Origin of the sequence: Kitasatospora sp. NPDC058478, from assembly GCF_042720345.1 — a bacterium.
Taxonomy (GTDB): Bacteria; Actinomycetota; Actinomycetes; order Streptomycetales; family Streptomycetaceae; genus Kitasatospora.
Map to the genome: position 1 here is coordinate 1 of NZ_JBHXML010000061.1, position 56034 is coordinate 56034.

The 56034-nt window shown below is 72.4% G+C and carries 52 protein-coding genes and 1 pseudogene (1 of these 53 only partly in view); 28 read left to right on the forward strand and 25 right to left on the reverse strand.

The window, feature by feature from the left end:
- From ACFWPT_RS29375 to ACFWPT_RS29390, 4 genes are all read right to left on the reverse strand, one after another.
- Window positions 1-476: transglycosylase family protein (locus tag ACFWPT_RS29375; RefSeq protein ID WP_380485419.1), on the reverse strand; the 476-nt coding region annotated here is incomplete at its 3' end.
- A gap of 37 nt (window positions 477-513) precedes the next feature.
- On the reverse strand, window positions 514-1764 hold the full coding sequence (locus tag ACFWPT_RS29380; RefSeq protein ID WP_380485421.1) for a VCBS repeat-containing protein: 1251 nt from the start codon (window positions 1762-1764) through the stop codon (window positions 514-516).
- Window positions 1765-1929: 165 nt separating this feature from the next.
- Window positions 1930-2271: a hypothetical protein gene (locus ACFWPT_RS29385; protein WP_380485423.1), complete on the reverse strand. Its 342-nt coding sequence runs from the start codon at window positions 2269-2271 to the stop codon at window positions 1930-1932.
- 7 nt (window positions 2272-2278) lie between these two features.
- The gene (locus ACFWPT_RS29390; protein WP_380485425.1) at window positions 2279-2413 is read right to left on the reverse strand and encodes a hypothetical protein; all 135 of its coding nucleotides are present in this window, start codon (window positions 2411-2413) and stop codon (window positions 2279-2281) included.
- Window positions 2414-2763: 350 nt separating this feature from the next.
- Between ACFWPT_RS29390 and ACFWPT_RS29395 the strand changes: the two genes are divergently transcribed.
- Both ACFWPT_RS29395 and ACFWPT_RS29400 read left to right on the forward strand, forming a co-directional pair.
- Window positions 2764-3735 (forward strand): LuxR C-terminal-related transcriptional regulator, encoded by a 972-nt coding sequence (locus ACFWPT_RS29395; RefSeq protein WP_363373810.1) that lies wholly within the window; start codon window positions 2764-2766, stop codon window positions 3733-3735.
- Between the two features lie 182 nt (window positions 3736-3917).
- On the forward strand, window positions 3918-4667 hold the full coding sequence (locus ACFWPT_RS29400) for a DUF4232 domain-containing protein (RefSeq protein ID WP_380485427.1): 750 nt from the start codon (window positions 3918-3920) through the stop codon (window positions 4665-4667).
- Window positions 4668-5008: 341 nt separating this feature from the next.
- Here ACFWPT_RS29400 and ACFWPT_RS29405 read toward each other — a convergent pair whose 3' ends face one another.
- On the reverse strand, window positions 5009-5983 hold the full coding sequence (locus ACFWPT_RS29405) for a helix-turn-helix transcriptional regulator (protein ID WP_380485429.1): 975 nt from the start codon (window positions 5981-5983) through the stop codon (window positions 5009-5011).
- Between the two features lie 55 nt (window positions 5984-6038).
- Here ACFWPT_RS29405 and ACFWPT_RS29410 point away from each other — a divergent pair, with 55 nt between their 5' ends.
- Both ACFWPT_RS29410 and ACFWPT_RS29415 read left to right on the forward strand, forming a co-directional pair.
- Window positions 6039-6212 (forward strand): hypothetical protein, encoded by a 174-nt coding sequence (locus ACFWPT_RS29410; RefSeq protein ID WP_380485431.1) that lies wholly within the window; start codon window positions 6039-6041, stop codon window positions 6210-6212.
- Window positions 6209-6814: an NIPSNAP family protein gene (locus tag ACFWPT_RS29415; protein ID WP_380485433.1), complete on the forward strand. Its 606-nt coding sequence runs from the start codon at window positions 6209-6211 to the stop codon at window positions 6812-6814. The genes ACFWPT_RS29410 and ACFWPT_RS29415 overlap by 4 nt, the downstream gene beginning before the upstream one ends.
- Before the next feature lie 218 nt (window positions 6815-7032).
- Here the strand turns inward: ACFWPT_RS29415 and ACFWPT_RS29420 are convergent, their stop codons facing one another.
- The 4 genes from ACFWPT_RS29420 to ACFWPT_RS29435 all read right to left on the reverse strand — a co-directional run bounded on the left by ACFWPT_RS29420 (window position 7033) and on the right by ACFWPT_RS29435 (window position 9910).
- Window positions 7033-8079 (reverse strand): glycosyltransferase, encoded by a 1047-nt coding sequence (locus ACFWPT_RS29420; protein ID WP_380485435.1) that lies wholly within the window; start codon window positions 8077-8079, stop codon window positions 7033-7035.
- Window positions 8080-8238: 159 nt separating this feature from the next.
- On the reverse strand, window positions 8239-8517 hold the full coding sequence (locus tag ACFWPT_RS29425) for a GNAT family N-acetyltransferase (RefSeq protein WP_380485437.1): 279 nt from the start codon (window positions 8515-8517) through the stop codon (window positions 8239-8241).
- 32 nt (window positions 8518-8549) lie between these two features.
- Window positions 8550-9008, reverse strand: coding sequence for a GNAT family N-acetyltransferase (locus ACFWPT_RS29430; RefSeq protein ID WP_380485439.1), 459 nt, complete (start codon window positions 9006-9008; stop codon window positions 8550-8552).
- A 329-nt stretch (window positions 9009-9337) separates the two neighbouring features.
- Window positions 9338-9910 (reverse strand): XRE family transcriptional regulator, encoded by a 573-nt coding sequence (locus tag ACFWPT_RS29435; protein WP_380485441.1) that lies wholly within the window; start codon window positions 9908-9910, stop codon window positions 9338-9340.
- Between the two features lie 194 nt (window positions 9911-10104).
- On the opposite strand from ACFWPT_RS29435, the gene ACFWPT_RS29440 reads away from it, so the two are divergent.
- The 3 genes from ACFWPT_RS29440 (at window position 10105) to ACFWPT_RS29450 (ending at window position 11710) form a co-directional block, all read left to right on the forward strand.
- Entirely contained in the window at window positions 10105-10479 is a 375-nt protein-coding gene (locus ACFWPT_RS29440) for a hypothetical protein (protein WP_380485443.1), read from the forward strand.
- Between the two features lie 244 nt (window positions 10480-10723).
- Window positions 10724-11209, forward strand: coding sequence for a hypothetical protein (locus ACFWPT_RS29445; RefSeq protein ID WP_380485445.1), 486 nt, complete (start codon window positions 10724-10726; stop codon window positions 11207-11209).
- A gap of 144 nt (window positions 11210-11353) precedes the next feature.
- Window positions 11354-11710 (forward strand): DUF4291 family protein, encoded by a 357-nt coding sequence (locus ACFWPT_RS29450; protein WP_380485447.1) that lies wholly within the window; start codon window positions 11354-11356, stop codon window positions 11708-11710.
- 220 nt (window positions 11711-11930) lie between these two features.
- Here the strand turns inward: ACFWPT_RS29450 and ACFWPT_RS29455 are convergent, their stop codons facing one another.
- Window positions 11931-12695, reverse strand: a complete 765-nt coding sequence (locus ACFWPT_RS29455; protein ID WP_380379507.1) for a TetR/AcrR family transcriptional regulator — start codon at window positions 12693-12695, stop codon at window positions 11931-11933.
- A gap of 98 nt (window positions 12696-12793) precedes the next feature.
- On the opposite strand from ACFWPT_RS29455, the gene ACFWPT_RS29460 reads away from it, so the two are divergent.
- The gene (locus ACFWPT_RS29460; RefSeq protein ID WP_380485449.1) at window positions 12794-13657 is read left to right on the forward strand and encodes an SDR family oxidoreductase; all 864 of its coding nucleotides are present in this window, start codon (window positions 12794-12796) and stop codon (window positions 13655-13657) included.
- A gap of 130 nt (window positions 13658-13787) precedes the next feature.
- On the opposite strand, the gene ACFWPT_RS29465 is transcribed toward ACFWPT_RS29460, so the two are convergent.
- Window positions 13788-14153: a hypothetical protein gene (locus ACFWPT_RS29465; protein ID WP_063352607.1), complete on the reverse strand. Its 366-nt coding sequence runs from the start codon at window positions 14151-14153 to the stop codon at window positions 13788-13790.
- A 392-nt stretch (window positions 14154-14545) separates the two neighbouring features.
- On the opposite strand from ACFWPT_RS29465, the gene ACFWPT_RS29470 reads away from it, so the two are divergent.
- Both ACFWPT_RS29470 and ACFWPT_RS29475 read left to right on the forward strand, forming a co-directional pair.
- Window positions 14546-17353, forward strand: coding sequence for an SdrD B-like domain-containing protein (locus tag ACFWPT_RS29470; protein ID WP_380485451.1), 2808 nt, complete (start codon window positions 14546-14548; stop codon window positions 17351-17353).
- A 136-nt stretch (window positions 17354-17489) separates the two neighbouring features.
- Window positions 17490-17966, forward strand: a complete 477-nt coding sequence (locus ACFWPT_RS29475) for a helix-turn-helix domain-containing protein (protein ID WP_380485453.1) — start codon at window positions 17490-17492, stop codon at window positions 17964-17966.
- A gap of 81 nt (window positions 17967-18047) precedes the next feature.
- Here ACFWPT_RS29475 and ACFWPT_RS29480 read toward each other — a convergent pair whose 3' ends face one another.
- From ACFWPT_RS29480 to ACFWPT_RS29490, 3 genes are all read right to left on the reverse strand, one after another.
- Entirely contained in the window at window positions 18048-18650 is a 603-nt protein-coding gene (locus tag ACFWPT_RS29480; RefSeq protein WP_063352604.1) for a ClpP family protease, read from the reverse strand.
- Between the two features lies 1 nt (window position 18651).
- On the reverse strand, window positions 18652-19290 hold the full coding sequence (locus tag ACFWPT_RS29485) for an ATP-dependent Clp protease proteolytic subunit (RefSeq protein ID WP_380381087.1): 639 nt from the start codon (window positions 19288-19290) through the stop codon (window positions 18652-18654).
- Window positions 19291-19512: 222 nt separating this feature from the next.
- Entirely contained in the window at window positions 19513-21447 is a 1935-nt protein-coding gene (locus ACFWPT_RS29490; RefSeq protein ID WP_380485455.1) for a PIG-L family deacetylase, read from the reverse strand.
- Window positions 21448-21877: 430 nt separating this feature from the next.
- On the opposite strand from ACFWPT_RS29490, the gene ACFWPT_RS29495 reads away from it, so the two are divergent.
- The 4 genes from ACFWPT_RS29495 to ACFWPT_RS29510 all read left to right on the forward strand — a co-directional run bounded on the left by ACFWPT_RS29495 (window position 21878) and on the right by ACFWPT_RS29510 (window position 26718).
- Window positions 21878-22807, forward strand: coding sequence for a phytoene/squalene synthase family protein (locus ACFWPT_RS29495; protein ID WP_380374468.1), 930 nt, complete (start codon window positions 21878-21880; stop codon window positions 22805-22807).
- A gap of 125 nt (window positions 22808-22932) precedes the next feature.
- Window positions 22933-25152, forward strand: a complete 2220-nt coding sequence (locus ACFWPT_RS29500) for an MMPL family transporter (protein WP_380485457.1) — start codon at window positions 22933-22935, stop codon at window positions 25150-25152.
- A gap of 48 nt (window positions 25153-25200) precedes the next feature.
- A complete protein-coding gene (locus ACFWPT_RS29505; protein WP_380485459.1) occupies window positions 25201-25872 on the forward strand; it encodes a hypothetical protein in 672 nt (223 codons plus the stop codon).
- A 132-nt stretch (window positions 25873-26004) separates the two neighbouring features.
- Window positions 26005-26718 carry a YncE family protein gene (locus ACFWPT_RS29510; RefSeq protein WP_380485461.1) on the forward strand — a complete coding sequence of 238 codons (714 nt, stop codon included), beginning with the start codon at window positions 26005-26007 and terminating at the stop codon, window positions 26716-26718.
- 184 nt (window positions 26719-26902) lie between these two features.
- Here ACFWPT_RS29510 and ACFWPT_RS29515 read toward each other — a convergent pair whose 3' ends face one another.
- The 4 genes from ACFWPT_RS29515 to ACFWPT_RS29530 form a co-directional block, all read right to left on the reverse strand.
- Window positions 26903-28204 carry a glycosyltransferase gene (locus ACFWPT_RS29515; RefSeq protein ID WP_380485463.1) on the reverse strand — a complete coding sequence of 434 codons (1302 nt, stop codon included), beginning with the start codon at window positions 28202-28204 and terminating at the stop codon, window positions 26903-26905.
- A gap of 202 nt (window positions 28205-28406) precedes the next feature.
- Window positions 28407-30563 (reverse strand): glycoside hydrolase, encoded by a 2157-nt coding sequence (locus ACFWPT_RS29520; protein WP_380485465.1) that lies wholly within the window; start codon window positions 30561-30563, stop codon window positions 28407-28409.
- A gap of 134 nt (window positions 30564-30697) precedes the next feature.
- Window positions 30698-31444: a tRNA-dependent cyclodipeptide synthase gene (locus ACFWPT_RS29525; protein ID WP_380374454.1), complete on the reverse strand. Its 747-nt coding sequence runs from the start codon at window positions 31442-31444 to the stop codon at window positions 30698-30700.
- Window positions 31445-31639: 195 nt separating this feature from the next.
- Window positions 31640-32380 carry a hypothetical protein gene (locus tag ACFWPT_RS29530; RefSeq protein WP_380485467.1) on the reverse strand — a complete coding sequence of 247 codons (741 nt, stop codon included), beginning with the start codon at window positions 32378-32380 and terminating at the stop codon, window positions 31640-31642.
- Between the two features lie 621 nt (window positions 32381-33001).
- Between ACFWPT_RS29530 and ACFWPT_RS29535 the strand changes: the two genes are divergently transcribed.
- The 7 genes from ACFWPT_RS29535 (at window position 33002) to ACFWPT_RS29565 (ending at window position 41465) form a co-directional block, all read left to right on the forward strand.
- Window positions 33002-33646: a sensor domain-containing protein gene (locus ACFWPT_RS29535; protein ID WP_380485469.1), complete on the forward strand. Its 645-nt coding sequence runs from the start codon at window positions 33002-33004 to the stop codon at window positions 33644-33646.
- Window positions 33643-35562 (forward strand): DNA/RNA non-specific endonuclease, encoded by a 1920-nt coding sequence (locus ACFWPT_RS29540; RefSeq protein ID WP_380485471.1) that lies wholly within the window; start codon window positions 33643-33645, stop codon window positions 35560-35562. The genes ACFWPT_RS29535 and ACFWPT_RS29540 overlap by 4 nt, the downstream gene beginning before the upstream one ends.
- A 46-nt stretch (window positions 35563-35608) precedes the next feature.
- Window positions 35609-36697: a hypothetical protein gene (locus ACFWPT_RS29545; protein ID WP_380485473.1), complete on the forward strand. Its 1089-nt coding sequence runs from the start codon at window positions 35609-35611 to the stop codon at window positions 36695-36697.
- 230 nt (window positions 36698-36927) lie between these two features.
- Window positions 36928-37191 (forward strand): hypothetical protein, encoded by a 264-nt coding sequence (locus tag ACFWPT_RS29550; protein ID WP_363373866.1) that lies wholly within the window; start codon window positions 36928-36930, stop codon window positions 37189-37191.
- 61 nt (window positions 37192-37252) lie between these two features.
- Entirely contained in the window at window positions 37253-38698 is a 1446-nt protein-coding gene (gene gndA, locus ACFWPT_RS29555; protein ID WP_380374439.1) for an NADP-dependent phosphogluconate dehydrogenase, read from the forward strand.
- Between the two features lie 134 nt (window positions 38699-38832).
- Entirely contained in the window at window positions 38833-40578 is a 1746-nt protein-coding gene (locus ACFWPT_RS29560) for an amidohydrolase (protein ID WP_380485475.1), read from the forward strand.
- A gap of 323 nt (window positions 40579-40901) precedes the next feature.
- Entirely contained in the window at window positions 40902-41465 is a 564-nt protein-coding gene (locus ACFWPT_RS29565; protein ID WP_380374434.1) for a hypothetical protein, read from the forward strand.
- A 234-nt stretch (window positions 41466-41699) separates the two neighbouring features.
- On the opposite strand, the gene ACFWPT_RS29570 is transcribed toward ACFWPT_RS29565, so the two are convergent.
- Both ACFWPT_RS29570 and ACFWPT_RS29575 read right to left on the reverse strand, forming a co-directional pair.
- Window positions 41700-43250, reverse strand: coding sequence for an alpha/beta hydrolase (locus ACFWPT_RS29570; protein WP_380485477.1), 1551 nt, complete (start codon window positions 43248-43250; stop codon window positions 41700-41702).
- Window positions 43251-43465: 215 nt separating this feature from the next.
- A pseudogene (locus ACFWPT_RS29575) lies at window positions 43466-43564 on the reverse strand (oxidoreductase); the annotation flags it as partial.
- Window positions 43565-43774: 210 nt separating this feature from the next.
- Between ACFWPT_RS29575 and ACFWPT_RS29580 the strand changes: the two are divergent.
- Together ACFWPT_RS29580 and ACFWPT_RS29585 are read left to right on the forward strand one after the other, a co-directional pair.
- Window positions 43775-44446: a hypothetical protein gene (locus ACFWPT_RS29580; RefSeq protein WP_380485479.1), complete on the forward strand. Its 672-nt coding sequence runs from the start codon at window positions 43775-43777 to the stop codon at window positions 44444-44446.
- A 34-nt stretch (window positions 44447-44480) separates the two neighbouring features.
- Window positions 44481-44891: a PPOX class F420-dependent oxidoreductase gene (locus ACFWPT_RS29585; RefSeq protein WP_363373882.1), complete on the forward strand. Its 411-nt coding sequence runs from the start codon at window positions 44481-44483 to the stop codon at window positions 44889-44891.
- Window positions 44892-45116: 225 nt separating this feature from the next.
- Here the strand turns inward: ACFWPT_RS29585 and ACFWPT_RS29590 are convergent, their stop codons facing one another.
- Window positions 45117-46517: a protoporphyrinogen/coproporphyrinogen oxidase gene (locus ACFWPT_RS29590; RefSeq protein WP_380485482.1), complete on the reverse strand. Its 1401-nt coding sequence runs from the start codon at window positions 46515-46517 to the stop codon at window positions 45117-45119.
- Window positions 46518-46984: 467 nt separating this feature from the next.
- Between ACFWPT_RS29590 and ACFWPT_RS29595 the strand changes: the two genes are divergently transcribed.
- From ACFWPT_RS29595 to ACFWPT_RS29605, 3 genes are read left to right on the forward strand one after another with little or no spacing between them, the layout of a single operon-like run.
- Window positions 46985-47773, forward strand: a complete 789-nt coding sequence (locus ACFWPT_RS29595; protein WP_380485484.1) for a class I SAM-dependent methyltransferase — start codon at window positions 46985-46987, stop codon at window positions 47771-47773.
- On the forward strand, window positions 47770-48798 hold the full coding sequence (locus ACFWPT_RS29600) for a terpene synthase family protein (protein WP_380374419.1): 1029 nt from the start codon (window positions 47770-47772) through the stop codon (window positions 48796-48798). The genes ACFWPT_RS29595 and ACFWPT_RS29600 overlap by 4 nt, the downstream gene beginning before the upstream one ends.
- Window positions 48782-50101: a cytochrome P450 gene (locus ACFWPT_RS29605; protein ID WP_380374417.1), complete on the forward strand. Its 1320-nt coding sequence runs from the start codon at window positions 48782-48784 to the stop codon at window positions 50099-50101. The genes ACFWPT_RS29600 and ACFWPT_RS29605 overlap by 17 nt, the downstream gene beginning before the upstream one ends.
- A gap of 68 nt (window positions 50102-50169) precedes the next feature.
- Here ACFWPT_RS29605 and ACFWPT_RS29610 read toward each other — a convergent pair whose 3' ends face one another.
- On the reverse strand, window positions 50170-50820 hold the full coding sequence (locus ACFWPT_RS29610; protein ID WP_380374414.1) for a dihydrofolate reductase family protein: 651 nt from the start codon (window positions 50818-50820) through the stop codon (window positions 50170-50172).
- 118 nt (window positions 50821-50938) lie between these two features.
- Window positions 50939-51751: a DMT family transporter gene (locus ACFWPT_RS29615; RefSeq protein ID WP_380485500.1), complete on the reverse strand. Its 813-nt coding sequence runs from the start codon at window positions 51749-51751 to the stop codon at window positions 50939-50941.
- A gap of 138 nt (window positions 51752-51889) precedes the next feature.
- Between ACFWPT_RS29615 and ACFWPT_RS29620 the strand changes: the two genes are divergently transcribed.
- Window positions 51890-52795 (forward strand): LysR family transcriptional regulator, encoded by a 906-nt coding sequence (locus ACFWPT_RS29620; protein WP_380374412.1) that lies wholly within the window; start codon window positions 51890-51892, stop codon window positions 52793-52795.
- 58 nt (window positions 52796-52853) lie between these two features.
- Here the strand turns inward: ACFWPT_RS29620 and ACFWPT_RS29625 are convergent, their stop codons facing one another.
- Both ACFWPT_RS29625 and ACFWPT_RS29630 read right to left on the reverse strand, forming a co-directional pair.
- Window positions 52854-54278 (reverse strand): SMI1/KNR4 family protein, encoded by a 1425-nt coding sequence (locus ACFWPT_RS29625; RefSeq protein WP_380485486.1) that lies wholly within the window; start codon window positions 54276-54278, stop codon window positions 52854-52856.
- Window positions 54279-54420: 142 nt separating this feature from the next.
- Complete coding sequence (locus ACFWPT_RS29630; protein ID WP_380485488.1) at window positions 54421-55050, reverse strand: TetR family transcriptional regulator; 630 nt, start codon at window positions 55048-55050, stop codon at window positions 54421-54423.
- A gap of 68 nt (window positions 55051-55118) precedes the next feature.
- Here ACFWPT_RS29630 and ACFWPT_RS29635 point away from each other — a divergent pair, with 68 nt between their 5' ends.
- On the forward strand, window positions 55119-56034 hold the 5' portion of the coding sequence (locus ACFWPT_RS29635) for an FAD-dependent oxidoreductase (RefSeq protein ID WP_380485490.1). It continues 566 nt past the right edge of the window; 916 of the gene's 1482 nt are visible here — the first part of the coding sequence; it begins with the start codon at window positions 55119-55121; the stop codon falls past the right edge of the window.

Here is a 56034-nt window from a genome sequence, read left to right on the forward strand (position 1 = left end):
TTGCCGAACTTCGCCGAGCCCGCAACGGTGCTGTTGTCGTTGCTCTCGTAGAAGGTGGCGGTGGCCGGGTCGTACGCGCCGATCCGGTCCGAGTACGGCTTGGCGTGGTCGGTGCTCAGGCCCGCGTTGCAGTTGGGCCAGGCGCCGGGGCCCTGGCCGGCGAGGATCTTCTCCCCTACGAGGATCTGCTGCTTCTTGGTGGCGAGATCGGGCCGGGAAGCGTAGGCCAGGCCGCCGTAGGCCTTCCAGGTGGGCAGCGCGATCTGCAGGCCGCCGTAGTTGCCGTTGTTGGTGTTGATGCTCCAGTTCCCGGTGCTCTCGCACTGGGCGACCCTGTCCCAGGTGCCCACCGAGGCGGCTTGGGCCGGTGCCTGGGAGGCGACGGACAGGACGGCCGCCCCCAGGGCGACAGCGGCGAGCGAGCGGGTGCGACGGGTGTAACCGGTGTGACAGGTGGTCGACTTGTTCTCGGGCATGCTCAGCTGACTTCCTTTCGTGTCGGTTGGGGGCGGACTACCAGCGGCCGGCGATCGGGACGTCGCCGGGGCTGCCGTAGACGAAGCTGGCGGCGGTGGTGCTGTTGTCGTTGCTGAGGTAGAAGGTCTGGGTGCTCGGGTCGTACGCGCCGATGCTGGTGACGCCGTCGTTGTTCCAGTCACCGACCAGCGGGGTCCAGCCCGCGTTGCCGAACTTCACCGAGCCCGCGACCGTGCTGTTGTCGTTGCTCTCGTAGAAGGTCTGGGTCGTCGGGTCGTACGCGCCGATGCTGTCCTTGCCGTCCTTGTTCCAGTCGCCGACCAGCGGGATCCAGCCCGGGTTGCCGAACGTCGTGGTCACGGCGGCGGTGCTGTTGTCGTTGCTGAGGTAGAACGTGGCAGTGGCGGGGTCGTACGCGCCGACGCTGGTGACACCGTCACCGTTCCAGTCACCGACCAGCGGGATCCAACCCGGGTTGCCGAACTTCGCGGTCCCGGCGGCGGTGCTGTTGTCGTTGCTGAGGTAGAACGTCGCGGTGGCCGGGTCGTACGCGCCGACGCTGGCGACGCCGTCACCGTTCCAGTCACCGACCAACGGGGTCCAGCCCGCGTTGCCGAACTTCGCCGAGCCCAGCGTGGAACCCGTGTTGTCGCCTTCGTAGAAGGTCTGGGTGGACGGGTGGTACACGCCGGCCTTCGTGGCCCGGGTCTGGACGTCATCGACGATGTTCTTGTAGCGCAGGGCCTTGTACTCGCCGTTGGGGTGCGAGTCGAGGGTGCCGTTGATGGAGGCGCCGGTGACGTGCTTCACCGGGGTGGAGCCGAAGGAGTAGTACGAGAAGGTCGTGTGGGCGGCGTCGTCCCACTTCTCGAAGAGCAGGACGTGGTTGTAGTAGCTGTTGAGGACGTCGCCGGCCTTGAGCTCGCTGCGCTGGATCCCGTAGGTGTAGGAGTCCTCGATGGCCCGGGTGTCCGGGCCGGTGCCGGCGCCCAGGTGCCAGGCCATGGAGACGTAACCCGAGCAGTCCGTACGGTAGTTGCGGCCGCTGGAGTCCGGGTACGAGCCGCCCTGGTTGTAGGGGATCGACTTGCCCAGCCAGTACTGCGCCCGCTGGATGACCTCACTGCGGGTGATCTTGCCGTCGATCGAGGACGAGGCGGCGGTGACGGCGCTGGTCGCCGCGTGGGCCGCCGTGGTGGTGACGGCGGTCGCAACTATCGCACCGGAAGCGGCGAGGGAGGCCGCGAGGGCGACGTGGGCAAGCCTGGACAGCGTGGACGAAGGCATGGCGGAGCTCCTCTTGCGGGTTACGGGCTGCGGGTTGCGAGTTCGAGACGGCATCGGATGCCGGACAGCGTCGTGCGGGTTCAGCGGCGGCGGTGCGAGTGCGGCGGTGGCGCGGGCGCAGCGGCGGCGCAGCGGCCGCGGCGCGGGTTCAGCGGCGGCGCGGGTTCAGCGGCCGGGGGGCGCCGGTGGCTGGTAGCGCCGGCGCATCAGGGGTGAGGCCTGGTGGCCTCGGGCGATCAGGACGTGGGCCCGGCTCAGGGTGTCCTCCGCGACGGCGGGGTCACGGCTGGCGAGGTAGACGAGCAGGTCGACGCGGTCGGCCTCGCTTCGGACGGTGATGTGCTGGAGGCCGTCGTCGGGGCGGGCGTGGGCCCACAGGACGGCGCGGACCTCGGCCGCCTCACCTGCCTTGTCCACCTCGGTCACCTCGGCCGCCTCAGCCGCCTCGCCGGCTGGAACCGGCCCGGCGCTCTGCCTGCGGTGCAGGGCGGCGTAGATGACGTCCATCCGCGGGTCAGCCGCCCCAGCCGAAGATGGCGTTGACGGCGGTGTCCTGGGCGCTCACCGACAGGACGGCGGGGGCGGCGAGCAGCGCGCCCAGCGAGATGGCGATGGCCGCGGCGGCCTTGGCGATACGGGTCTGGATCACGATCGGTTGTCCTCAACTGTTGCTGACACGAAGGGATTTCTCCGATCGGTGCGTCCCGCGGTCGACGCGCCGTCCGGCTGCCGTCCGGGCTGTCTTTCTGGCTGACTCCCTGGCGGCGATCACTAGCTTTGCCGGTCGGGGGGCGGCTCGGAAGGCCTTGCGGGTGTCGCCAACCGGCCTGTCCGACTCCGGACATGCCGTCACGCGCATGACAAGAGCTGGATGGCGCGGCCTGCCGTCGAGGCCGGATATCCGACCTTGAGGGCGGTGTCGCCCCATGAAAGGATCATGAAGCTTCGTGTGCTGTCACAGCCACGAGAGCTCACGGATCATCACACAAGGGGGACACCATGTTGCAGGCGCTTGGACTATCGGCCCGCGCCGAGCAGGTCTACCAAGCCCTGCTCGACCACCCCGCCGCCGACGTCGAAGCGATAGCCGGGCGCTGCGCGACCACCGCCACCCAGGTCCACGACTGCCTCGACGAACTCGGCGCCCTCATGCTCGTACGCGCCTCCGCCGACCACCCCGGCCGGATGCGCGCCGTCGACCCGGCCGTCGGCCTCGCCGAGATGCTCGCCCGCCAGGAAGCCGACCTCGCCGCCCGCCAGGCCGCCCTCGCCGCGTCCCGCGCCGCCGTCACCCGCATGGTCGCCGAACGCGCCGAACACCACGCCGCCCACGGCGAACGCCTGCTGGGCATGGACGCCGTCCACCACCGCCTGGAACAGATGAGCCGCACCACCACCACGGAAGCCCTCAGCAGCCAGCCCGGAAACCAGCGCCCCGAAGACCTCGACTCCTCCCGCCCCGGCGACGCCGGCGCCCTCGCCCGCGGCATCACCATCCGCACCCTCTACCAGGACTCCACCCGCCACCAGCCGCACGTCACCGGATACGCCCACTGGCTGCTCAGCCAGGGCGGCGAAGTCCGCACCGCCCCCACCATCCCCCAGCGCATCGTCATCGCCGACCGCCGCGAGGCCCTCGTCCCCATCGACCCCGAGGACCACCGCAAGGGCGCACTGCACGTCACCGAACCCGGCATCCTCACCGCCCTGCTCGACCTCTACGAACAGGCCTGGAACACCGCCGTCCCGCTCGGCGCCACCGCCCCCGGCGACCCCACCACCGGACTCACCGCCACCGAACGCGAACTGCTGCGCCTGCTCGGCACCGGCCTCACCGACGACACCGCCGGCCAGCGCCTGGGCATCTCCTCCCGCACCGTCGGCCGCCACATGGCCTCCATCATGGAGCGGCTCAACGCCAGCAGCCGCTTCGAGGCCGGCATCAAGGCCGCCCAGAACGGCTGGCTCTGACCGGCCGGCTCCGACCGGCCCGAAGTACGCCGTGTCAACCCGCAGCTCCCCGACGGATTGTCACAGTCCGGTCCTCGCGATGTCCTGGTGATTGTGACGCCACGCGTGCCACCGAAAGGCACTGACCAACCGTCATGGTGGGTGTCCAGCAAGCCAGCACACATCGCCATCGGGGAGCCACCATGTCCGTCCGCCGCCGTCGCCCGCTGCTCGTCACCGCCGTCCTCGCCGTCGGGGCCGGTCTCGTCCTGACCGCCTGCGGACCCGACAACGCCGACCCGGCCGCCGGCCCGAAGGCCTCCCCCACCACCGCGGCCGTCGCACCCGCCCCCACCGGCGCTGCTCCCGCAGCGGGGTCACCGACCGCACCGGCCACGGGCGCGGCGTCGCACACCCCCACGGGCGCACCGCACACCCCGTCCGGCACCAGCCCCTCCACCAGCACCCGACCCGGCGGCGGCAACGCCCCCGCCCCCACCGACGCCACCCCCTGCGACATCGGCAACCTCTCCATCCACGTCACCGCACGCCCCGGAGCACCCAGCCAGCGCGTCATCGAAGTCCACAACACCGGCACCAGCGCCTGCAGCCTGAGCTCCTCCCCCGGCGTCAACCTCGGCAACTCCACCGCCCGCGACCAGAGCAACAACATCCGGCCCGTACTCGCCAGCGGCACCCTGCGCTTCCCCGTCCCCGCAGGCCAGAACGCCTACGTCGTCATCGACCTCAACCCCGGCGGCGCCACCACCGGCACCACCCCCGACATCAACGAAATCAACGTCCTCGCCGACCAGGACGACACCAACATGCCCCTCGCCGCCACCCACAACTTCCCGCTCACCCCCGACACCCGCGTCCTCAACCCCCACATGGGCAACTACCGCGCCACCATCGCCGACGCCGTCACCTCCATGGCAGCCGCCGGCAAGTAACCCCGGCCACACCACCGGCACCCACCGACGGCCGGACCCGAGTGAGGCGACGAGGCCACGGGCCCGGTCGGCGCTCCGGCGCGACGGTGATCAGCGGATGGAAGTGGGCGAGTTCGGCGGGTTCGTCGACTATCAAATAGCCCCGCCGGAACGGTCAAGCGTCTCGATGCACCACATCGCACCGCGCGACCCAGCGGATCGACCCCAGCGAATCGGCTCAGCGGATCGGCTCAGCGGATCGGGCAGGCAGGCCGGCCCGGGCCGGCGGACAGGCAACCCGGCACACGTCCCGTCAGGGTCGGAGGGCAGGGGCGGAGGGCAGGGACGGGAATGCGCCCACGTCAGGCCCCGTATCGGTCGGCGAGTGCGCGGGCGGTCGCGGCCAGCCGGGCACGCAGCTCCGGTGGTTCGAGGACCTCCACGTCGGTGCCCAGTCTCAGGAACTCGTCGTGGGCGTGGCCGAGGGACTCGATGGGCACGGACGCCCTGGTCCAGCCGTCCGCCTCGGCCACCCCCGAATCCGCGACCGCCCGGTCGAACGCGCGGCCGAGCTGCTCGCGGCCCCGGGCGACACCGCGCGGCGACAGGCGCACCGTCGCCTCCGCGGTGTGCAGTCGGGCATGGAAGTCGGCGAGCCCGTCCCGCCAGTGTGCAGCCAGGTCGAAGCTCGCGGGTATCTCGAACTCCTCTTCCAACTCTCGTAGTTCGAGGATCTGGTCGACCCGGTAGGTACGCGGGGTGGCACCGTCCGCGGCGGCGACCAGATACCAGCGGCCGGCCTTGAGGACCAGTCCGTACGGCTCCAGTCGCCGTTCCACCTCGGTGGGCGCCTTCCACCGCCGGTAGCGGACCCACACCCTGCGCCGGTCCCAGAGCGCGGCCGCGACGGCCGCCAGGTGCGGCGTCTCGTCCACGTCCCCGTACCAGCCGGGCGCATCGAGGTGGAAGCGCTCCTGGATCAGCCCGGCCCGCTCGCGGAGCTCCGCCGGCAGGGCGGCCCGCAGCTTGAGCTGGGCGGCCGCCAGTACCTCGCCCAGGCCCAACTCGGCCGCCGGACCGGGCAGCCCGGCCAGGAACAGGGCCTGCGACTCATCGGCGGTCAGGCCCGTCAGCCGGGTGCGGTACCCGTCGAGCAGCTGGTAGCCGCCGCCGTGACCGGCCTCGCCGAACAGCGGGATCCCGGCGGCGCCGAGCGCTTCGAGGTCCCGGTAGACCGTGCGGACCGACACCTCCAGTTCGTCGGCGAGCTGCTGGGCCGTCATCCTTCCCCGGTTCTGGAGGAGCAGGAGCAGTGAGATCAGTCGGCTGGCGCGCACGGCTGTCAGTATCCACTGACAGGAGGTGTCAGTGGACCGGTTCTAGCCTGCGGCCATGATCGATTCCGACTTCCTCCACGGTTCCCGGGGCATGGCCGTCCGCAGACTCACCGGGGTTCCGGCCGACGGTGACAGCCGGGGGCAGGAGTTCTCCGTGAACGGCGGACACAACCGGGTGCTCGACCGGGTCACGGAGCTCAGCCGTGTCCAGTTGCAGGACGCCTCGTGAGCATCGTCGAACTGCGCCAGTACACCCTGCACCCAGGTGCCCGCGACACTCTGCTCGACCTCTTCGAGCGGGAGTTCGTGACCGGACAGCAGGCGGTGGGCATCACCGTCGGCGGCCGGTTCCGGGACCTGGACGACCCGGACCGCTTCGTCTGGCTGCGCAGCTTCCCTGACATGGCGTCGCGGGCACGGGCACTGCACGCCTTCTACTACGGGCCGGTCTGGCAGGAGCACCGGGACGCCGCCAACGCGACGATGGTGGACTCGGACGACGTCCTGCTGCTGCGCGGCCCGGGCTTCACCGCCCCGGCCGACGCCGGACCGGTCGTCGCGACCATCTGCCACCCCCTGGACCCCGCCGCCTTCGCCGACCACTTCGAGCGGCATCTGCGCCCCGAACTGGCCGCCCGGACCCCGCCGTTGGCGGTTCACCGCACCGAACACGCGGAGAACGACTTCCCCGCCCTGCCCGTACGGGTCGGCGAGGACGTCCTGGTGTGGTTCACCACCGGCGACACCGCCCCCCTGCCGGACCTCTCGACACACCTGCACTCCGCCCCGCAGCAACTGCACCTCTCGCCCGTGCCGCAACACTCCCGCTGAAGCCCGTCGCAGAGGACCGTGGGTGGGCAGGTCGATGGCTGGCCAGACCTGCTGCTTCACTCGCCGAGAACGGGGTTGTGCGAGGTGGCGACGGCCTGCACCGCACTGGTGCGGGCCGTCGCTCCCCGCTTTCGGGCCTTTCGGGCCTTCGGGCCTTTCAGAGCTTTCGGGCCTTTCGGTCCGGTGGCCGGCGGGAACGGAGCAGTCCGGCTGGAGCACTACGAAGCGGCCGGTGGTTCCACCCGGGCGTGTGTCTCCGGCGGCACCGGGAAGCGCCTCAACAACTCGTCCATCCAGGCGGCCGGATGGGTGGCCGTCGCCGCGCCGCCGGGGAGGGCCCGCGCTTTGCGGATGCCCTCGGTCAGTGCCTCGACGGCGGCCCGGGTGGTGTACCGGTCGGCGACCCACTGACGGCCCGCCCGCCGCACCTCGTCCTGGCCGGGCAGGTCGAGCAGCTCAAGGGCCTTGTCCGCCAGCCGATCCGTTTCGAGCTCCGGGATCCGCCACGCGGACGGCGAGTCGAACAGTTCCGCTCCGCCGCCGGCGGCGTAACCGGTCACCAGGCAGCCGCTGGCCATCGCCTCGGCCAGCGGCAATCCGAAGCCCTCGCCCTCAGGCGCTCCCAACGCGATGAACACCGACGTGTCGGACAGGACGCGAGCGACCTCCTCGTGGGGGACCGCGTGGATGTCGTACAGGTCGACGCCCTCGGACCGCGGGTCGGCGTGCAGCAGACGGCGGAGCAGCGTGGTCTCGATCGGGCGCTTGCGGGACATCCACGCGATGCGCCGAACCCGCTCGGTCGATGCCGGCCGGAACACCTCGGTGTCGATGACGTTCGGCACCAGGTGCGGTTCGAACTCGGGCAGGGCGCGGCGGAACATGTCGACGCCCGCCTTCGAGATCGTCCACAGAGCCGGCCGGTCCGACCAGCCCGGATACGGGCCGGGGTCGGGGCAGGTCAGGAAGTTGACGTAGTGCCCCTGCGAGTAGATCACCTTGTGGCCGCCGGGCGCCGGGTCGTGCCCCGGGACCACGCTGACCTCGTGCAACACGAGCACGTCCTCGGGCCCGAGGTCCAAGGTCATCCCGGACAGCGTCGGCACGTCGTCGTCGAACCACGTGTAGCGGAACCCCGGCGTGGGCGTCCAACGGAACGCCTCGACGCCGACGGCCCGCAGCAGCGCGACCTGCTGGTTCAGCACCCGAATGCCGCCCAGCGGGAACTGGAACTCGAACGACGCGTAGATGACTCGGCCGGTCACCGTACCTCCCTGAGAAACAACGATCGGTGGGACCAGAGCATGGGTGGTTGGGCCAGGGAGGCGGCATCACCCTCCCGGGGCCGTGGAGCAACGCCCGTACACAGCGGCTGGGCCTGGCCCGTACTCATACGCCCAGGGTGGCAGCAATGCCCCCGCGTGTCACCGGCCCGAAGCGGCCGACGGCCGCCACTCTCGCCTGATCAACCCGAACACCCACGAGTCGGATACCTCGCCGTTCACGACGCAGTCTTCTCGCAACGTCCCTTCACGCACGAATCCGACCTTCTCCAGGACCCGGGCAGATGCCACGTTGCGTGTATCGGTCTCGGCCTGAACCCGATTCAGGTCCAGCGCGTCGAATGCCCACTGCAGCACGGCGGTTGCGGTCTCCGTCGCGAAGCCGTGGCCCCACATCGCTTCGTCGAGGCAGTAGCCCAACGACGCGCTGCGGTAGTCCGGATTCCATCCGGTCAGACCGCATCAGCCGACGAAGGCCCCGTCGGAAGCACGGTTGATGGCCACCCGGGCCCCGGTGCCTTCGTCCGCCATCTTCCGGCACATCGCGATGAAGCGCTCGGCGCGGGCCTGTTCGGTCCACGGCGGGGAGCCCAGTAGCGCATCACACGGGTGCTGCTGTGCAGCGCGAAGAGGGAGTCCGCGTCGGCATCGGTGAAGGGGCGCAGTCGCAGGCGAGCCGTGTGCAGAACGGGGGTGGCCAGAGTCATGCGCACCATCCTGTGTCCTCTTGGGCCGGCAGAACACCGAATATCCCTCAGGGGGTACTGACGGCCGACAGGCCGAACAGGAGGGCCAGGGCGAGCTGGAGGGTTGCGGATGCCGGGCGCCGCCGCCAGAGGCACAGACCGCCGGTGACCAGTGTCGCCGTGAACGCGACGACCAACCGGGGGACAGCAGTACGGGCGCCGCATTGACGCCCGCCGAGGGCCGGGCAGAGTCCATGCCCAAGCGCGGCCTGAAGGACGGCGGCGAACAGGACGACATCCAGCGCCAGCAGACACGCCACCACGATCGGCGTGCCGTTCGAGCGATCCGACCGACCAGGCCGTCGAAGCCTCATGAATCCCCCCAGGAAGTGCGCCGCCGTGATGACCTCGTTGGCGTGACACCGAAGACCGTACAAGCCTCCGGTGACTCGACGCGATCGGCCGGCACCACCCTGCGTGGCCTCAACCACCCTACTGGCGACGCGACTTCTGCCGAGCCGGCCGCATGAGGGCCGGTCCGGCCGGGGTGTGGGTCAGGTGGTGCGGGCTCGGAGGTGGGCCCGCTCGCCCTGGTGCCCGAAGAGGACGAGGAGTTCGACGGTCCGGTCGCCGTCGGGTCCGAGCCGGTGCGGTACGTGGGTGTCGAACTCGGCGGCCTCGCCCGCCTTGAGGACCAGGCTCTGGTCGCCCAGCAGCAGGCGCAGCCTCCCCGCGAGTACGTAGACCCACTCGAAGCCCTCATGGGTCTTCAGTTCCGGCTCGGTGCCGGGCGCGGGCGGGATGAGGAGTTTGTGGGCCTGGACGCCGCCGGGGTGGCTGAGCGGCACGTAGGTCATCCCGTCCCGGACCACCGGACGCAGGTGGATGCGCGGGTCGCCGGTGCGGGGCGCGCCCACGAGGTCGTCGAGGGGCACGGCGTGGACCTCGACGAGCGGCAGCAGCAGTTCCAGGGTGGGCTTGCGGGTGCCGCCCTCCAGGCGGGAGAGGGTGCTCTCGTTGATCCCGGTCCGCTCGGCGAGTTCCGCCAGCGTCATTCCGCGCCGGCGGCGCAGCTCGCGCAGGCGGGGGCCGACCGCGTCCAGGACGTCCTTCTTCGCGTTCGCCATGCCACCAGGTTGCCGAAACGGCATGGAGCGTTGCTCGGGCCCGGGGCGGTGCGGGGGGCGCAGCAGAAAGGGGAAAGGGAGACGGCGGAGGCCCTGCCACCGGGGGCCGTACGCCGTACAGCGACCGCGGATAATGGCCGTGGCCGCGGGCCGGCGGCGCCGGCGGCCTCGATCGATGGAGAGGTAGAGGACGGATGACCCTGAAGGAAGGCCGGCGCGTCAGGTTGGCCGAGGATCTCGGGATCGGTGAGGCGGTCGCCGGGGAGCCCGGGGCCGTCGTCGGGTTCCTCTCGCTGGGATCCGGGATGGAGGGCACCGTCGAGCGGGTGGACGGGGAACTCCCGGAGAGCCATGAGGTCCGCGAGTACCAGCGGCTCAAAGCGCTGTTCGAGGACTACGGGCACACCATGCCGGTGGCGAGCCGCGAGCGCTTGGAAGCGGAGATCGCCGTGCTGGAGCCGCAGTGGGTCGCGCACCGGGAACGGGGGAGCCGGGTGACGGTCCGGGTCCGGCTGGACAACGGCTTCGTCCTCGACGGGGCGGACCAGGACATCCTCACTCCTCTGTGAGGGAGGACGTCCCGCAGCGGCGACAGTCCCGGCACTCGACTCCCGGGCCTTCGGCGGGACGGGCGGCCGCCCGGGTGCTCGTACACCACGCCAACTGACAAACGATGGACGGGCGTTGCGAACGGCGCGGTGAACGGCGCGGGCCGCACCGTCCATCGTTTGTCTGTCGGCGCGGCGCATCGTTCATCACGGCGCGGGACACCGCCCGCGCCACCCACCGAAGGCACACGGAATCGAGGGAACCATGCGTACCTCCGCACGCTTCGCGGCGTTGGCTGCGGTAAGCGCCATCGGGCTCGGCACCATCGCCACCGGCACCGCCCAGGCCGCCCCGGCCACCGCCCAGGCCACCGTCCAGGCGGCCCGGAGCACCACGGTCCACCTGCACAACGGAACCGGCTGCTCGCTCTACCGGACCGGCTACGCTCTGGCCCACGGCATCTGGACGCAGGGCCAGGAGCCGCCGCAGATCCTGGGGAACACCGGCGACGCCACCTTCCAGTCGGAGAGCAACGGGTTCCTGACCGGCACCGAGGGCTGGGCGACGTTCAGCACCTACGGCTGCGAGGAAGGCTGGCGCAACAACAACACCGTCCAGCTGCACTGGGCCAACCCCTACGCCGGCTCCAACAGCTACGACGAGAACGGCACCAGCAGCGTCTTCCGCACCACCCGTGAGAGCGGCTCCGGCGACAACGCCGACGTCTACTGGGGCGTGTGGAAGAACTGATCCCGGCCATCGGGCACCGCCAGGGTCGGGCAAGCGCCGCCAGATAGTCCAGGATCTGTCCGGCCACCGCCCCCCGGCGCCTGCGTCGGGTGATGCGGCGCCTGTACCGCCGCGCCGCTCGCCGCACGCCACCGCATGAAAAGCATGAAAAAACGGTGCCCCGCCACTGGGTGCCGAACGGCCCGGGCCGTTCGGCACCCGCCGGCCAGCACCACCTGGAAGCGCCAGCTGAAGCGGGCCCCGGCCCGGGTGCAGTGGGATCCCGAACGCGATCTGCACCTTCAGCCGCTTCCCCACCGTTCGCTCCAACTCGGCCTCGCCGGCGAGGCTGCCGAGCGCTACGCGGAGCAGTGGATCGTCTCGATCGACGACGTCACCGCACTCGCGCACACGATCCAGGCCCAGGTGAGGGACGGTGCTCTGGAGGCCGCCCGGCAGCTCCTTCCCGCCGAGCGCCCCTATCCGGTGGACGACGCGCTGCTGAACCACCTGCGCGGCTGAGCCGGTCCCGAGCGCTCGGGGCCGCGGGCTGCTCGTTCCGTCGCCGTCCGCCTGGGCGGCTCGCGACGGTCCGAGGCGTGGTGCACCGTCAGGTGACACCGGGGCCGGGGTGGCGTTGCCCGTTCCGTCGTCGTCGCGACCGGCGCGCGCACGCCGGCGACCGCGCCACGGGATCTCCGGCGGCCGCCTCACCCGTCGGGAACGCACGAGCCGCCGGTGATCAGCCGTCGGCGGCGAGGCGGTTCAGCCACTCCCCCAGCAGATGCTGCTCGGCGCTGCTGAGCTTCGTCTGTTCGGGCAGCGCGGCGCGCAGGGCGCGGGCGGCGCCGGCCGGGCCCGGCTCCTTCACGGCCGGCTGCCGGTTGGTGACGGCGGCGACCATGCACTCCCGAAGGGTGGTCAACAGGGCCGGGTCGCGCCGGTCCTGGGGCAGGGACAGCCAGGTGAGCACGGCGCCACGCGCCGTGGCGTGGATGATCTGGGCCGCGAGTTCCTCGTCGACGCGGAGCCAGCCGCCGGCGGCGAGGCGCCGGATGCGGCCCATCAGGATCTCCATGCCGGCCTTGAAGGCGGCCGAGGTGGTCCCGGCGGGTTCGGTGTACATCAGGGTGTACAGCGCGGGGTTGGCCAGGCCGAACTCGACCGCGACGTCCCAGCCGGCTCTCAGGTCCTCGATCGGGTCCCGGGGGTCGGGGTCGACGTGCTTGGTGGCGAGGAACGCGGCGAAGCCGTGCTCGGCCACGGCGTCGAGCAGCCCGTCCTTGTCGCCGAACAGCCGGTAGATGGCCGGCGGCTGCAGGCCCGCCGCATCGGCGACGGCGCGGGTGGTGACCGCGTCGCGGCCTCCGCGCGTCAGCAGGCCGATGGCGGCCTCGATGACCCGCTGCCTGGTCTGCTCCCGGGCCGGGGACGCGCTGGCGGACTCGACGGCGGTCCCGGACGCGGTGCCGGTGGCGCCGTCCCGGCCGCGTGAAGGCGATGGCATGAATCAACGATACCGCACTGCTGGTTCCATCGTTATTATCGGTGATACCTTGAAAGTGTTTCCACTGGAACCACCTCGTCGCGACACGGGAGCACATCATGATCATCGTGACCGGAGCCACCGGACAGCTGGGGCGTCAGATCGTCGAGAGGCTGCTGACGCGCGTACCGGCGGCCCGCATCGGTGTCAGCGTCCGCGACCCGCAGAAGGCGCAGAACCTCGCCGACCAAGGGGTACGGGTGCGCCAGGGCAGCTTCACCGACGCCGCCGGCCTCGCGCACGCCTTCGAGGGCGCCTCGCAGGTGCTCGTCGTCTCCGTCGACAAGATGGGCGAGGAGTGCGTCAGGCAGCACCGCACCGCGATCGAAGCGGCCGTCACGGCGGGCGCCCGTCGCATCCTCTACACCAGCCAGATGGGGGCCGGCGCGACGTCGCGCTTCCAGGCCTGCCGCGACCACGCCGCCACCGAAGAGGCCCTGCGCACCTGCGGCGTGCCGTTCACCTCGCTGCGCAACGGCTTCCACGCCACCAGCGCGGCACACTTCCTCGGCAACGCGGCACAGTCCGGCCGGCTCGCGCTCCCCGCGGACGGGCCGGTCGCCTGGACCGCGCACGCCGACCTCGCGGACGCGGCCGTCGCCATCCTGGCCGACGAGGGCCGCTTCGACGGCCCCACGCCGCCGCTCACGGGCCGACAGGCGCTCACCTTCGACGACGTCGCCGCCATCGCCACCGAGCTCACCGGCCGCACCGTCACGCGGACCGTCGCCCCCGACGACCAGTTCCGCACGCAGCTGACAGGCCAAGGCGTCCCCGCGGAAGCCGCCGACCAGCTGCTCGGCATCTTCGCCGCCAGCCGCGCCGGCGAGTTCGCCACCACCGACCCCACCCTGGCCGCCCTGCTCGGCCGCGAGCCCGTCACCCTGCGCACGGTGCTGCGCGAGCAGCTGTCCGAAAGCTGATCCACAGCGGGCGGCCGGGTGCCGGTGCCCGGTCCTGGCCGCTCGGCGCCGTCCGCGCCTCGCCCCGGGTGTGCCGGCCTGGGCCCTGTCCGGCCGATCTTGCCGGACAGGGCCCAGCGGAGTCGCCCGGTCAGGAGACGCGCTTCAGCTGCCAGGCGTTGTTGTTGAAGCTCGGGTTCGACCAGGCGACGCAGCTGCTGGTGTAGTACGAGCCGGTCTGGACCCAGCCCGCCGGCGGGTAGGTGGTGGAGCAGGCCTGGACCACGGTGCCGACGGGCAGTCCGGTGAGCTGCTTTATCTGCTTGATGTTCGGGCTGAAGCTCTGCGTGCCGCAACTGCTGCTGTAGCCCCAGCTCACGTCGACGAAGCCGGCCGGGGTCAGAACGCTTCCGCACGAGGTCGTGACGTCGCCCGGGGCGGCCTGCGCGGGCGCGGCGGCCAGGGCGAACATCGCCGCGGCGCCGGCGATGGTCATACAGGTGCGAAGACGGATCATGGGTGAGGGCTCCTTCTGATCGCGGGTGGGTGGCCGGTCAGGCCGTGGAGCCATTCCTACGGTTTGATCACCGGCTTCGGATAGCGACTTTCAGGCCTAATGGCCCCCCGGGCAGGACGGCGGCCGGGTACCGGAACGACGGCGAGGCAGGGGCCGTTGCGGTGGACGCCGTCGGGCGGGACTGCGGGGAGTTGCGGATCCGCTTCGCCGCAGGGGTCCGGGCGCTCCGGGCGTCGGGATTTCTCCTGCGGTATACGAACTTGTGCGGTCGCATCCGAACTTGATGCGATTTCCTGCCCTTCATCTGTCACACACACCAGTGAATGCGCCCCGAAACCAGGACGTGGACGACCGGTTGTCGCTCTGCTGGGGGTCCTGTCCGGATCGGGCAGATGTCCGCCGACCATGAGAGTGGGGATCAGGTGGGGACGAGAAGGAGAAGGAAGGGCGTCGCGCGGGCCGCGGTGCTCGCCGCCGCGCTGTGCGGGGGCGGGGCGCTGACGGCGCCGGCGGCGTTCTCGCAGACGGAGGACGGGACGGTGACGGTCCGGGTGATCCGGGCCGTGGACTCCTCCGGGGTGTGGACGCCCGCGCTGGAGCCGGGGCTGGCGGGCGTGAAGGTGACGCTCACCGGCGAGGAGCGGGCCCACGTCGAGGGCACCACCGGGGCCGACGGGACGGTCACGCTGGCGCCGCCGCGGAGCCGGGAGCACGGCGGAACGTACCGGGTGCAGGTGGTGAATCCGAAGCCGGGCGTGCTGTTCCCGGCGTTCGCCTCCCGGCAGGGGCTGGACGGCGCGCCGAACCAGCTGAGCTCCAACGAGGAGTTCGTCGACCTCTCCGGCGGCAAGAACGTCTCGTACACCACCGGGCTGTGGTATCCGGGGGACTACTGCCAGCAGAACGCGCCGCTGGTGACGACCTGCCAGAACACCACCTTGGGAGGCGGCGCGCAGCGCACGCTGGTGTCGTTCCCGTACCGCGCGCGCGGCCAGGACGGCGTGGACGTCAACGTCACGAACCTCGCCACCGACGCGCAGACGGGCACGCTCTACGGCATCGCGTGGAACAAGGCCGACCGGCGGGTGTTCTCCTCGGCGTCGGCCAAGCGCACCACGGACTACGGTCCGGGCGGCGCCGGCGGCATCTACGTGACCGACCCGGCGCAGGGGCGGACCACGCTGTTCACCACCGTCCCGGACGCCGGCGGCACGGCGCACGGGCCGGGGACGGACGACGCGTTCCTCGTCGCGCCGGGCAAGGAGAGCCTCGGCGGGCTGAAGGTGACGGACGACGGCCGGGACCTGTTCGTCGTCAACCTCAACACCCGCACGCTGTACCGCTACGACGCGACCGCGCCGACGGCCGCGCAGCCGAGGGGCGTCTACCCCATCCCGGACCCGGGCTGCGCCTCCGCCGGGGACTGGCGGCCGTTCGGCCTGGGCCTCCAGGACGGCGTCGGCTACCTCGGCGGTGTCTGCTCGGGCGAGTCGACGGGCAAGGCCTCGGACCTGCGGGCGGTCGTGCTGCCCTTCGACCTGGCCACCGGCCGGTTCCGCACGGCCGTGCTGGACCAGCCGCTGGACTACCCACGCCAGTCGACCGTCGGCTCGGGCCCGTGCGACGGCGCGGGCTGGTTCCCGTGGACGAACACCTACCCGACCACGCAGAACGGCCAGACCTGCGCCGGTTTCCGCGCCCAGCCGGAGCCGGAGCTGGGCGAGATCGGCTTCGAGACGGACGGCTCGATGCTGCTGGCCTTCCGCGACCGCATGGCCGACCGGGCGACGGGCCAGTCGGGGTCGGGCGCAGCGGTGGGCGAGGTGCTGTCGGGCGGTGACCTGAACAAGGCCTGCCTGGCCGGCGGCACCTACGTGCTGGACGCCAACACCGGCTGCGGGCTCTCGCCCCGGGGCGCCCGCTTCTTCGACACCAGCCGGATGGGCGTCCACCACAACGCGGCCTACGCCGGGATGGCGCTGTCCAAGGTCGAGAACACCATCGGGACCTCCGGGTTCGACCCCAACAGCACGGCCTTCGGCTACGGCACGTCGTTCGTCCAGCGCGACGGCAGGCAGGACCCGGCGTTCGGCCTGCGGCTCAACCCGGCGAACGTGCCCGCGCCGTTCGGCAAGGGCGCCTCGATGGGCGACCTGGAGGTGCTCTGCGACCAGGCGCCGCTGCAGATCGGCAACCGGGTCTGGTACGACACCGAGCACAAGGGCATCCAGAAGCCGGGCCAGCGCCCGGTGGAGGGCGCCACCGTCCACCTGTACGACGGGCCGGGGAAGCTCGTCGGCACGGCGCGGACGACGGCGCGCGGCGAGTACTACTTCGACGACTCGAACGTGGACGGCGGGCTCAAGCCGCACACCAGGTACACGATCCGGCTGGACAACCCCGCCGACTACGCCCAGGGCGGCCCGCTGTACCAGTGGGTGCCCACCCGGCACGACGTCGGCGACAACCCGTTCATCAACTCCAAGGGCGTCGTCCCGCCGGGCGCAACGTACGCCGAGCGGGAACTGACCACCGGCGGGCCGGGCCAGGACGACCACACCTTCGACTTCGGCTTCCGGCCGCAGGAGGGCACGCTGACCCTGGTCAAGCACGACCAGGCCGGCAAACCGCTGGCCGGGGCGACGTTCCAGCTGTGGCGCTGGAACGGCGGGCCCAGCTGGCCGCAGACCACCGGCGGGCACAAGGACTCGCCGATCGGCGATCCCTGCACCACCGGGGCCGAGGGCATCTGCCGGATCGTCGTCGGGCCGGGGACGTACTACTGGGTGGAGGTGAGCCCGCCCGACGGCTACGCGGCGCCGGCCATCGCGGTCTTCGGGCCGCTGGTGCTCACCTGCGAGACCCTGGACGACGGGATCACGGTGACGGTCGTCAACCGGCTGCTCCCGTCGGCCGGTTCGGGCGCGGCCCCGTCCTCGCCGCCGGGTACGGTCTCGACCCCGACCCCGTCGCCGGGCCCGTCGTCGTCCTCGGCAGTGGCGGTGGCGGCGGTGGCGTCCCCGCCGCCGCCGTCGCCGAGCGCCGGGCCGTCCTGGCCCGATGAGCGGCCCGGCGGCGCGCTGCCGACCACCGGGGCGGGCAGCGTGCTGCCGCTGGGCGTGACCGGTGCGGCGGCGCTGCTGGGTGCGGGCGGCGTGCTGGTCGTGGTCGCGCGCAGGCGCGGCGCACGGCACGCGTAGCGGCACGCGTAGCGGAACCCGGCCGGGCCCGTGGCGAGTTCGACGGCCACGGGCCCGGCCGGGCGGCCCGTACGGCTTCACCCAGGGCAGAACGCCACTCCCTTCCCCCGACGCCCCGGATCCCTAGGCTGGAGGGGTGAGCACTCATGCGCCGAACGAAGCCCGCGTCATCCCCCTGCGCCCGCACACCTCGTCGCCCGGTTCCGGCGGGGCGACCCGCGCCCCGCAGCGGCCGGCGGGAGCGCCACCGGCGCCCGCACCGAGGGAACCCCTGTGGCGCGACCTCGTCGGCGATGCGATGCGCCGCGAACGGCTCGCCCAGGAACGGACGTTGAAGGACGTGGCGGAGGCGGCCCGGATCTCGATCCCGTATCTGTCGGAGTTGGAGCGCGGGCGCAAGGAGGCCTCCTCCGAGGTCCTCGCGGCCGCCGCCCGGGCCCTCGGACTCGGCCTCGCCGACCTGCTCTCGCTCGCCCAGGACGAGCTGACCCGGCACACCCGGAGCCAGGCGGGCCGGGGTGGGGTGGGCCGCAGTCAGGTGGGCCGAAGCCGGTTGGACCGGAGCCGCACGTCGCCCACGGGGCAGTACGACGGGCTCTGCCTCGCCGCCTGACCTGACCCGGCCCGGCCCGGCCCGGCCGAAGGCCGGTACGACGGTGGTGCACCCCGCCGTACCGGCCACGGCCGCGCGGAGTCAGCCGAACGCGAGCCGTCGGCTCAGCACCTCGTCGGCGAGCCCGTAGGCGACGGCCTCCTCGGCGGTGAACACCTTGTCCCGGTCCATGTCCGCGCGCAGCGTCGCCACGTCGTGACGGGTGTGCCGGGACAGCACCTCCTCCACCTGCGAGCGGGTGCGGACCATCTCCTTCGCCGCGAGGCTGAGGTCGGACACCGTCCCCTGCCGGCCACCGCTGGCCGGCTGGCCGAGCAGCACCCGCGCGTGCTGGAGCACGAACCGCCGCCCGGGGTCTCCGCCGGCCAGCAGCACCGCCGCCGTCGACGCCGCCTGACCGACGCAGAACGTGGAGATCGGCGCCTGCACGAACGTCATCGTGTCGTAGATCGCCATCAGCGAAGTGAACGATCCACCGGGCGAGTTGAGGTAGATCGAGATCTCGCGTTCCGGGCTCTCCGACTCCAGGTGCAGGAGCTGCGCGATGACCACGTTGGCGACCCCGTCGTCGATCTCGGTGCCGAGGAAGATGATCCGCTCGTTCAGCAGCCGGCTGAAGACGTCGTAGGAGCGCTCGCCCTGCGCGGTCCGCTCGATCACGTAGGGAACCGTGTACGACCCCATGTCACAGCCCCATCCGTCGGCGCGACGCGGCCGGGCGGATGTCGGCGACCGACTCCACCACCCGGTCCACGATCCCGTACTCCCTGGCCTGCTCGGCCGTGAACCAGCGGTCCCGGTCGCCGTCGCGCGCGATCGTCTCCTCGCTCTGCCCGGTGTGCTCGGCGGTGATCCGCTCGATGGCCTTCTTGGTGAACTGGAGGTTCTCCGCCTGGATCTCGATGTCGGCGGCGGTGCCGCCGATGCCCGCCGAGGGCTGGTGCATCATGATCCGCGCGTTCGGCAGCGCGAGCCGCTTGCCGGGCGCCCCCACGGTGACCAGGAACTGGCCCATGCTGGCGGCGAACCCCATCACCAGCGTCGAGACGTCGTTCGGGATGAGCCGCATGGTGTCGTAGATGGCGAGCCCCGCGGTGACCGACCCGCCGGGGCTGTTGACGTACAGGCCGATGTCGGTGCGCGGGTCCTCCGCCGACAGCAGGAGCAGCTGCGCGCACACCCGGTTGGCCGACACGTCGTCGACCTGGGTGCCGAGGAGGACGATCCGCTGGGCGAGCAGCTGCGCCGCGAGGTGGTCGTCGAAGCGGCTGGGCGGCGTGCCGCCCTCCTCCGCGCGGGGCGCGAGCGTGGTGAGGGGAGTCATCCGGTCTCCTTGTCGAGGTGCCGAGGTGTCGAGGTGTCGAGGTGTCGGGGCGGGCTTGCCCTCGACTCCACTCTTGACCCCGGGAGACCTCCGGATGCGTTTTCTCTGCCCGCCGCAGATTCGCCACGGGCAGAGGCGACGGCCCGGGCCCGGCCGCGGCCCGGTTCGGGGCCCAACCGGAGCCGGACCCCGACCCGGGCCCGAGCGGGGCGGGCGGGACGGTCAGACCGGCAGGCCCTGCCAGCCGCCGAAGGTGGTGGGCGTCGTGCCCGCGCGGTAGTAGACGCGGCCGTCCGAACCGATCGCGAACACGTGGAGGACACCGCCGCCGTCGACGAGCGCGGCCGGGTAGTCGAGGACGGTGCCGCCGAGGTCCTGCCAGGTGCCGTAGCCGGAGTTCGGGGCGGTCTGGGCGGTGGTGCTCACGCCGCCGCCGCGGTTGCGCTCGAACAGGACGACCCGTCCGCCGGCGGTGGCCGCCGCCGGCTCGCCCACTCCTCCGTCGCCGCCGAGGGGGGCCGGGGACTGGCTCCACTCGCCGCCGGGCCGGGTCTGGTAGCTGACCAGCATCGCCCCGGTGCCGACCTCGCGGTAGGCGAGTTCGATGCGGCCGTCCTGGTCGAGCGCGGCCTTGGGCGGGCTGGCCGGCCGGGCGCCCGGGATCGGGTTCGGGCCGCCGAAGGCGCCGTTCGGAGCGGTCTGCCACCAGCCGAGGATTCCGGTGCGGCTGCTGGCGAACACCTCGATCGCGCCGACGCCGTTGCGGATCGCGGTGACCGGGTCCTGGAGGTCGGTGCCGCCCAGGTCCGTCCACGTGCCCGTCCACACCCCGCCCGGGGTGGTCTGCCGGATGCTGCTGAGGCCGCCCCCGCCGTTCTTGACGAACAGCTCCAGCCGCCCGTCCTGGTGGCCGGCCACCACGGGCACGCCGACCTGGTCCTCGTTGCCGAGCCCGGTGTTGGGGTTGCCGTGGTCGGCCCAGCTGTTCCACCACCAGCCGTTGGGCGTGCCCTGGGGCAGGGAGATGATGTGGTGATCGGTCAGGCGGCGGGCGAAGACCTCCAGCCGGCCGTCGGCGTTGGTGCCCACCGCGATGCCCGGCGCCAGCCGCCCGCCCGGGTCGGCCATCCGCACCGGACCGCCCCAACTGCCGTCCGCCTGACGCCAGTACGTGTAGAGGGCGCCGGCCCGGACGACGAAGACCTGCGGCCGGCCGTCCTGGTTCAGCCCGGCCCAGGAGGTGCCCCGCGACCAGCGGTAGTACATCCGGGAGAACCAGGCGTCGGAGTAGTTCCCCGAGTGGTCGTGGCTCGCGTACTCGGAGACGAACACGCCCTTGGCGCCGGTCGTCGCCGGGTCGAGGTTCACCGGGGAGTCGCTGATGTTGTAGTCCCGGTAGTTCACCTGGATCAGCCCGCCGCCGTACAGCAGGGCCGCCTGGCCGGCGAACTTCGCGGCGGAGACGTGGTCCGAGTGGTCGCCCGAGTAGCGGGTGTCCGGGAGTTCGTCCTGGGCCCGGAGCACGGTCGGCTGGTACGTCACCATCAGCTGCCGCAGCACCTCGACGACGTCCGCCGCCGTGTAGGTCGACGGCCCGGACAGCGGGCTGCCCACCGGGACGACCGTGGTGTCGGTGCCGCCGGCCAGGACGGCGCCGAGCCCGGCGTCGTGCAGGTTGAGGAAGATCAGGTGCACCTGGCGGTCCTTGAGGACGTACCGTTCGACCTGCTTGCCCGCGACGGTCCACGCCTCGACCGTCCAGTGCCCGACCTCGTCGGTCGCCGGGTCGGTGTCGCCGACCCCGGCCATCCGGGAGTAGGCGTTGACGGCGCCCATCTGCCGGTTCCAGGTCCGCAGCGGCTCGCCGGCGGTGTCCCAGCAGACCGTGGCGCACGGGTCGCCGGTCGCGTTGCCCGCGGTGACGAACACCGTGACGGACGGGGTGCCGAGGGCGATCGCGTTGGACAGGTCCGGGTTCATGAACAGGATGTCGTCGTCCTCGTGCGCGACGACCTGCATGAACAGCGGCCCGGAGGCGGCGGCCGGGGCCGCCCCCACGGCCGCCGCCGCGCGGGTCGCGGTCCCCTTGGCCAGGACGGGCGCGGCCAGGGCGGTGAGCGCGACGGAGGTGAGGAGTTGTCGTCGTCCGATTGCCATGTGATTCCCCCCAATTCGAGATCGGCATGTGATCACGCCAGGAGGAGGTTAGCGCATTGCCGGGCGGAAATGCCCGGGGCTGCGTCGGGTGAATTGCCAACGGGGAAAAGTCAATTGACGTGTGATCAAGTCACTTCGTTCACTCCCCGCTCATCGGACGCATTTCCGGAAGAGCCCGTTCCTGCACAGGTGGAATCGGACCAGCGGGCGATAAGACGACAAACCGAATCCAGCTCTGTGCGCCGAGCGGGGGGAGGCTGGTCGCGTGATATGACGGCGTGTCACCAAATCTGCGCCGATCGGCCTGCGGGACGATGAGCCCGCTTCGGCGCCCCACCTGGGGAGCCACGCCCGGACGGCCCTTCAGGAGATGTGCGGCCGCCGGCTCGGAGCGGGAGCCCGACCACTCGCCGTAGGAGTTCCGTTGTATTTGGACCGCTGGTCACTGGACCGGGCCGGCATCACCGATCACACGTTGCGGGAATCCTACGAGTTCTGCCGGCGGATGCTGATCTCGGTGGACGGGCGGACCTACTGGGCGGCGAGCTGCTGCGCGCCGCCGGCGGTGCGCCCGCACCTGTGGGCGGCGTACGCGTTCGGCCGGCACGCCGATCAGCTGGTGGACGGGGGTGACCGGCCGGGCCGGGCCGAGGAGTTCGAACGGTGGGCCGAACACCTCACCGCAGCTCTCGAAGACGGTGACGGCAGCAGCAGCGGTACGGGAGATCCGATCACACGTGCGCTGACACACACGGTGCACAGCCGTGGCATCCGCGTCGAGGACCTGATGGCCTACGTGGACGGCCTGCGGATGGACCTGTCCCCCGCCCACTACCCGACGTTCGCCGAACTCCGGCCCTATCTGCGGGCCGTGGGCGGCGCCCCGGCCCGGATCCTGCTCCGCGTCTTCGAGGATCCTTCACCCGCCGCCGAGCAGGCGATGACCCGGCTCGGGGAGGCCGCGCAGTTCACCGACATCGTGTGCGACATCGCCGAGGACCTGCGGATGGGCCGGCTGTACCTGCCGCTGGAGGACCTGGAGCGCTTCGGGCTGACCCGCGACGACCTCGCCGCGGAGGACAGCAGTGCCGCGGTGCGCGAGCTGCTGCGCTTCGAGGTCTCACGGGCACGAGAGCTGTGGGAGGAGGGCCTCGACGTCCTCGACCTGGTGCATCCGACCAGCCGTGCGGCCTGGCAGGCCGGAGCCGCGTTGCTGCGCGCGCCCCTGGACCGGGTCGAGCGTCGCGGCAACCAGGCGGTGGGCGCCAAGGACTGGACCACGGCACCACGCACCGCGGCGATCCTGGTGCGCAGCCTGCTGCACCCGCCGGTCGGCGCCGCAGTTCCGGCACGCCCGTGAGCGCCCACGAGGTCACACTCCCCACCCAGCCCGCACCCACCCAACCCGTACCCACCCAACCGGCACCCTCGCCGCCGCAGGCGCCGGGCCCCCTGTCGCGTCCGCCCCTCCTGCACCGGCTGGGCGTGTTCTCGGCGCGCCGGCGGGGGCTGGTCTGCGGTGTCTGGCTGCTGGCGGTCGCCGCGTCGATCGGGCTGCTGCCGCACTTCCTGTACTCGCTGCGCGCCCCTGTCGTCCGCGTCGACGGATCGGAGTCGGTGCGGGCGGACGGGTTGGCCGCCAGAGGCTTTCCGCTGCTGGGATCCGAGCAGCTCCTGCTGGTGTTCCACTCCGAGCAGCTCGATGCCACCGATCCCCGTTACGCCGACACGGTCGCGTGGACCGCGGCCGCGCTGCGGCACCAGCACGGCGTCCGGGCCGTGGCCGTGCTCCCGACCGCCGAGCAGGCGGCCGCCTCGCCCCCCGCGGACGATGTCGGCGCGCTGATGGCCGCCCTCTCACGGCTGCGCCACGATCCTCACAACGCCTACGCCTTGGTCGGGCTCGGCGGTGACGAGAGCAGACGCCAGGAGCGGATCGGCGCCCAGCAGGCCCAGGTGGGGCGGGTGGCGCAGCACTTCAGCGACGGCGCGGTCAGCGCCGCCCTGGTCGGCAGGACGCCGGTCAACGACGACCTGCGCTCCGTCGAACTCGCCGATCTGCGCGATGTCGAGGGCGTCGCCGTGATCCTGGCCCTGGTGGTGCTGCTGCTGGGCCTGGGCACGGTGGGCGCGGCCCTGGTCCCGGTGGTGCTGGCCGGCGCCGCCATCGCGCTCACCTTCGGTCTGATCGCCGCGGTGGGGCTGATCGACCCGACGCTGCGTCCCGACACCCTGCTGGTGACCGTGGTGACGGTGGTGGGGCTCGGCATCGGCATCGACTACGCGCTGTTCGTCGTCGTCCGCTTCCAGGAGGAGATCGCCGCCGGCGCCCCACCGGAACAGGCCGCCGGCCGGGCGCTGGCCACCAGCGGCCGGACGGTCTGCTACTCCGGCGCGGTGGTGGCGGCCGCCGCGACGAGCATGCTGCTGCTGCCTTCCCGGGTCTTCCGCGACCTCACCGCCGGGACCTGCACCGTGACGGCCGTGGTCCTGGCCGCGACGCTGACCCTGCTGCCCGCCGCCCTCGCCGGGGCCGTCCCCTGGCTGGGGCGCGGCGCGCTGCCCGGCCACCGTCCGGCCCGCCAGGACGTCGGCGATGCGGAGGGGCAGCCGTGGGCCCGCTGGGCGCGGCGCCTGATGCGGCGTCCGGTGCCCTACCTGCTGGTCGGCCTCGCCCTGCTCGGCGCTGCCGCGGCCCCGGCCCTGGGCCTGAGCCTGGGCGTCGACTTCGGACGCCACGCACTGGCCGGCACCCCCTCCGGCGCGGCTCTGGCGGTCCTGGAGAGCGACGCGCTCGCCGGAGCGGCGGGCCAGGTGACGGTCATGGTCCCGCACACCGCCGCCGGGCCCGCCCCCCAGCTGCCGGCGCTCCTGGATGCCTTGCGCGCGCAACCGCAGGCGGCCGTCGTCCAGGCCGTCGACAACGGCCGCGACCTCACCATGGTGGTCGTCGTCCCGGCCGTCGCCCCGGACTCTCCGGCGGGCGTCGAACTGGTGCGTCGCATCAGGGAGTTGACCGAGCCGCTGCGCCAGTCGGGCACCCCGGTCGCGGTCGGCGGGTTCGGCGCGCTGCTGCTGGACATCACGCGGGAGGTGTCCGCGACGGTGTGGTGGGTGATCGGCTCCGCGCTGGCGCTGTCCCTGTGCTACCTGGTCTTCGTGTTCCGCAGCCTGCTGTTGCCACTGAAGGCCGTGGCGATGAACCTCCTGGCCACCGGGGCGAGTTACGGCCTGACGGTGGCGGTGTTCCAGCACGGCTGGGCCCAGGGCGTGCTCGGGTTCACCTCGACGGGCAGCGTGCAGGCGTATCTGCCGGTGATCGTCTTCGCCGTCCTGTTCGGACTGTCCATGGACTACGAGGTGTTCCTGGTGCGCCGGATCCGGGAGGAGTACCTGGCCACCGGTGACAACACCCGTGCCGTGGCACTGGGGCTGCAGCGCACCGCGCGCCCGATCACCACCGCCGCGCTGGTGATGGTGCTGCTGTTCGCCGGCCTGCTCGCCGACCGGGTGCTGGAGATCAAGGAGATCGGCTTCGCACTCGCCGTGGCCGTCGCGCTCGACGCCACCGTCGTCCGCCTGCTGCTGGTGCCCACCGTCATGCGCCTGCTGGGGGAATGGAACTGGTGGCTTCCGGCTCCTCCGATCCGGTTCCGCACCCGCGCGTCGCGCAGGGATGACGGCGCATCCAAGCAAGGCCTGTAAGTATGCGAACGACAATTGCCCCGCACTTCCCTCGAACCAGGAGACAGCATGCGCACCGGTCGATATGTGCTGGCCCTCTCCGCGGCCGCCGTGGCGATCACCGTGGCCGGCCTGACCGCACCGCCCGGCACCTTCGACTCCCACGCCTCGGCGCAGGCCCGCGCCGCGGCTGCCGCCGCCGAGCAGGACGTCGCACTGTCCAACGGCCAGGCCGACGTCCAGCTCACCGGTCGCGCGAACCTGACGCTGGACCAGGCCGGCATCCAGGAGAACCAGAAGGGCGGGGACACCACGGGGCTCGTCGACGACGAGACCCACTGCTCCGGCGCCGGCGGCACCGCGAACCTGATGCCCGACGGCTCCCTCACCGGCACCGTCAGCTGCCAGGACGACGTCGTCTTCACCCCCACCGACGAGGCCGGCGCGGACAACGGGACCACCGGCCAGCAGGTGGAGGTGACCCAGATGACCGAGAACCTGGCCACCGGCGAGGTCGACGTGATGCTCGACGGCAAGAAGGTCCCCCTGCTCACCTGCCCCGACCGCTCCTCCGACGTCACCGTCAGCGGATCGAGCGCGCAGACCGACGACGTGGGATGCGACGTCACGCCCGGCGCCGCCGACACCTTCAACAAGAAGTTCGGGGTGAGCGTCTTCGAGCCGGGCGACGAGATCGCCCACGGCACCGGCAGCGCCACCGCGAAGACCACCACCAAGTGATCCGCACTCCCGACCCGGAAAGGCCTCCCCCATGACCGACCAGAGCACGGCCGACGACTCCCCCCGCCACACCGCTCCCGGCCACGACTGCGCCGCGCCACTCTGATCACCGCCGCCTTCACCGCCGCGGCCGTGGTCGCAGCCCTGACCTGGGGACGGCAGACCTCCGCCCAGGCGGCGGACGTCCCCATCGCCTACACCTACGACATCGACAACAGCCTCATCTTCAAGATCAACACCAAGGATCGCAGCCTGGTCGGCGGACCGATCCACACGGGCAAGCGCGGCACGGACCTCGCCGTGACCAGGGACGGCAAGTACGCCGTGGTGTTCCTCTTCGTGGACGACACGGTCGTCCGCTACGACGTGAAGACCGGCAAGCAGGCCGGGGACCCGCTCAAGGTCGGCAAGGTCAGGGGGATGGCGATCAGTCCCGACGACAGCACCCTCTACGCCGCCGGCTTCAGCAACCAGATCACCCGGATCGACCTCAACGCCTGGACGGTGGGCACCCCGATCGGCGGGCTCGCCAGTACCGGGGACATGCGGCTGGCCATCAGCCCGGACGGCAACCGGCTCTACCTGACCCACACGTTCCGCCACCTGATCGACACCTTCGACACCAAGACCGGCGCCAAGGTCACGCAGCCGGTCGACCTCAAGGACGACCTCGGCCGCCCGGTGGTCAGTCCGGACGGCAAGTACCTCTACGTCCCCATGACCCGCGCGGGCTCGGTGCTGGTCCTCGACGCCGCGACCGACCAGCCCGTCGGCAAGCCCATCAGCGCCTGCGACCCGATCGGCTTCCCCAAGAGCGAAGCCATGGTGGGCATCAGCATCCGCTGAGCCCCCAGCCCGCCAACGCGCGCGCGATCGGGAGCGGTGGCCGCCCGGACGACGAGATCGCCCACGGCACCGGCAGCGTTCCTTCTCACGGCCAGGCCCCGCAGGTCGGCCCCGGCTTCCCTCCGGAACGCGCGGCGCCGACCCGGCCGGGTCGGCGCCAGCACCCGGCGGCGCCCAGCGGCGGTCAGCCGAGCGAGTCCACCAGTTCGGCGATCGCCGTCAGCGGCTGGTGGGCCGCGAGTTCGGCGGCCAGGTCGGCGGCGTTGGCACGGTAGGCCGGGTCGGCCAGGACCCGGTCGACGGCCTCGCGCAGCTCCGGTTCACCCGGGCGCCCGGTGCGCAGGTCGATGCCGACACCGCGCCAGGCCACCCGGGCGGCCACCTCGGGCTTGTCCTCGCTGCCGCCCGCGACCACCAGCGGCACCCCGAAGGCCAGCGCGGTGTGGACACCGCCGTAGCCGCCGTTGCTGATCAACACGTCGGCGTGCGGCAGGAGCCGGTCGAACGGCAGGTAGCCGGCGGCCCGCACGTTGTCCGGCAGGCCGCCGAGCGCCTGCGCCAGCAGCTCGGGCCCGTCCGGGCGGACCGTGGCCGCGACCACCAGCAGGTCGGGACGGTCGGCCAGCGCCCGCACCGCGGGGACCAGCAGCTCGGTCAGGTCGTCATTGGCCAAGGTGCCCTGGGTGACCACCACGACCGGACGGTTAGAGGCCAACTCAGGCCACCACTGCGGCAGTTCCACCTCGATCCGGCTCTGCGGCGCCAGCGCGCCGATGTAGCGCAGCGAGGCCGGCGCGTCACTGCGCGGGTACTCGAACCCCGGGACGGTCAGCTGCAGGTAGTGGTCGGGCCCGGTGACGGCGGCGTTCGCCCGGGGCCCCGGCGGCAGTTCGGCCCCGACTCCGGCGAAGACCTCGGCCGCGTACTGCCGCAGCGGCTCGCCGCGCAGTGCCGCCTCGGCGTTCAACTCCCGGTTGCGGGCCAGCCCTTCCGGTCCCGCCTGGGGCGCCAGCGCAAGCCCGAAGGGCGCGGTGTCGACACTCTGCAGCATCGGCGGGGACACCCCGATGCCCACCACGGCCGGCCGCTCGCCGCGCGGATGGGCCAGCGCCAGAGCCACCGCGCCGTGGAAGAAGCAGTCACCGAGCACGACCGTGGCCGGGAACTCCGCCAGCAGCGCGCGCAGCGCCCGGTACTGCGCGGGCACCGGGTCGATGAAGATGTTCCGGGCATCGAAGGCCAACCGCTGCGGCCCGGGCGGCAGTTCGGACCGACCCGGGAAGGAGTCGTTGATCCGGCGGTCGTCGAAATCCGCCTCCGGCGGCAGGGCGACGAAGCGCGCCCCGGTCTCCTCGGCGGCCCCGGCGAACCGCGCCCCGCCGAGGAAGACCACCTCGTGCCCGCGCGCCACCAGGTCTGCGGTGATCGCCAGCAGCGGCGCGGTGTGCCCGTGCGCGGGCATGGCGGCAGTGATGATCCTGGACATGTGAAGCCCCCCATAGTTGTTCCTCGGCCGGTCCGTGCGCACCCCGTGGTCCTCCCCGTGCACCCGGCCCACAGCGCAGGCTAGCCCACCACGCCGCGTCCACCCGACACCGACACCGACACCGACACCGGCGGCGGGGCGGCGGGGCCAGGCGGGACGGGCGAGGCCGCCCGTCCCGCTGGATCGTCAGGTCGTCAGGTCGTCAGGAGACCACGTCGGCCGGGCAGAGCCGCTGGGTGCCCGGGCGTCCGCGCACGGTGGCGTCCACGCAGCCGCCCGGCAGGCCGTCGTGGACGGTGCTGCCGAAGTTGGCGGTGACGGTCAGCGTGCCGTCGCCGAAGACGGTCCGCTGCACCAGGTGGTCGCCGGTCAGCCAACGGAAGGAGGTCAGCTGCCGGGTGCCGGCCGCCTGGTGCAGCGGCGCGAAGTACTGCTGCAGGGCGGCCAGTTCCCGCTGGTTCTGCCCGTCGCGCGGGTCCTTGTCGCTGAGCACGAAGTTGAGCGGGGTGTTGTCGAGCATCGCCAGCAGCGCACGCGTGGTCTTCTGCTCCGGCAGTTTACTGAAGGGCAGTTCCCAGCGTTCGACGTTGACCAGCGACCCGTGCAGCGCCGTCTCGTACAGCGGCACCCGGTACCGCGGGTCGTACATCGCCTTCAGGGCGGCGGCCACCCTGGCCTGGTGCTCGGGCTTGAAGTCCGTGGTCCGCACCGGCTTGAAGAAGGTGGCGGCGGCCTGTTCCGGAGCGTAGCCGCCCCAGGCGCCGTCGTCCTTGGGGTCCTGCGGCCCGTTGTCGAAGTGCCCGGACTCCATCGCCCACAGCCGCCCGTCCACCGGGGTGCCCGAGCCGTGGTCGAAGGCCAGCACCTGGTTGGCCCAGGAGCCTGCGGACTCCGAGCCCAGGACCAGCGGGGCGGGCCGGCCCGTGGACGCGTCGTACGAGCCGTCCGTCAGGCGCCGCATCCGGGCGAGCCGGTTGGCACGGTCCTCGTCCATGGTCATCGCGTGGCCGGGGTCGAAGTCCCGGAAGAGCTCGCCCGCCGCGTCCACGTCGAGGAAGTAGCTGTCGGCCCCGTTGGCGACCAGCGAGCGGGTGCGGTCCGCCAGGTAGTGCTGCTGCGGCTCGGCCTGCTCGAACGCCTGCGAGCTGAGGTAGCAGCCCTTCTTGTGGAAGCCGGGTTGCGGCGTCCCGTCGGCCCTGAGGACGCAGAACCGGGGGTAGACGTCGTCCGGCCAGACGGAGTTGGGGGAGGAATCGTCCGTCTTCTGCTGGCCGTTGGCGAAGGAGTCGTACGGTCCGACCAGGTAGCCGGCGGCCTCGGCGGCCTTGACGTCCTCGCTCGTCATCGGGGAGTCGTCGGAGTCGTAGCCGAGCCAGAGCCGGGAGACGCCCAGTTCCTTGAGCCGGTCGAGGTAGGCGGGCCGGCGGGCGCCGCCCCAGGCGTAGGCGTGGAAGGCGCCGAGCAGCTTCGCGGTCTGCGGGTTCTGCTTGATCTTCTCGCTCAGGCTGCCCAACTGCCCTTGCTCCGCAAGCCAGTTGCGGTAGTCCACGGCCGGGGCCACCGGGGAGCCGTCGGTGAGGGAGAAGGCCACGGTGTACGTGCCGGTGCCGTTCCCGGCGGCGAACCCGTGCTCGGCCGTGGCCCGCAGCCGCCCGTCCTGGGAGGCGAACGTCAGCGACGTGCCGATGTCGGTGGGGACGATGTAGCTGACGCCGGTCCGGCCGGAGCGGAGCGTGTAGCCCCACATCGGCATGGACAGCTGCGAGCTCAGCTCCTGCTCCTCGCCGACCAGCGCCCCGTCGGAGGAGTTCCAGAACGGGTCGTCAACGGGAAGGGACAGCCCCTCGCCGCGCGGGAGTTGGACCTCGGCGGCGGCCGGGTCGGTGGCGGTCACCGGCCACCGCACCGAGGTGTCGCCGCCGCTCCCGGTGGGGGCGGTCCCGGTGAGGGCGGTCCCGGTGAGGGTGACCAGCAACCGGCCGTGATCGGCGCGGACTTCGGCCCGCAGACCCTTCTCCGGGTACGACCAGGCCGCGCCGCTCGCCGTCCTGACCGGGTCGCTCGCCCTGCCCAGCCCCTGGTCGGCCGGAGCGGACAGCAGGACCACCCGCCCGTCCTCGGTCCGGGCCTCGGCCCGCAGCGTGGCCGCGTCGATGGTGGCGGTGCCGCCGCGTACCGGCACGTCGACGCGCCCGTCACGGACCCGCACCCGCATCTGCGAGGCGGAGCTGCCGGTGGCGCTGGCGCTCGCCACGGTTCCGGACACCAGCGCGGTGGCCACGGCGAGGACGAGAACGGCGCGCGGAACGTGCCGGCGGGCGGGGCCCGCAAGGGATGACGTATGAGTACCGGTGTGCATGACACAGTGATACGGAGGACTCCTAAGAAGTCCTTAAGAAGCGACCATTGACCACCGGTCATGCTGACGGCACCCGGGCTTGGACGTGCTGGTCCGGCGGTCCGGCAGAGCGCCCGGCGGGGTGAGGGGCGCCGTCAACGCCTCCGCAGATCGAGCGAGACGACGGTCAGCCGGCGCAGTTCCTCCGGTGCGTCCGGGTGCTTCCCGTCGGTGATCTCGGAAAGGGTGCCGAACGAACCGGGGTAGACCATGACGGAAAGGCCTTCCTGGGCAAGACACGCGAATATCGCGGACTCCTCCAGAAAGTACTGTGCGGACATTTCGACCCGCCTCTCCAGGTCGGCCTCGGCGAGTTGGCCGGAATACCTGGCGTGAAAGCGCCGCCCGAACGCATCGACGGACTCCCGGAAGTTCCGGTCGGCCCGGCGGTAGTCGGCGAGGCTTCGATGGTGCTTTGCGTAGGAATCCCACCGCTGCACTTCGGAGCAGCGCAGGAACGTGAATTCGGTCCGCTCGCGTTCGGCCTCGAACAGGGCCCGGGTGTCGGCGATGAAGCGGTCGCCCAGGGCCAGCGCCCGGGAGAGCGCCTCGTCCTCCGGCAGTCCCTGGGTGGACGCCAGGGTGATCCGGTGGATGCTGTCCCCGACCAGCACCGTGCAGCGGGGGAACCGCCCGGCTATCCAGCGGAGCATCGCGGCGAGTTTTCCCGGAGCGAAGTTGCCGTTCTCCAGGCTGACGCCGAGGAAGCACTGGCCCCGATCCGCCAGTCCGGCCCGCCGGGCCGGAGGGGAGACCAAGTCAACACTCGCCTTGTAGGAGGTTTTCGGCCGATTCTCGGAGATTCCTGATATGCCGACAGAAGTCTGTTCGTAAGGAGGCACGCGAAAACCCCTCCGGGCCATCGAACGGGTGAGCGATGATCGGTACGGGATCGAAGTTAGGTTTCGCCCGATCAACCGTCAAATTGCTTCAACTCGCCCACAGCAGGGTGGCCGGGCCCGGAGTGGACCGTGACTCCATCAGCCCGATGGCTTGAGGCCTCATGAGTCCGACGGTGTGTGCTCGCCCGAGTCTGTTCAGTGTTCGGCGGCGCTGCGGAACTGCAGGGCGATCGCCGCGGCCTGGTGAATGTCCGTGATGCCGAGGACCGCGACGGAGCCCACCGTCGAGGCGTCGCCCCAGCGGCACACCACAGCTCCTCTGCCGATCTGGTGCCCGCACTGCATGGCTCCGCCGAGCGGGCCGGCGTCGACGTCCTGGGGGTCTTCGATCTTCGCGCCCGCGCAGAAGTTGGTCAGGCCCCAGGAGAGGGAGTGCGTGGCGTTTTCCCGGGCGAGCTTGGGATCCCACTGCGTAGTGGAGGCGTTGAAGACGAGGCTCGGCCGGGTGCCGTCCGGCGTGTCCGTATAGAACCAGTAGCGCTCGGGGGTCGCGCCCGGCACCCGGGCCGACAGGCCGACTGCGGCCTCACCGGTGATCAGGTGGTAGCCGGCGACGGTTGCCGGAGCGTCGATGGTGCGCCCGGCCGGGCCTGACCGGGCCGCAGGGCCGTAAGAGGAGTCCGAACCCACCTCTACGACCACTGCGATCACCCCGGCGCCGACGAGGAGGAGAGTCGCCACAATGCTGACGCTCCTGCGCCTTCTCCGCACCGCGGCGACGCGGGGCGCCTCTTCGAGGGTGCGGGCGACGGGGTTTCGCCAGGTGCCGGTGAACCGCCAGGCGAGAAGGACAGCGATCAGAGCGGGTATACCCCACGTCCCCATGGACTGTCCGATTTGGTACGCATGCGAATGCGTGTCAACAGCGAGAAGCACGTGGCGCATCGTAGCGGGCCCACTCAGCCTCGGGAGCAGGCGGCTGCCCTCCGTCCGTGGACGGACAAGCAGGCTGTCCGCCTGCTCCGGGGGCTCGGACTCCTCACCTCCGAGCGATCCTCGGAGCCCGGTGGTCCTCCGGGCGTCCTGACTCCTCGCCGCCGAGGGTTCCGATCCGTCGGCTCGGCGCGGCACGACGCGGGTTGATCCAACTCTGGATCACTGACTGGCAGTTGGTGGTTTCGGCGAAATGCTCAGACGGTCCTCAAATCCGACCGGAAGGTCTTGCCCCGCTGCGCTGGATGAGTGACGGTATGTCCCGGCTTCGTTTACAGAACGCAACCTGAGTCGCCCGGATGGCGGCGTGTCGTGGGGGAGATCAGCGTGGCCGAAGACGCCGACTACATCATTCCGCCGCCGGCGGGCCCGGGCGGTGGTGGCCCGTCAGGCGCTGGGGCGGCCCGTCCTGCTGGGCCGCCTTCGGCATCCGGCGCGGCGCCGTCGCCGCAGTCGCAGCCTCAGTCGCAGCCGCCGGTTCCGCAGCACGCGCCGACGGCAGGCCCGGTCAGGCCCCGGCTCGCTCGGGTACCGCGCCACTGGCAGCTGATCGTGGCCGCGGTCGTGCCCTGCCTCGTCCTGGCCGGCATCGGGTGGTGGCTCTGGCCGCAGCAGCCGACGAGCCTGCCGCCGCACGTGGCCGCGGGTACGGTCCAAGCGGACCTCGTGAGCCCTGACAGCGTCAGCCGGCTGGCCGGGACGACGCTGGTCGCCGGCCCGCAGTCGGACCGGCCGCACGCCCCGCTCGCCGTGTCGCCGTCGGAATGCGCCGTCGCGGCGGGACCGACGACCCAGTCGGTCTACGGACAGGCGTGGACCGCGTTCCTGTCGGCGACCTACCAGGACGCAGGGGCCACGGGCGCCTACACCGTGAACCAGGTCATCGGCGTGTTCCCGGACAGCGAGAAGACCGGCGCGGCCTTCCAGGCGCTCACCGACGGTCTCACCAAGTGCCCGTCCTCGACGGTCACCGACCAGGCAGGTCGTACCGCGAAGTGGGCCTACACGGCCCACCCTCCCACCGAGGTCGCCGTGGCGTGGACGGCGGCGCAGGACGGCGCACAGGACGGCGGCGCGCAGTGGGCCTGCCACCACCAGGCGCGGGTGAAGGGCACGAGTCTGGTCCAGGTCGCCGTCTGCCAGGCGGGCGACGGCCAGCCGACCACCGCGAAGCTCGCCGACGAGCTCACCGGGAAGGTGAGCGGATGACCGCGTCCCCGTACGGGCCGGCCGCTCGCCGCCGGCGAACCGTACGGACGGCCATACGGCGCGTCGTTCTCCTGGTGCTGGCGGCCGTGCTGGTGCCGGTCGTCGGCGCGGGAGCGCCCGCGTTCGCGGCCACCGGCGCTGCGGCCGTCGCGGCCCAGTCGGGCGGCGTCGCTCTCCTGGTGCCGTCCGGGGACGTCGCGGCCGCCTCGGCGGACCTCATCCGGGAGATCGAGGACTTCAACCGGCAGGAAGCGGAGATCGCGCAACAGGGCAAGGCCGTGGTCGCCGAGGCGGAGCAGATCACCAAGGATGCCGCCGCCCTGCGCAACGACACCGCGGCGTTCGAGAGCAAGGCCGCTGCCGCGAAGCAGAAGGCCGGCAGCTTCGGAACGCGCGCGGCGGCCCTGGCCTCCAGGATCGATGCCCACAACAACAAGCCGCACACCTTCCAACTGCCCGCGCAGGCCGCCGCGTCCAGCGCGTACGACGCCGAGGCGAGCGAACTGAGGGCCGAACAGGCCCAGCTCCAGGCCGAGAAGGGCAGCCTTGAGAGCGAGCAGTCCCAGCTCGGGCAGGAGGAGTCCAAGCTCAGTTCCAGGCAGTCCCAACTCGCCACCGCCGCCAAGGCCCAGGAGGCGAAGGCCAAGGCGCTCCAGGCCAAGGAGCAGCAGCTCCAGCCCCGGGCCCAGCAGTTGCTCCAGCAGATGGCCCAGGCCACCCAGAGCCTCGCCGACAATCCACCGGACCCGGCGGCGGCGATGGACCAGGGCGGTGACGCGGCCGCCCCTCCGCAGCACCGCGCTCACGCCCCGTCCCAGAACCAGAGTCAGAGCCAAAGTCAGAGCCAGAGCAAATCCCAGAGCCGGAGGCGGGGGGCCGACACCGTCGACACTGCCGACACCGCTGACACCGCCGGCACCGCCGACAGCCCGTACCAGCAGCCGCGCACCTCCGCCCTGAAGGCCTACGCGAAACAGGCCGGCAGCACCGTCGACATGCGCCCGGGCACGGCGTACCTGCTGCCCGAAGCCGTCGGGCAGCTTCCCGCCGCACAGGCAGCGCAGCTCGGCAGCCCGTCCATCGCCTACGACGGGCTGGTCCGCAAACCCGACGGGACCTACACGGCCCTCCAGGTGCAGATGCCGGGGGCTGCCACGGCCCCCGCCCTGGAGGTCTTCAGAACCGCCATGGACCGCCGCGGCCGGCTCGTCGCGTACAAGGCCGGCGTGAAGCTCGTCATCGACGAGATCAAGTCCGTCCAGCCGGCGCCGGAGCCCCCGGCGACCGGCCCCGGGAGCCCGTCGCCCTCTCCTTCCGGCAAGGCCGCCTGCCTGACCCGGCCCCGGGGGAGGGCGAGCGGCGGCGGATGGATCCTCAACACCGAGCAGCCCGTGCCCAGTCGCAACCGGACCGCGGGCCCGAGCCCCTCCGGTTCCCGGGCCCCCGCGCCGGCCACCAGGGCCGGCAAGGCGGAGGCCTGCCTGACGAACCCCCTGGTCAAGGGGGACGAGGCCGACGGCGACATCACGGGCTGGGAGGACGCGAACGCGCAGTCTCCCGGTGGCGGCCTCGCCCGCTGCCATCTGATCGCCAACGTCCTCGGGGGAAGGGGCAGTCACAAGGAGGACTGGATCAACCTCGTCCCGTGCTACCAGCTCGGGATGAACATCAAGGGGATCAGCATGAGGATGTTCGAGGCCAGGGTCCAGAAGGAGGTGAACGCGCTGTCCGCGGACGGGGACGCCGCCGTGTACTACGTGGTGACGCCCCTCTACCGGGACGACAGCAGCACCATCCCGTGGGGCGCGAGCATGAGTGCGACGGTCCAGCTGCCCGACGGCGCGTCATGGCCCGTCTTCAACGAGCAGACCCTCCTGAACGTCCCCTGGGACGGCGGGCCCGGTCTGGGGAACTGAGACCGGGCAACCGGGGACCCGGGACCGGTACGGCTTGGAGGCCGGCATGACCCGCACCACCCCGCCGAGGCCGGATGACATCGTGGCGGCCTTCCCACGGCTGGCCCCGCTGGCCCGGACGGCGACCCGGCTGCACCCGCGGCCCGGATCGCCGTCCCTGCGGGAGAGCTCGGTCGGAGGTCCGCTGCTGTGGCCCGCCGCCGAGCCGTGGCCGCACTGCGAGGGCACGCACCGGGTGCCGGCCGTGCTGCCGGCGACCTCCCCGGCGGATGTCCGGCTGTTGCGCGAGATCCGGGCGGCCGCCCGGAGCCGGCCAGGGGGCGGCCGCTCCTACACCCCGCAGGAGCGCGCCGTGCTGGATCGGGCCGGCGCCGGCCGCCCGTGCCCGCAGGGGCCGGTCGCGATGCTGGCCGTGGCCCAGCTGTACGTCCGCGAGGTGCCCGACCTGCGTCCGCCCGAAGGCGCGGACCTGCTCCAGGTTCTGTGGTGTCCCTTCGACCATCCCTTCGACCACCCATTCGAGCACCCATTCGACTACTCCTGGGAGAGCATGCCGAGGACCGAGCTGTTCTGGCGGTCCGCCACCGCGGTCGGCGAGGTCCTCACCGCGCCTCCGCAGCCGCCCGCGATCCAGTACGAGGACTACCTGCCGCAGCCGTGCCTGGTCTCCCCCGAGCAGGTCACCGAGTACCCCCTGGCGGTGGAGCTCGACCCGGACCTGCGCGCGCAGGTCCGGGCGTGGAGCGCCCGGCGGAAGACCGGTGCCAAGCCGGGCAGCGCCTACGACGGGGCGGAGGACGGGTACTACGACTGGGAGTTGTCCGTCGCCCCCGGTTGGAAGGCCGGCGGCTGGGCTCCCTGGAGCTTCACCGATCCCGCTCCGCAGTACTGCCGCGCCTGCGGTTGCCGGATGGACCCGATGCTGACCATCGCCACGAAGGAGTGGCGCGCGGACGTCCGCAGCTGGATCCCGTACGAGGACCGGGCCGGCGCGACCCGGGACGGTGCGACCCGGGACGCCGTCCGCCCCGACCCGGCGGCACCGACCATGATCACCGTCGGCGACGGGTACAACCAGCAGATCTACGCGTGCCCGGCGGCCCCGGAGCACCCGCACGCCGCACTGCTGCAGTAGCCGACCGGAGCCGCCGTGCTGCGCCCGGGCCGACGCCCCGTTACCCGAACGGAGTATGCCGGGCCCGGCAACTCGGCCGCCCCACCGCGGGCGACGGGCGGCGGGAGGCGGCCGCGCCGGTGCGTGAACGTCGAGCGGCTGGTGGGGCGGTCCCGGACGCGGATCGGCAGAATCGGGGTGTGGGGGCGGCCCCGGCTGCGCCGCAGGCGGCTACGTGAGAGGACCATGCCATGCCCGACTTCCACCCGAAGCACGATCATCTGATCGTCAAGCCGATCGGGGTTTCGACCCCGCAGGACCCGGAGACGTGGACGGGCGAGGTGGTGGCGGTGGGGCCCGGCCGGCAGTTGGGGAGCGGCAAGCCGCACCCGGTGGACGTCAAGGTCGGCGAGAAGATCCTCTTCAACAGGCTCTCCGGATCGGAGATCCGGGTGGAGGGCGAGGAGTACGTCGAGCTTCCCGAGGACGAGATCCTCGCGCTCTCCGCTGAGTAGTCCCGACAGCCCCAAGCACCCGAGCACCTGTGCCCCCGAGACCCCCTTGGAGATTCCCACCATGACCGAGCAGGCACCGGCCCGGATCGGCGTCACCGGATTGGCCGTGATGGGCCGCAACCTGGCCAGGAACTTCGCCCGCCACGGCTATCGGGTGGCCGTGCACAACCGCACGCAGGCGCGGACCACGGCGCTGCTGGAGGAGTTCGGGCACGAGGGCGAGTTCGTGGCCGCCGAGACCACGGAGAAGTTCGTCGCGGCCCTGGAACGCCCCCGCCTGATCGTGATCATGGTCAAGGCCGGGGCGCCGACCGACGCGGTCATCGACGAGCTGGTGCCGCTGCTCGACGAGGGCGACGTGGTGGTGGACGGCGGGAACGCGCACTTCCTCGACACCAGGAGGCGGGAGGCGGCCCTGCGCGGACGCGGCCTGCACTTCGTGGGCAGCGGCATCTCCGGCGGTGAGCAGGGCGCCCTGGAGGGGCCGAGCATCATGCCCGGCGGCACCCCGGAGGCCTACCGGGTCCTGGGACCGCTGCTGGAGGACATCGCGGCCAAGGTCGACGGCAAGCCCTGCTGCACCCACGTCGGGCCGGACGGCGCCGGCCACTTCGTCAAGATGGTCCACAACGGCATCGAGTACGCCGACATGCAGCTCATCGCCGAGGCGTACGACCTGCTGCGGCACGGAGCCGGACTGCAACCCGACGCGATCGCCGAGGTCTTCCGGACCTGGAACGGCGGACGCCTGGAGTCCTACCTGATCGAGATCACCGCCGAGATCCTCGCCCACACCGATGCGGCGACCGGGAAGCCCTTCGTCGACGTCGTGCTGGACCAGGCCGAGCAGAAGGGCACCGGCCGCTGGACCGTCCAGAGCGCGCTGGAGCTCGGCGTGCCCGTCAGCGGGATCGCCGAGGCCGTCTTCGCCCGGGCGCTGTCCGGCAGCGTGCCGCTCCGGCAGGCCGGCCGGGGGCTGCCCGGCCCCACCGAGACCTGGCTCGACAGCGCGGCGTCGGACCGGTTCGCCGACGACGTCGAGCAGGCGCTGTACGCCTCCAAGATGGTGGCCTACGCCCAGGGCTTCAACCAGATCCAGGCCGGCAGCGCGGAGTACTCCTGGCAGATCGACCCCGGTGAGATGGCCGCGATCTGGCGCGGCGGCTGCATCATCAGGGCCCGGTTCCTGGACCGGATCAGGGCCGCGTACGAGGCCGACCGGGAGCGCCCCACCCTGCTGACCGACGCGCACTTCCGGGAGGCGCTCGGCTCCGCGCAGTCGGCCTGGCGACGGGTCGTCTCGACGGCGGCCCAACTGGGGGTGCCCGCCCCCGGCTTCGCGACCGCGCTCGCCTACTACGACGGCCTGCGGGCGGAACGCCTCCCGGCCGCGCTGGTGCAGGGCCAGCGGGACTTCTTCGGCGCGCACACCTACCACCGTGTCGACCGGGACGGGACCTTCCACACCCGTTGGGAGCTGGAGAGGCGCCCGGAGGAACAGCGCTGAGACACCTGAGACACCTCAGGCACCCGCAACCACCGTGCGGGAGCGACATACGGACAGACCGGCGCCACAGAAGGTGATTCCGCGGTCACCACGGGTAGGAGCGTGGCGCAAACCCCTACCTCCAGGAGACCCGCATGGCCCAGCAGGCCGACCTCATCCTCCACGGCGGCGAGATCGTCACCGTCGCCGAGAGCGCCGGGAGTACCGAGAGCAGCGAAAGTGGCGCCCGGCCCCCCGAGGCCGTGGCCGTCAAGGACGGCACGATCGTCTTCGTCGGCCCCCGGCAGGAGGCGCTGGACCAGTGGAGCGGCCCGCACACCGTCGTACGGGACCTTGAGGGCCGCGCCCTGCTGCCCGGGTTCGTCGACGCGCACGGGCACCTCGGCGGCATCGGCCTCCAGGCCACCATCGCCAACCTGCTGGCCGCACCGGACGGCGACGTCACCGGGCTCGACTCGCTGAAGGACAAGCTGCGCGCCTGGGCCGGGAGCACGGTGGGCGCGGACTCCGAGTGGATCGTCGGGTTCGGGTACGACGACGCGATGCTCGCCGAGGGCCGCCACCCCACCCGCGAGGACCTCGACGAGGTGTCCACGGACCGCCCGGTGCTCGCCATCCACCAGTCCTTCCACCTCGGCGCGGTGAACAGCCTCGGCCTGGAACGGCTCCGCTACTCGGCCGCCACGCCCGACCCCGAGGGCGGCGTGATCCGGCGGCGCGAACTCGCCGTCCCGCCCGCGCACGGCGAGCCCGACGGGGTCCTGGAGGAGAAGGCGTTCACCCCGGCCTCGGACCTGGCGCTCGCGGGGCTGCCCGAACGGGCGCAGCTGATGCTGTTCATCACCGGCGCGGCCACGGCGGCGAGCTTCGGCTTCACCACCGTCCAGGAGGGCGGCACCACCCTCGCCAACCTCAAGGCGCTGCGGGACACGGCCGCCGCCGTGCCGTTCGCGGTCGACGTGGTCGCGTACGTGAAGGCCGGGGAGGTCATCTCCTCCGCGCTGGACGACCCGATCGGGGTGAGCGACGAGTACCTGGACGGCGTCCGCGCGGCCGGGGTGAAGCTGGTGCTGGACGGTTCGCCGCAGGGCCGCACGGCGTGGCTCACCGCGCCGTACCTGACGCCGCCGGCCGGGCAGCCCGAGGACTACTGCGGGTACCCGGCGGAGCCGGACGACGCGGTGGTGGCCAAGCAGGTCAGCACGGCGGTCGAGCGGGGCTGGCAGGTGCTGGCGCACGTCAACGGCGACGCGGCGATCGACCAGTTCCTCCGGGCGGTCGAGGCGGCCGGGCCGGGCCGGCGGCCGACCGTGGCCATCCACGCGCAGACCGCCCGCGAGGACCAGGTCAAGGCGTTCGCCCGGCTGGGGATCGTGCCGTCCTTCTTCTCCATGCACACCTACTACTGGGGCGACTGGTACCGCAGGACCGTCCTCGGCGAGGAGCGGGCGGCCACCATCTCCCCCGCCCGCTGGGCGCTCGACCGCGGCCTGCGCTACACCTCGCACCACGACGCGCCGGTGGCGTTGCCCGACTCGATCGCCGTGCTGTCCAGCCAGGTGACCCGGCGCACCCGAACCGACGGGGTCGTCCTCGGGCCGGAGCAGCGGGTGTCGGCCCTGGAGGCGGTCCGCGCGATCACCCTCAACGCCGCCCACCAGTACGGCGAGCAGGACCGCAAGGGCAGCATCGAGGTCGGCAAGCTCGCGGACCTGGTGATCCTCAGCGCCAATCCGCTGACGGTCGACCCGGAGGCGATCCGCGACATCGAGGTCGTCGAGACGATCAAGGCGGGAACGACCATCCACCCGCCGGCACCCGCCGCCCGGGCCTCCGCGATCCCGGCCACCGCGCCCACCCCGCAGTGGGGCTGCTGCTGAGCGTCCGGGGCCGGGCCGGGAAGCTCCGAGATCCCCACCCTCCAGTTGGACGGCGGGACGTTCTGAGCGCCCCGCGCGGGTCCAGCTCGCTCTCGTCCAGGTGGTTGCCGCCGTAGAGCACCTCGTAGACCCCGGGAGCGTCCTGCGGGTCGAAGGCGGTGAGCGGGCGGGCGGGCCGGAAGCTGCCGGTGGATCTGCCGATCGGCGGCGCGCCGCGGACCTAACGTTCGGTGCGGCGCCGGACGCAGCGGGACGGGCGCCACAGGAAACCCTCCCGCTACTTCGTCAACTCCGCTTTCCCCGGAAGGACTTCGAGCCCACCCATGTCCAGACTCCGCTCCCGGGTCGCCGCCCTGGCCGCCCTCGCCACGATCGGGTTCGGCGCCCTCACCACGGGTACCGCCGACGCCGCCCAGGCCGCCGCCCCCGCCTCGGCTCCGGCCGCCGTGGCCGCCGCGCTGTCCGAGCCCACCCACATCCCGATGAACAGCCTGCTGAACCGCAACCAGGCCTGGTACTCGCCGAACGGCCACATCATGCTGGCCATGCAGGGCGACGGCAACGTCGTCCTGTACCGCGACACCACCCCGATCTGGGTCGCCAAGGGCGCCATCCCCGACGGCAACATCCTGGTCATGCAGGGCGACGGCAACCTCGTCGTGTACTCCGCCGCCAACACCGCGCTGTGGGCCAGCAACACCGGCGGCAACCCCGGCGCCGAGCTGGCCGTCTACAACGAGGGTGCGATCGCCGTCCAGCTGAACGGCAAGATCCTGTGGACCAGCGCCCAGTCGGCGCCGACCCTGCCCAAGTGCCCGCCGTGGGGCCCGCCCTACCCGGGCCAGGTCACCTGGCCGTGGTGCCCGACCTGGCCCTTCCCGAGCTGACCCCCACCCCGGACGGTCACGCGACCGGCCCGTGCCCCCGCCGCCCGAACGGCGGCAGGGGCACGGGCCGGTGCCCAGGAGGTGCTGGGCGACGAGCCCGCCGACCGGGTGGCCGATGATCACGGGCGGGGTGCCGAAGGACCGCACGACGCGCGCGTAGTGATCCATGAGCACGCCGAACGACTCAGAACTCGCGCAGATCGGCGGGGTGGGGGCTTCGACGGTGCCGTGGGGCTAGTTGCCGCAGGTCAGGTCCTTGGCGGGCAGTCGACCGGTGGTCAGGTAGCGGTTGACGTCGGCGCTCGCGCAGGACGGGCCGGCCACCACCACACCGTGGCCCTCGCCGCCGGCCACCGTGATCATCCGTGCACCGTGCAGCGCCCGCCGCATGCCCTGTGCCATGGCCAATGTCGCCTGCGGGTCCCACTGGTTCTGCACGATCAGCGCGTTGACGTCGTTGTTCACCACGGTGGCCGGCTCGCCGGGCGCCCGCTTCCAGAACGCGCACGGCTGGATGTTGGCGCCCAGGTCGCCGGCCAGCGGGTAGCGGGCCTTGTCCCGGATCGCGTCCCGGCGGTACTGCTCGGGGTCGCGCGGCCAGTCGCGGGTGTCGCCGCAGAAGACGGCCCACACGACGGCGGCCCGGTTGTTCTCCGGGTCGACCGCGTCGGCGGCCCGCGCGCCCGCGCCCTCGTCGGTGGACCGGACCGGGGCGGCGTCGGACACCGCCGCGCCGGTCGCCCCGGCCGAAGCGGCCGAAGCGGCCGGCCCGCCCGCGGCTGCGGCCTTGAGCGCGACGATCCAGGGCGTGACGGCCTCGACGCGGACGAACTCGGCGTACCTGGACCGGATGGCGTCGCCGCTGAGCGCCCCGCCCTCCACCGGAACGGGCGTGCGGTCGGCGTGGGCGATCAGGTCCCAGTACGCCTTCCGGACCTCCGCCGCAGTCGCGCCCAGCCCGTACGCGGTGTTGCGGGCGGCGGCCCACTCGGTCCACCGGGTGAAGGCGAGTTCGGCCCCCGCCGACCACCCCCGGAACATCCCCTGCCACGCGAGCGCCGGATCGAGCGCGCTGTCGAGCACGAACCGGTCCGCGCGCCGGGGGAACATCTGTGTGTAGACGGCGCCCAGGTAGGTGCCGTACGAGTACCCGAAGTAGGAGATCTTCTGTTCCCCCAGCACCGCCCGGACGACGTCCATGTCCCGGGCCGTGTTGCGGGTGGTGATGTGCGCCAGCGTGTTCCCCGCCTTGGCCCGGCACTTGTCGGCCACCGTCCGGGCCCGGGCCACGTCCTCGGCGAACTTCCCTTCTGCGTAGGGGTGTTGGTAGACCTGCTCGTCGGGCGTCAGGCCGCAGCCGACCGGCGAGCTCTGCCCGACCCCGCGCGGGTCGAAGCCGACCAGGTCGAACCGCTCCCGCACCTGCGCCGACAGCAGCGGCTGCATCTCCACGGGCAGGCCCAGCCCCGGGAAGCCCGGGCCACCGGGATTCATCAGCAGCACTCCGTGCCGCTGCTTCGCGCTGCCCGCCTTGATCCGCGATATCGCGAGGTCGATCCTCCGGCCCCCGGGGTTGCCGTAGTCCAGAGGCACCTTGACCTTCGCGCACTCGAACCCCGCCGGCCCGCCCGCGTCGCAGCGCTCCCAACGGAGCTCCTGCTGCGCGTACTGCTGGAGCGGGTCCCCGCCCGCCGCGAACGCCGTCACCGGAGTGAGCGCCGCGATCACGGTCGTCACCGCGCCGACCGTCAACAGGGAGATCGTTCGTCCGTCTCGCAGCGCCATGCCCGTCCTCTGTGCAGAATCGGTGTTCTCGGATCGCCTCCAGTCTCCGTTCAGGCGCACTCGTCCCCCGTACGGCGCAGGGATGGGTTCATGATCAGACTTGCGGCGTACGCCGACGGGCTGACGTAAGGCCAGAGTCCCACCTCCCGCCGGCCGTCGGTCAGGGTCGACGACCTGTCGGCCGCCGGCCGGCGCTCGCGCTGCGGACTCCTCGGCCCGCAGCCTGCGACGTTCTCTCGCAGGTGTGCCACGGACGAGGTGCCGCGGATCAGCAGGATGTTCGGCGACCGCCGCAGCAGCCAGGCCAGGGTGATCCACCCGTCGCGGCGGTTGCGGATGGTGGTTGTCGATTGTGTGATGTCCTGTCGACGCCGCCTCGCCCTGTCGGCGTGCTGCTCGCCCGGGCGTCGGGAATGGTACTGCACGACCCCAGGGAATGCCGTCCACCGCCTGCACCCTCCTACACGGAAGCTCCAGCGTGAGTACCATGCGCAACGTCATCCATTACTAAGGAGTGAACGGTTGTGACCAGCCAACCAGCCAGCACGCTCCGTACGCGGCTCGTCGATCAGGCCGCATCGGATCTGGAAGAGAACCGTCGGCGTCAGCAGGAACTGGCCGAGGAGGTCAGGATGCTGAAGCAGGAGGAAGCCCTCCTGGTCGACATCCTCCAGCTCGCCGAACGGCACGAGGGCCTGTCGGAACCCTCGCCCCTGCCCCAGCAGGCACAGGACGAGCCCGTGCTCACCGGGGCGAAGCGACGCCGGGCGTCCGCTGCGGCCCCCGCCCGCACACCTTCGCCGCGTTCGGCTCGTTCGGCACGGACGGAGAAGACGGCGAAGCCCGCGAAGCCCGCGAAGCCCGCGAAGGCCGGGAACACGGCGCGGACGGTGCAGGCGGGGAAGCCGGCACGGGCCGCCGCGGCGGGGAAGTCGCGGCAACCCCTGCTCGGAGAGCTCCTGTTGTCCCTGCTCAGCGGTCACGACGAACCGCGCCTGGCGAAGGAGCTGCGGGACGAACTGCTGGTGAAGCACCCGGACCGCACCCCCACCGCGCAGGTCGTGCGCAACACCCTGGAGTCGCTCGTGGCCAAGGGGAGCATCCAGCGCCACAAGCAGCAGCGGTCCGTGCTGTACACCCTCGCCGAGTCCGGCCGGCACGCGCTCGCGGCGCAGGAGGGCGCTCAACGACCTTGACCTCAACCGCCCTTGAGCTCCTAGGGTCGTCCGCATGATCTTCACCGAGAGGGAGCGCGAGTACCTGCTCGCCCAGCCACTGGCCCGACTTGCCACCATCGGCCCCGACGGCCGCCCGCAGATCCGCCCGGTGGGCTTCAGGCTCAACGACGACGGGACCATCGACATCGGCGGGCCCGCCATGGCCCGCAGCCAGAAGTACCGCAACGCGCAGGCCCGCCCCGAGGTCTCCGTCCTGGTCGACGACCTGGCTCCGGCCGATGACCCGGTCGCGGGCGGGTGGGGGCGCGGGGTCGAGATCCGGGGCCGGGCCGAGGTGCTGACCGTCGACGTGCCGCCGGTGGCGCCCGACCGCTTCAGCCGGGACATCGTCCGCGTCCACCCCCGCAGGGTCATCACCTGGAACCTGGAGGAACGGGGGTCCGCCGCCCGCGACACCGGGTGACGAGGGTGGCGGAGTTCGTCGTGGATGCGGTCCGCGTGGACGGCGTACGTGGTGCCCCCGATCCCGGGCTCCTCCTCGTTCGGCGCTCAGGAACGCGTACGTGTGTCCACCGGCCTCGCGTATGACAGTCACGTGCCTCGCCCATGCGGTCACGTGACTGTCATACGTGTGAAGAAGCCGGCCGTACAACGCGACCAGCCGCCGGCGGTGGCGGATGTCATCGCCTCAGGTCGCGAGGGGCAGGTCCAGGATCCGGCGCGCGGCGCATTCGCCGGTGGCGAGCGCGGCGTTGGTGGTGCTGTAGGCGAAGTGGTCCCCGGCCAGTTGGACGGGGGAGGCCGGATCCAGGCTCGCGGTGAAGGCGGCGAGGTCCCGGTATCCGCCGGCCGGGCGGGCGAGGACCGCGTTCTCCCAGCGCTGGACGACGGCCATCTCCCGGTGGTCGTCGATGTGGGCGGCCAGGTCCGGCATCACCTCGCCCAGGGCCGCGCGGGCGTCGGCGATCACCGTGTCGTCGTCGAGGGCCATCCGGGCGGCGTTCCAGTCGTGCCGGAAGATCAGGGTGACCAGGCCACGGCCGGCGGGGGCCCGGCCGGGGCCGAGGTTGTGCTCGTACAGCGCGACGCACAGGTCCGGGTGCTCCCGGCGCGGCACGGCGACGCCCAGGGCCGTCTCGGCGGGAGGCCGGCGCAGCCCGAAGGTGACGTGGACGTCGCTGGTGTACCGGACCCCGTCGAGGTAGCGGCGCTGGTCGTCGTCGAGGGTGGTGACGATCCGGGCCGCGACCGGGGCGGGTACGGCCACGACGCAGGCGCGGGCCCGCTCCGTCCGGACCTCGCCGTCCCGCTCCCACACCACCGCAACCCCGGCCCCGTCCCCGTCCCCGTCCCCGTCCCGGCGGACCTCGGTCACGTGGGCGCCCAGTTCGACGCGGGTGCCAGGGGCGCGCATCACGGGGGTGTCGAGGAGGTGTTCGGGGAGGCTCCCGACGCCGCCGTCGAAGGTGAAGCTCGCGGCTCCGAACGTGCCCCACATGATGCAGAAGGCGCCGACGGCGGCGACCTCCTCGGCGGGTACGAGGAACTGGGTGCCGCACAGGGGCTCGATCAGGTAGTCCAGGAGCTCCCGGTCGAGCCTGCGCAGGGCGTGCTCCCGGGCGCTCTCCCCGTCGATCCCGGCGGCGCCGGACATGTCCTCCCAGCGCAGCCGGCGGCGGGCGGCCGCCAGGTCGCGCAGCAGGTTCAGCGCCTTGAACTTGGCGCGCCACCCGAGCAGTCCGGTCCGCAGGAGCCCCGAGGCCTGGACGAGGGAGAGCCGGTGCACCCGGCCGTCGCGCAGCACGCCCAGCTCGTCCGAACACGGGAGCATGCGCGTGGCGAGCCCCGCGTCCTCCAACAGCCGGATCATGGGCGCGTAATTCCGGGAAAGCCAGCTCGCGCCGCGATCGACGCGATATCGGACGTCTCCGACCGGCACTTCGCGGGTGGACATCCGCCCTCCGACGTGGCCTTCCTTTTCGAACAGGGTGACGTCGCAACCGGCCTGGCGCAGCCGAAAAGCGGCGGCCGTTCCCGCGATTCCGGATCCGACCACGATCACGCGGTCCTCACGGGCCTTTTCGGCCATGTGGCGCCTCCTCGGACATCCCGGTTCCCCGGGTTTCTTTTCGCGCGGGCAGAAACACTCTGGGACGGCGCGGAGTTGTCCGTCAACCCCACCGGATCTCCGCCGAAGCGGTCATCGCGCCGCCCCGGCCGGCACCTTGACGCCCCGTTGACACCCGTGGACACCGGTGTTGAGATCGATGCGAATCGAGGGCGGCGGCGGTGCGCCGCCGTCACCGTCGCCGTGTTCACGGTCTCCCGCGCGAGAAACCGCGAGAAGCCGCGAGGAGCTACAGGAAGCCGCGAGAAGCGAAGCATGAAATCCGGTGCGCCGCACCGAACGGACTGGCGTGTCGCCAGGGGGCGGTGCAACGGCGCTGATCCAATCGGCGAGGAAAAAGGAGGTACCGCATGCGGAAGGAACCGCCGACGGAACGCGAACTCCCGGCGTACGGGGACGAAGTCCTCGCCTTCGCCCACCCCGCACAAATGGAACGTCTGAACGCCCTGGCCGGTTTGTGCGATCCCGCGACGACGGACGATCTGGCGCGTTGGGAATTACCGGCCGGGGCCCGTTGTCTGGAAATCGGGGCGGGCGCCGGGACCTTGGCCCTGTGGCTCGCCCGCCGTCACCCCGAGGGCGAGGTGACGGCCACCGACACGGACCTCCGCTTCCTCGCGGGCCTGCGCCACCCGGCCCTGCGGGTGCTGCGGCACGACGTGCGCACCGAAGGGTTCCCGCCCGACACCTTCGACCTCATCGTCGCCCGCAGTGTCCTGTGCCACCTGCCCGATCGCGCCTCGCTGCCGGGGCGCATGGCGTCCTGGCTGAAGCCGGGCGGCCGCCTGTACATCGAGGACCCCTCGTTCTTCCCCTCCGCGTCCTCCCCCGATCCGGTCGTGCGGCGCCTCGGGGCCGCGGTCACCACCACCCTGGCCACGACGCTCGGCAGCGACGTGGCGGCCTGGGCCCGGTCGTTCCCCGCCCCGCTGCGGGGCCTGGGGCTCGGCGAAGTGGGGATGCGGGTGCACTGCCCGACGCTGACGGCGACCAACGCGGCGGGGCGGGCCTGGGCGCTCTCGATCGCCGATCTCCTGCCGGCGATGGCACGCTCCGGGGCCCTCGCGCAGGCGGAAGGGGCCGAGGCGCTGGCCCACCTGCGCCGCCCCGGGTTCGTCGACACGGCGCACGCGATGATCGCCATGTGGGGCGTGCGCCCGGCGCAATGCCAGCCGGAACGACAAACGGCGCAACAACCGAAGGCGGGGGCCGCATGACGATCGACGTGCTCAAGGGCTCCGCGATCCGGGACGTCCCGGCCCGCCACGGCGACCACGCCGAAACCGCCGACGCGCAGACCCTGCGGTGGGTGGAGGCCGCCGGCCTCTGCGAGACGCCGGCGGAGCTGCGCAACCTCGCGCGGATCCGCCCCGGGCTGTTGGCGGCGTGGTGCCATCCGCGGGCCGGCCGGTCGGACAGCGCCCTGGTGGCGATGTGGATGGCCTGGCTGTTCCTCCTCGACGACCGGATCGACGAGGGCGACCTGGGGCGTGACGCCGATCGCCTGGAGGAACACCTGCACGAGCCGCTCGGCATCGTCTCGTACGGGTCGGCGCCCACCTCGCCCATGGGGCGGGCCCTCGCGGAGATCGTCGAGCGGGCCTCGGACGCCATGCCCGACCCCTGGGTCCTGCGGTTCCGTCGTCACGTGGCCGACTACCTGTCCGCCTGCGTCTGGCAGGCCGCCCACCGGCAGGCCGGCCACGTCCCGTACCCGGACGGGTTTCCCGCCTGGCGCCGGGCCTTCGGAGCGATCATGCCCTCGTTCGACCTCGTCGAGCGGACGGACGGCTGCTTCCTGCCCCCGTCCCTGTACTACTCCCGCCCCTTCCAGGACCTCCTCGTCGCGGCGGCGGACCTGGTGTGCTGGACCAACGACCTGATGACCGTGGACAAGGAGGCCGCCCAGGGCGACCCCCACAACCTGGTGCTCGTCACCGCCCACCACGGCGGCATGGACCGGCACGCCGCCGCCCTCCTCGTGACGGACGCCTTCGAGGACCGCCTGCGGGCCCACGCGCGGGCCCGCCGCGAACTCACCGACCTCACCCGTGCGTTCGCCACGCCACCCGCCCTCCGGCGGCAGGCCGACCACTGCGCCGAGGCGCTCCTCGACTGGGCCCGGGGCCACCTGGAATGGGGCCTGGGCACGCCCCGGTACCGCACCGGAACGACAACGACAACGACCGCGCCTGCGCCGCCTGCACCCACGGGAGAGGACCACCATGCCGACACCCCCTGACCCCACCGGCCGCCGCCCGGCCCGGGTGCCGGGCGCCGTCCCGCTCCTCGGGCACGCGATCCGGCTGGCCAGAGCGCCCCTGGCCTTCCTCGACGCCCAACGCCGGTACGGGGACGTGGTCGAGTTCCGCATCGGCCCCCGGCCCTCCTACCTCCTCAACCACCCCGACCTGGTCATGGCCCTGCTGACCGGACCCGGGGGGCGCTTCGACCGCGGCGAGATCTTCACCAAGTCCCGCCCCCTGTTCGGCAACGGCATCGCCGTGGCCGACGGCACCCACCACCGGGACCGCCGCCGCGTCGTCCAACCCCTGCTGAGCGCCGCCCGCCTGCCCGGATACCTCGACACCATGGCCGAGTTGGCCACCGCCCGGGCCGACTCGTGGCACCACGGCCAACGGATCGACCTCAACGCCGAGATGGCCGAACTGACCCTGAACGTGGTGGCCGCGACCCTCTTCGGCCGTCCGCTCCCCGCCGGCGCAGCCTCCGTCGTCCACCACGCCCTGCCGGTCGTCGTGGCCGGACTGGGCCGCAGGGCCTACGGGCCCGCAGCCGCGTTCCTCGACCGGCTGCCCAGCGCCGAGCGGCGGAGCTATCACACCGCCCTGAGCGACCTCCACGGCGTCGTCGACGCCCTCATCGACGCGGACCCGCACAACGCCGCCCTGACGCACCTGTCGGCCGGCGCCGACCGGCGGCAGGTCCACGACGACGTGACCTCCCTGCTGGTCGGCGGCTCCCACACCAGCGGCGCGGCCGCCGCCTGGCTGTTCATCCTCCTCGCCCGCCACCCGGAGCTCCGCCGCCGGGTCCGCGAGGAGATCCGCCGGGTCGTCGGCGACCGCCCCGTCGAGCCGGCGGACCTCCCCGCGCTCGTCCTCACCCACCGCGTCGTCCAGGAGACCCTCCGGCTCTACCCGCCGATCTGGCTGTTCCCCCGCCGTACGGGCAGTGCGGTGGAACTGGGCGGCCACCGGCTCCCGCCCGGGGCCCAGATCTTCTACAGCCCCTACGCCCTGCACCGGGACCCCCGCTGGTACCGCAACCCCGGCGCGTTCGACCCCGACCGCTGGGACCCGCAACGGCACCCCGCTCCCCCGCGCGGCGCCTACCTGCCCTTCGCCGCCGGTGTGCACGGCTGCCCCGGCGGCGACTTCGCCCTGGCGGAGCTCACCCTCCTGACGGCGGCGGTCACGGCCGCCTGGCGAGTGGACCCGGTTCCGGGCAGCCGCCCCCGCCCGATGGCGGCGGCCACCCTCGGCCCCGCGCCCCTCACCGCGACCGTGACCGCGCACTCCTGAGCCCGCCTCCGAGCCTGCCCCTGAGCGGCCGTCACCCGGGCGTCGGCCGCCCGAGGCGGGCCCTCACGTCACCTCCGCCAGAACAGGTGGTGCGTCACCCCGCTCGGGCTGGGCACCACCTCCAGGTGGAACCGGTCCAGCAGGTCGTCGGGGGACTCCCAGAGCCGTAGCCCGGGGCCGAGCTCCACCGGCGACACCGCCACGTGCAGGGTGTCGACGAGGTCGGCGGCGAGGAACTGCCGGATGGTGCTCACCCCGCCACCGAGCCGGACGTCCTTGCCCTCCGCGGCCTCCCGCGCCCGTGCGAGGACCGTGGCCGGGTCGCCGTCGACGAAGTGGAACGTGGTGTCGGAGAGCGTGAACGACGGACGCTCGTGGTGGGTCATGACGAACACCGGAGTCCGGAACGGGGGTTCGTCACCCCACCAGCCGCGCCACTCGTCGTCCTGCCAGGGCCCGCGCTGGGGCCCGAACTTGTTGCGGCCCATGATCTCGGCACCGATGTTGCGCGCGAAGTCCCGCGTGAAGTGGTCGTCGAGGCCCCGGCTCCCCCCGGGAGCCGTCCGCATGGGCCAGCTCGCCGTGGCCCCGGCCCAGGCGAACAGCTTCTCGGGATGGTCATGGCCGAACGGCCGCTCGAAGCTCTGGTGCTCGCTGGCACCGGCACCGACGCCGTCACCGGAGACGTTGAAGTTCATGACTCTGAGCAGTTGGTCCACGTGTTCCCTCGTCAGATCTCGTCGCATCACCGTGCGGCAGGGCGCCGCACATCATGACGTCGCAGCGGACCCGGCCGAATCGACATCGGCCCGAAACTCTTTCTCGGGGCTCCGCTCATCACTCGGGGTTGGCGGGGGCGGTGGTGACGGCGACCGCGTTCGCTCCGACGATCACCAGCATGGCGAGCCAGGACGCCGCGCCGAGGTGCTGGCCGAGCACGACGAGACCGATCAGCGCGGCGAAGACCGGGTTGACGCTCATGAACACGCCGAAGAACTGCGTGGGCACCCGCCGCAACGCCAGCAGATCGGCCAGGAAGGGCACCGCCGAGGACAGCACGCCGGCGGCCAGCGCGCAGGCCAGGGCGTCGGCGGTCGGGGGACGAAGGCACAGCACCACGATGCCGACGGGCAGGTAGAGCACCCCCGAGAGCGCGGCGGCGGCGCCCGAGCCCTCCAGCCCGGGCAGGCGGCGGCCGACGACACGGTTGAGCAGGATGTAGCCGGCCCAGCACACCGCCGCGAGCAGGGCCAGGACGATGCCCGGGTAGTCGGTGGAGGGCGAGGGCCGGGCCAGGACGACCACCGCGGCCGCGGCGGCCACCGCACACAGGGCGTCGATGCGCCGACGCGAGCCGGCCAGGGCCACCGCGAGCGGGCCGAGGAACTCCAGGGTGACGGCCAGCCCGAGCCCGATCCGGTCGATCGCCGTGTAGAGGGACAGGTTCATCACGGCGAACACCATCGCGAGCCCGAGGACCGGACGCCACTGCGCCACCGTGAACGACCGCGGCCGCGGCCTGCCGACCGCCCACAGCACCCCGGCGGCCACCCACTGGCGGACGGCCACCACACCCGCGGGACCGATCACCGGGAAGGCGAGCGCCGCCATCGAGGCTCCGGCCTGGTTGGACAGGCCGGAGCCCAGCATCAGCGCCACCCCGGCCAGGCGCCCGTCGCCCTGGGCGGTGACGCCTTCATGAGAACCCTTCAGCACCATGCCCTCCACAGTGGAGCCGGCGCAGCCATACGCAAAATGCATTCACCGACCCATTGATACGCTCGGCGTATGGATGAGCGACGACAAAGTCCCGCCGATCTGGAACTGAAGCACCTGCGCTGCCTGGTCGCCATCATCGACACCGGCAGCTTCACCGACGCCGGCCCCGAACTGGGCATCTCCCAGGCCGCCGTCTCCCGCAACCTGCACGCCCTGGAACAGTTCCTCGGGGTGCGGCTGCTGCACCGCACCAGCCGCACGATCGCGCCCACGCCGGCCGGCGTACGGGTCCTCGCCCGCGCCCGCGTCCTGCTCGCCGGCGCCGACGACCTGGTCGCGGAAGCGACCGCCGGCCACGCCCGACTCCACCTCGGCCACGCCTGGTCCGCCTTCGGCCGCCACACCACCGACTTCCAGCGCCGCTGGCACGAGCGCCACCCCGACGTCGAGCTGCGCCTCGTCCGCCACAACTCCCCCACCGGCGGGCTGGCCGAAGGCATGTGCGACCTCGCCGTCGTCCGCGCCCCGCTCGACCTGAAGCCCTGGTCACACGCCCTGATCGGCCACGAACACCGCATCGTCGCGCTCGCCTCCGACGACCCGTGGGCCCGCCGGCGCAGCATCCGCCTCGACGAGATCCCCGCCCGCACCCTCGCCATCGACCGCCGAACCGGCACCACCGCCCTGAACCTGTGGCCCGAGGACCAGCGGCCCGCCGTCATCTACACCCACGACATCGACGACTGGCTCGCCGCCATCGCCACCAGCCGCTGCATCGGCGTCACCCCCCAGGCCACCGCCGCCCAGTACCGCCGCGACGGCATCGTCTACCGCCCCCTGCGCAACGCCGCCCCCGTCCCCGTCCACCTCATCTGGCGCCGCCAGGACCCCCACCCCGCGACCCACGCCGCAGTCGCCCTCGCCATCGACCTCTACGGCGAGAAGCCCGGCCCCCCACCGCCCCCACGAAAGTGACAGCGGCACCCCAGCAGAGCCGCCTCACTCTCCCGGGCACACGAGATCCGCGACACGGCTACGGCAGGGGGCCGAGGTCGCCTTCGATGACGGTCTCCGTGATCAGGGGGCGCTCCCACAGGGTGAGGAGTTCATTCACGAGGGCCATGATCGGGCGCAGGTCGTGGTCGCTCGGGGCCTCGATGGCGGCGGCCGACAGGCCGCGGGGGACGGCGCCGGCGTCGAGGAGGCAGCGCCAGTCCTCCGGGGTCAGCTCCAGGAACTCCAGTCCGGTCAGCCGGGTGACCTCCCGGGGGTCGGCGAGCGCCCCGGGGCCGGCGTAGAGGGTGCGGAGCCGGGGCAACCCGACGACAGGGGTCAGACTGACCGGTTCGCCGCGCCACCCTCCGAGGGTCAGGACCTCCAGGTCGGGGTGGGCCGCCGCCTCGACGCTGTTGGGGACTTCGCCGTGGAGCCTCGCCACCACCGGCCTCGGGTCCAGGCTCCGACCGGAGTACCAGCTCCGGTCCGGGTCCCGCACCAGGTCGGTGAGGGACTCGGCGAACAGGCAGGCGCCGACGCTCCGCTCGTGGTCGAGCACGATGAGCTGCCCGAGGTGGCCGCCAGGGCCGGGGGTCAGGTCGACGACCACCAGGTCCCCGCCGCCCGTGTCGCCGATGACGATCCACCCGGGCGAGCCGACCAGGTCCTGCACGGCGGCGTCGGGCGAGGTGACGCACGCCTCCGTCGCCGCGTGCTCCCAACGGAACGAGGAGCGCGAGCGGTCGGCGATGACGAGCCCGTCCAGGGAGCTCAGCTCGAAGCCGAGCGCGTCGCCGACGCGGTCGGACGCCTCCCAGCACGCCTCGGCGTCCTCGTCGTTCTCGTCGTTCTCGTCGTTCTCCCACCACCGCGCGGCGGTCACCCGGTAGAGCACCTTGATCTCTTCTGGCAGCGCCACACCCAGGCGGGCCTCCGCGGCGGCGATCTCCTCCTCGGTGGCGCCGGTCTCGTCGGGCATCCGCTCGCGCAGCGTCCGCTCCAGCAGCTCCAGGTCCACGGAGGGGGCCGGCGCCGCCCCGGGCACCGGCTCGGGCAGGCGCCGCCACGGCTCGGGCACCGCGCCCTCGACCAGGGTGAGCGCGCCGGGGTGGGCGTTGCCGATGCCCGGGTCGACGGCCGGGCCGTGGTCGAACAGATGGAGCGCCGCCTTCCCGCTCGCCGGTATCTCCACGGCGAAGGCGACATCACCGGTCCCGGCCTCGATGAGCGCGGCCCGGACGCGTTCGATCGCGTCGTGCTGCTCCTGGTTGTCCGACACCAGCATGGCGCGCCCGGCCTCCGGGTAGCGCATCCTCACCGGCACGCTCCACCCGTGCCGGCCGATCAGCCCCGCCACCTCGCCGCCCGGCGCGGCGAGCGCCTGCGCGTGGTCAGCCCGCAGGAGCCGCAGCAGGGGCTCCCAGGTCGCGAAGTCGTACAACGAGGACGACGAGGACGGCAAGGACGGCAAAGGCGACGAGGACGGCAAGAACGACGACGAGGACAACGAGGGCCTCCAGCAGATCCGGTGATCACGGCAGTGGCGATTATGACGCCCACCCCCGACAGTCCGGAGTGCTCCGGGAGGCCGATGCACCTGGGCGCTACCCGTGCTGCCCCAGTCCGTCGCGCAGCAGGTCGAAGGCCCGCTCTGCGGCGCGGACGGCCTCCGGGTAGCGGTCGTCGGCGGACGCACCGTCGGCCAGGCATTCCTGGTTCAGGACCGCCAGTTCCCGCTGCACCACGATCACCTGGGCGGCCACCAGGCGTGCGTCGAGCGGGTCGATGCCCGCTTCCAGCAGTGCCTCGGCCAGTGCGTCGCTTCCGCGCACGGTGTAGCGGATCATCCGCGCCGCCAGGCTCTCGGTACCGACGATCATGCGGAGGAAGGCCATGACCTCGGGGTCGTCGCACAGGCCGGTGTTGGGGTCGCGGCGTGCCAGGGCGTCGAGCATGGCCGCGCGCAGCGCCTCCAGCGGCGGCCGGCCGGCCGGGCGGGCGCGCACCGTCCGGGCCGCTTCGCTCTCGTGGTCGGCGAACCGCTGGAGTACGAGGTCCTCCTTCGTCGGGAAGTAGGCGAAGAGGGTCCGCCGGGAGACCTCCGCCGCCTCCGCGATCTCGGTGATCGAGACCTGGTCGAAGCCCCGGTCGAGGAAGAGGCGGATCGCCGTCGCCGCGATCGTCTCCCGGGTGCGTTCCTTCTTGCGTTCCCGCAGGCCCATCTGCTGATTCATGCACTCAGTCTACCTCGTGGTAGACTGAGTGCAGAATTGCACCCAGTTTCTTCTTTCGGGAGGTCATCGTGCGAACCGAGGTCATCGTGGTGGGGGCGGGCCCGACCGGGCTGATGCTGGCGTACGAGCTGACGCTGGCCGGGGTACCGGTCGTCGTCGTCGAGAAGCAGCGCACCCCCAGCACCCAGTCCCGGGCGGGCGGGCTCCAGCCGCGCACCGCCGAAGTGCTCGACCTGCGCGGGCTGCTGGAACCGCTGCTCGCGCAGGAGCCGTCCGAGACCACCGGCGGGCACTTCGCCACCCTGCCGGTCGAGCTGGACTGCCGGCCCTGGCGCACCCGGTACCCCCACCCGGTCAACGTTCCGCAGGTCCGGCTGGAGGCCCACCTCGAACGGCTCCTCGGCGAGCAGGGCGTCCCCGTGCTCCGCGGCCACGAGGTGACGGCGGTCGCGCAGGACGCGGAGGGGATCACGATCACCTGGCACGCGGACGGCGCCCCCGGCGGCGGTGACGCGCCCGGCGACGGTGAGATCCGCGGCCGCTACCTCGTCGCGTGCGACGGCGGGCACAGCACGGTCCGCCGGCTGCTGGGCGTCCCCTTCCCCGGTCGGGAGCGCCGGATGTCCGCCGTCGCGGCCGACCTCACCCTCGCCTCCCGGTCCGAGACCGTCCCCACCGAGCGCAAGCACTTCAGCCAGTACACCCGCGTGGCCGGCGGCTTCCACGCGATCCTGCACCCCATCGGCCCGGACCTGTACCGGATGCTGTTCGGCAGGCTCTCCGGACAGGGCCCGGACCGCGAGACGCCGGTCTCGGCCGACGAGGTCCGCGAGGCGCTGCACGCCGTGTACGGCCCCGACACCGAACTGGGCGAACTGCGCGCCGCCTCCCGGTTCGGCGACGCCGTGCGCCAGGTCGAGCGCTACCGCGAGGGCCGGGTGTTCTTCGCCGGGGACGCGGCGCACATCCACATGCCGATCGGCG

Excerpts from the sequence above, each read along its gene's own strand:
- ACFWPT_RS29385 (WP_380485423.1), bottom strand. The coding sequence starts at position 2,271 with ATGGACGTCATCTACGCCGCCCTGCACCGCAGGCAGAGCGCCGGGCCG.
- ACFWPT_RS29570 (WP_380485477.1), bottom strand. The coding sequence starts at position 43,250 with ATGGCGCTGCGAGACGGACGAACGATCTCCCTGTTGACGGTCGGCGCG.
- ACFWPT_RS29450 (WP_380485447.1), top strand. The coding sequence starts at position 11,354 with ATGAAAAAACGGTGCCCCGCCACTGGGTGCCGAACGGCCCGGGCCGTT.
- ACFWPT_RS29485 (WP_380381087.1), bottom strand. The coding sequence starts at position 19,290 with ATGACTCCCCTCACCACGCTCGCGCCCCGCGCGGAGGAGGGCGGCACG.
- ACFWPT_RS29490 (WP_380485455.1), bottom strand. The coding sequence starts at position 21,447 with ATGGCAATCGGACGACGACAACTCCTCACCTCCGTCGCGCTCACCGCC.
- ACFWPT_RS29465 (WP_063352607.1), bottom strand. The coding sequence starts at position 14,153 with ATGATCCGTCTTCGCACCTGTATGACCATCGCCGGCGCCGCGGCGATG.
- ACFWPT_RS29545 (WP_380485473.1), top strand. The coding sequence starts at position 35,609 with ATGACCCGCACCACCCCGCCGAGGCCGGATGACATCGTGGCGGCCTTC.
- ACFWPT_RS29400 (WP_380485427.1), top strand. The coding sequence starts at position 3,918 with ATGTCCGTCCGCCGCCGTCGCCCGCTGCTCGTCACCGCCGTCCTCGCC.
- ACFWPT_RS29540 (WP_380485471.1), top strand. The coding sequence starts at position 33,643 with ATGACCGCGTCCCCGTACGGGCCGGCCGCTCGCCGCCGGCGAACCGTA.
- ACFWPT_RS29595 (WP_380485484.1), top strand. The coding sequence starts at position 46,985 with ATGGAACGTCTGAACGCCCTGGCCGGTTTGTGCGATCCCGCGACGACG.
- ACFWPT_RS29380 (WP_380485421.1), bottom strand. The coding sequence starts at position 1,764 with ATGCCTTCGTCCACGCTGTCCAGGCTTGCCCACGTCGCCCTCGCGGCC.
- ACFWPT_RS29435 (WP_380485441.1), bottom strand. The coding sequence starts at position 9,910 with ATGGCGAACGCGAAGAAGGACGTCCTGGACGCGGTCGGCCCCCGCCTG.
- ACFWPT_RS29550 (WP_363373866.1), top strand. The coding sequence starts at position 36,928 with ATGCCCGACTTCCACCCGAAGCACGATCATCTGATCGTCAAGCCGATC.
- ACFWPT_RS29600 (WP_380374419.1), top strand. The coding sequence starts at position 47,770 with ATGACGATCGACGTGCTCAAGGGCTCCGCGATCCGGGACGTCCCGGCC.
- ACFWPT_RS29440 (WP_380485443.1), top strand. The coding sequence starts at position 10,105 with ATGACCCTGAAGGAAGGCCGGCGCGTCAGGTTGGCCGAGGATCTCGGG.
- ACFWPT_RS29455 (WP_380379507.1), bottom strand. The coding sequence starts at position 12,695 with ATGCCATCGCCTTCACGCGGCCGGGACGGCGCCACCGGCACCGCGTCC.
- ACFWPT_RS29620 (WP_380374412.1), top strand. The coding sequence starts at position 51,890 with ATGGATGAGCGACGACAAAGTCCCGCCGATCTGGAACTGAAGCACCTG.
- ACFWPT_RS29470 (WP_380485451.1), top strand. The coding sequence starts at position 14,546 with ATGTCCGCCGACCATGAGAGTGGGGATCAGGTGGGGACGAGAAGGAGA.
- ACFWPT_RS29410 (WP_380485431.1), top strand. The coding sequence starts at position 6,039 with ATGATCGATTCCGACTTCCTCCACGGTTCCCGGGGCATGGCCGTCCGC.
- ACFWPT_RS29395 (WP_363373810.1), top strand. The coding sequence starts at position 2,764 with ATGTTGCAGGCGCTTGGACTATCGGCCCGCGCCGAGCAGGTCTACCAA.
- ACFWPT_RS29605 (WP_380374417.1), top strand. The coding sequence starts at position 48,782 with ATGCCGACACCCCCTGACCCCACCGGCCGCCGCCCGGCCCGGGTGCCG.
- ACFWPT_RS29480 (WP_063352604.1), bottom strand. The coding sequence starts at position 18,650 with ATGGGGTCGTACACGGTTCCCTACGTGATCGAGCGGACCGCGCAGGGC.
- ACFWPT_RS29630 (WP_380485488.1), bottom strand. The coding sequence starts at position 55,050 with ATGAATCAGCAGATGGGCCTGCGGGAACGCAAGAAGGAACGCACCCGG.
- ACFWPT_RS29560 (WP_380485475.1), top strand. The coding sequence starts at position 38,833 with ATGGCCCAGCAGGCCGACCTCATCCTCCACGGCGGCGAGATCGTCACC.
- ACFWPT_RS29505 (WP_380485459.1), top strand. The coding sequence starts at position 25,201 with ATGCGCACCGGTCGATATGTGCTGGCCCTCTCCGCGGCCGCCGTGGCG.
- gndA (WP_380374439.1), top strand. The coding sequence starts at position 37,253 with ATGACCGAGCAGGCACCGGCCCGGATCGGCGTCACCGGATTGGCCGTG.
- ACFWPT_RS29565 (WP_380374434.1), top strand. The coding sequence starts at position 40,902 with ATGTCCAGACTCCGCTCCCGGGTCGCCGCCCTGGCCGCCCTCGCCACG.
- ACFWPT_RS29460 (WP_380485449.1), top strand. The coding sequence starts at position 12,794 with ATGATCATCGTGACCGGAGCCACCGGACAGCTGGGGCGTCAGATCGTC.
- ACFWPT_RS29590 (WP_380485482.1), bottom strand. The coding sequence starts at position 46,517 with ATGGCCGAAAAGGCCCGTGAGGACCGCGTGATCGTGGTCGGATCCGGA.
- ACFWPT_RS29515 (WP_380485463.1), bottom strand. The coding sequence starts at position 28,204 with ATGTCCAGGATCATCACTGCCGCCATGCCCGCGCACGGGCACACCGCG.
- ACFWPT_RS29430 (WP_380485439.1), bottom strand. The coding sequence starts at position 9,008 with ATGCGGCGCCCGTACTGCTGTCCCCCGGTTGGTCGTCGCGTTCACGGC.
- ACFWPT_RS29615 (WP_380485500.1), bottom strand. The coding sequence starts at position 51,751 with ATGCTGGGCTCCGGCCTGTCCAACCAGGCCGGAGCCTCGATGGCGGCG.
- ACFWPT_RS29585 (WP_363373882.1), top strand. The coding sequence starts at position 44,481 with ATGATCTTCACCGAGAGGGAGCGCGAGTACCTGCTCGCCCAGCCACTG.
- ACFWPT_RS29445 (WP_380485445.1), top strand. The coding sequence starts at position 10,724 with ATGCGTACCTCCGCACGCTTCGCGGCGTTGGCTGCGGTAAGCGCCATC.
- ACFWPT_RS29520 (WP_380485465.1), bottom strand. The coding sequence starts at position 30,563 with ATGCACACCGGTACTCATACGTCATCCCTTGCGGGCCCCGCCCGCCGG.